This is a genomic window from Pseudomonas sp. EA_65y_Pfl2_P74 (assembly GCF_963970575.1).
GTDB lineage: Bacteria > Pseudomonadota > Gammaproteobacteria > Pseudomonadales > Pseudomonadaceae > Aquipseudomonas > Aquipseudomonas baetica_A.
Genome location: NZ_CAXAOQ010000013.1, coordinates 1 through 57671, shown reverse-complemented (window position 1 = coordinate 57671; position 57671 = coordinate 1). Strand labels below are relative to the sequence as shown.

The 57671-nt window shown below is 53.1% G+C and carries 48 protein-coding genes and 3 pseudogenes (1 of these 51 running past the window's edge); 32 read left to right on the top strand and 19 right to left on the bottom strand.

Annotation, left to right across the window (positions count from 1 at the left end):
• From acnA to AACY18_RS12595, 6 genes are all read left to right on the top strand, one after another.
• Positions 1-2190, top strand: the 3' portion of a protein-coding gene (acnA, locus tag AACY18_RS12620) for an aconitate hydratase AcnA (protein ID WP_339465006.1). 489 nt of this gene lie to the left of the window's left edge; only the last 2190 of its 2679 coding nucleotides appear in the window; the start codon falls outside the window, past its left edge; it ends in the stop codon at positions 2188-2190.
• Between the two features lie 248 nt (positions 2191-2438).
• On the top strand, positions 2439-3491 hold the full coding sequence (locus tag AACY18_RS12615) for a lactonase family protein (protein WP_339465108.1): 1053 nt from the start codon (positions 2439-2441) through the stop codon (positions 3489-3491).
• Between the two features lie 59 nt (positions 3492-3550).
• Positions 3551-4873 (top strand): MFS transporter, encoded by a 1323-nt coding sequence (locus tag AACY18_RS12610; RefSeq protein WP_339420469.1) that lies wholly within the window; start codon positions 3551-3553, stop codon positions 4871-4873.
• A 162-nt stretch (positions 4874-5035) separates the two neighbouring features.
• Entirely contained in the window at positions 5036-6289 is a 1254-nt protein-coding gene (locus AACY18_RS12605; RefSeq protein ID WP_339465005.1) for an OprD family porin, read from the top strand.
• 30 nt (positions 6290-6319) lie between these two features.
• Positions 6320-7051 (top strand): transporter substrate-binding domain-containing protein, encoded by a 732-nt coding sequence (locus AACY18_RS12600; RefSeq protein WP_339420471.1) that lies wholly within the window; start codon positions 6320-6322, stop codon positions 7049-7051.
• 66 nt (positions 7052-7117) lie between these two features.
• A complete protein-coding gene (locus AACY18_RS12595) occupies positions 7118-8761 on the top strand; it encodes an acetolactate synthase large subunit (RefSeq protein ID WP_339420472.1) in 1644 nt (547 codons plus the stop codon).
• Between the two features lie 202 nt (positions 8762-8963).
• Here the strand turns inward: AACY18_RS12595 and AACY18_RS12590 are convergent, their stop codons facing one another.
• Together AACY18_RS12590 and AACY18_RS12585 are read right to left on the bottom strand one after the other, a co-directional pair.
• Entirely contained in the window at positions 8964-10085 is a 1122-nt protein-coding gene (locus AACY18_RS12590; RefSeq protein WP_339420473.1) for a mandelate racemase/muconate lactonizing enzyme family protein, read from the bottom strand.
• Complete coding sequence (locus AACY18_RS12585; protein ID WP_339428417.1) at positions 10082-11725, bottom strand: BCCT family transporter; 1644 nt, start codon at positions 11723-11725, stop codon at positions 10082-10084. Before AACY18_RS12585 ends, AACY18_RS12590 begins: the two co-directional genes overlap by 4 nt.
• A 429-nt stretch (positions 11726-12154) precedes the next feature.
• On the opposite strand from AACY18_RS12585, the gene AACY18_RS12580 reads away from it, so the two are divergent.
• Positions 12155-13069 (top strand): LysR family transcriptional regulator, encoded by a 915-nt coding sequence (locus tag AACY18_RS12580; RefSeq protein ID WP_339420475.1) that lies wholly within the window; start codon positions 12155-12157, stop codon positions 13067-13069.
• A gap of 75 nt (positions 13070-13144) precedes the next feature.
• Here AACY18_RS12580 and AACY18_RS12575 read toward each other — a convergent pair whose 3' ends face one another.
• Positions 13145-14263 (bottom strand): mandelate racemase/muconate lactonizing enzyme family protein, encoded by a 1119-nt coding sequence (locus tag AACY18_RS12575; protein WP_339420476.1) that lies wholly within the window; start codon positions 14261-14263, stop codon positions 13145-13147.
• A 683-nt stretch (positions 14264-14946) separates the two neighbouring features.
• Here AACY18_RS12575 and AACY18_RS12570 point away from each other — a divergent pair.
• Complete coding sequence (locus tag AACY18_RS12570) at positions 14947-16155, top strand: MFS transporter (protein WP_339465004.1); 1209 nt, start codon at positions 14947-14949, stop codon at positions 16153-16155.
• Positions 16156-16348: 193 nt separating this feature from the next.
• Here the strand turns inward: AACY18_RS12570 and AACY18_RS12565 are convergent, their stop codons facing one another.
• Positions 16349-17983, bottom strand: a complete 1635-nt coding sequence (locus AACY18_RS12565; RefSeq protein WP_339420478.1) for a BCCT family transporter — start codon at positions 17981-17983, stop codon at positions 16349-16351.
• A gap of 168 nt (positions 17984-18151) precedes the next feature.
• On the opposite strand from AACY18_RS12565, the gene AACY18_RS12560 reads away from it, so the two are divergent.
• On the top strand, positions 18152-19105 hold the full coding sequence (locus AACY18_RS12560) for a LysR substrate-binding domain-containing protein (RefSeq protein ID WP_339420479.1): 954 nt from the start codon (positions 18152-18154) through the stop codon (positions 19103-19105).
• Here the strand turns inward: AACY18_RS12560 and AACY18_RS12555 are convergent.
• The 3 genes from AACY18_RS12555 to AACY18_RS12545 form a co-directional block, all read right to left on the bottom strand.
• Positions 19102-20028, bottom strand: coding sequence for a LysR substrate-binding domain-containing protein (locus AACY18_RS12555; protein ID WP_339420480.1), 927 nt, complete (start codon positions 20026-20028; stop codon positions 19102-19104). The two genes, AACY18_RS12560 and AACY18_RS12555, sit on opposite strands and share 4 nt — an antisense overlap.
• A 165-nt stretch (positions 20029-20193) precedes the next feature.
• Positions 20194-21690 carry a CoA-acylating methylmalonate-semialdehyde dehydrogenase gene (locus AACY18_RS12550; protein ID WP_339465003.1) on the bottom strand — a complete coding sequence of 499 codons (1497 nt, stop codon included), beginning with the start codon at positions 21688-21690 and terminating at the stop codon, positions 20194-20196.
• Between the two features lie 58 nt (positions 21691-21748).
• The gene (locus AACY18_RS12545; protein ID WP_339420482.1) at positions 21749-22906 is read right to left on the bottom strand and encodes an iron-containing alcohol dehydrogenase; all 1158 of its coding nucleotides are present in this window, start codon (positions 22904-22906) and stop codon (positions 21749-21751) included.
• 474 nt (positions 22907-23380) lie between these two features.
• Between AACY18_RS12545 and AACY18_RS12540 the strand changes: the two genes are divergently transcribed.
• The 5 genes from AACY18_RS12540 to AACY18_RS12520 all read left to right on the top strand — a co-directional run bounded on the left by AACY18_RS12540 (position 23381) and on the right by AACY18_RS12520 (position 28804).
• A complete protein-coding gene (locus tag AACY18_RS12540) occupies positions 23381-25894 on the top strand; it encodes a CoA transferase (RefSeq protein WP_339465001.1) in 2514 nt (837 codons plus the stop codon).
• 249 nt (positions 25895-26143) lie between these two features.
• The gene (gene tnpA / locus AACY18_RS12535) at positions 26144-26461 is read left to right on the top strand and encodes an IS66-like element accessory protein TnpA (protein ID WP_339465000.1); all 318 of its coding nucleotides are present in this window, start codon (positions 26144-26146) and stop codon (positions 26459-26461) included.
• Positions 26458-26793 (top strand): IS66 family insertion sequence element accessory protein TnpB, encoded by a 336-nt coding sequence (gene tnpB / locus AACY18_RS12530; protein ID WP_339464999.1) that lies wholly within the window; start codon positions 26458-26460, stop codon positions 26791-26793. Before tnpA (AACY18_RS12535) ends, tnpB (AACY18_RS12530) begins: the two co-directional genes overlap by 4 nt.
• 62 nt (positions 26794-26855) lie before the next feature.
• On the top strand, positions 26856-28412 hold the full coding sequence (tnpC, locus tag AACY18_RS12525) for an IS66 family transposase (RefSeq protein WP_339464998.1): 1557 nt from the start codon (positions 26856-26858) through the stop codon (positions 28410-28412).
• Between the two features lie 26 nt (positions 28413-28438).
• Positions 28439-28804: a RidA family protein gene (locus tag AACY18_RS12520; RefSeq protein ID WP_339464997.1), complete on the top strand. Its 366-nt coding sequence runs from the start codon at positions 28439-28441 to the stop codon at positions 28802-28804.
• A gap of 287 nt (positions 28805-29091) precedes the next feature.
• On the opposite strand, the pseudogene tnpC (AACY18_RS12515) reads toward AACY18_RS12520, so the two are convergent.
• The 3 genes and pseudogenes from tnpC (AACY18_RS12515) to tnpA (AACY18_RS12505) all read right to left on the bottom strand — a co-directional run bounded on the left by tnpC (AACY18_RS12515) (position 29092) and on the right by tnpA (AACY18_RS12505) (position 31397).
• Positions 29092-30677 (bottom strand): annotated as a pseudogene (gene tnpC / locus AACY18_RS12515) (IS66 family transposase).
• 61 nt (positions 30678-30738) lie between these two features.
• Entirely contained in the window at positions 30739-31074 is a 336-nt protein-coding gene (tnpB, locus tag AACY18_RS12510; protein WP_265536883.1) for an IS66 family insertion sequence element accessory protein TnpB, read from the bottom strand.
• The gene (gene tnpA, locus AACY18_RS12505) at positions 31071-31397 is read right to left on the bottom strand and encodes an IS66-like element accessory protein TnpA (protein ID WP_265536884.1); all 327 of its coding nucleotides are present in this window, start codon (positions 31395-31397) and stop codon (positions 31071-31073) included. The genes tnpB (AACY18_RS12510) and tnpA (AACY18_RS12505) overlap by 4 nt, the downstream gene beginning before the upstream one ends.
• Positions 31398-31664: 267 nt before the next feature.
• Between tnpA (AACY18_RS12505) and betC the strand changes: the two genes are divergently transcribed.
• From betC to AACY18_RS12485, 4 genes and pseudogenes are all read left to right on the top strand, one after another.
• The gene (gene betC / locus AACY18_RS12500; RefSeq protein WP_339464996.1) at positions 31665-33179 is read left to right on the top strand and encodes a choline-sulfatase; all 1515 of its coding nucleotides are present in this window, start codon (positions 31665-31667) and stop codon (positions 33177-33179) included.
• Between the two features lie 16 nt (positions 33180-33195).
• Positions 33196-34116 carry a choline ABC transporter substrate-binding protein gene (choX, locus tag AACY18_RS12495; protein ID WP_339464994.1) on the top strand — a complete coding sequence of 307 codons (921 nt, stop codon included), beginning with the start codon at positions 33196-33198 and terminating at the stop codon, positions 34114-34116.
• 86 nt (positions 34117-34202) lie between these two features.
• Positions 34203-35771 carry a SulP family inorganic anion transporter gene (locus AACY18_RS12490; RefSeq protein WP_339464993.1) on the top strand — a complete coding sequence of 523 codons (1569 nt, stop codon included), beginning with the start codon at positions 34203-34205 and terminating at the stop codon, positions 35769-35771.
• A gap of 439 nt (positions 35772-36210) precedes the next feature.
• Positions 36211-36411 (top strand): annotated as a pseudogene (locus tag AACY18_RS12485) (transposase domain-containing protein); the annotation flags it as partial.
• Positions 36412-36801: 390 nt separating this feature from the next.
• Here the strand turns inward: AACY18_RS12485 and choX (AACY18_RS12480) are convergent.
• Both choX (AACY18_RS12480) and AACY18_RS12475 read right to left on the bottom strand, forming a co-directional pair.
• Positions 36802-37746, bottom strand: a complete 945-nt coding sequence (choX, locus tag AACY18_RS12480) for a choline ABC transporter substrate-binding protein (protein WP_339420487.1) — start codon at positions 37744-37746, stop codon at positions 36802-36804.
• A gap of 712 nt (positions 37747-38458) precedes the next feature.
• Positions 38459-39415 (bottom strand): PDR/VanB family oxidoreductase, encoded by a 957-nt coding sequence (locus AACY18_RS12475; RefSeq protein WP_339420488.1) that lies wholly within the window; start codon positions 39413-39415, stop codon positions 38459-38461.
• 269 nt (positions 39416-39684) lie between these two features.
• Here AACY18_RS12475 and AACY18_RS28045 point away from each other — a divergent pair, with 269 nt between their 5' ends.
• The gene (locus AACY18_RS28045) at positions 39685-39906 is read left to right on the top strand and encodes a helix-turn-helix domain-containing protein (protein WP_445261953.1); all 222 of its coding nucleotides are present in this window, start codon (positions 39685-39687) and stop codon (positions 39904-39906) included.
• Between the two features lie 545 nt (positions 39907-40451).
• On the opposite strand, the gene AACY18_RS12470 is transcribed toward AACY18_RS28045, so the two are convergent.
• The 3 genes from AACY18_RS12470 to choX (AACY18_RS12460) are packed head-to-tail and all read right to left on the bottom strand — an operon-like array spanning position 40452 to position 43166.
• A complete protein-coding gene (locus tag AACY18_RS12470; RefSeq protein ID WP_339420489.1) occupies positions 40452-41036 on the bottom strand; it encodes an HD domain-containing protein in 585 nt (194 codons plus the stop codon).
• Positions 41036-42163: a TauD/TfdA family dioxygenase gene (locus AACY18_RS12465; RefSeq protein ID WP_339464992.1), complete on the bottom strand. Its 1128-nt coding sequence runs from the start codon at positions 42161-42163 to the stop codon at positions 41036-41038. Before AACY18_RS12465 ends, AACY18_RS12470 begins: the two co-directional genes overlap by 1 nt.
• Before the next feature lie 37 nt (positions 42164-42200).
• Entirely contained in the window at positions 42201-43166 is a 966-nt protein-coding gene (gene choX / locus AACY18_RS12460; protein WP_339420491.1) for a choline ABC transporter substrate-binding protein, read from the bottom strand.
• A gap of 212 nt (positions 43167-43378) precedes the next feature.
• On the opposite strand from choX (AACY18_RS12460), the gene AACY18_RS12455 reads away from it, so the two are divergent.
• On the top strand, positions 43379-44260 hold the full coding sequence (locus AACY18_RS12455; protein WP_339464990.1) for a LysR family transcriptional regulator: 882 nt from the start codon (positions 43379-43381) through the stop codon (positions 44258-44260).
• 174 nt (positions 44261-44434) lie between these two features.
• On the opposite strand, the gene AACY18_RS12450 is transcribed toward AACY18_RS12455, so the two are convergent.
• A complete protein-coding gene (locus tag AACY18_RS12450; RefSeq protein ID WP_339464989.1) occupies positions 44435-44716 on the bottom strand; it encodes a hypothetical protein in 282 nt (93 codons plus the stop codon).
• A 284-nt stretch (positions 44717-45000) separates the two neighbouring features.
• Positions 45001-45279: a DUF7693 family protein gene (locus AACY18_RS12445; protein WP_339420494.1), complete on the bottom strand. Its 279-nt coding sequence runs from the start codon at positions 45277-45279 to the stop codon at positions 45001-45003.
• Between the two features lie 141 nt (positions 45280-45420).
• On the opposite strand from AACY18_RS12445, the pseudogene AACY18_RS12440 reads away from it, so the two are divergent.
• From AACY18_RS12440 to AACY18_RS12395, 10 genes and pseudogenes are all read left to right on the top strand, one after another.
• Positions 45421-45558 (top strand): annotated as a pseudogene (locus AACY18_RS12440) (transcriptional regulator); the annotation flags it as partial.
• Positions 45559-45915: 357 nt separating this feature from the next.
• Positions 45916-46806 (top strand): substrate-binding periplasmic protein, encoded by an 891-nt coding sequence (locus tag AACY18_RS12435; RefSeq protein ID WP_339420495.1) that lies wholly within the window; start codon positions 45916-45918, stop codon positions 46804-46806.
• Between the two features lie 56 nt (positions 46807-46862).
• Positions 46863-47684: an amino acid ABC transporter ATP-binding protein gene (locus tag AACY18_RS12430; protein WP_339420496.1), complete on the top strand. Its 822-nt coding sequence runs from the start codon at positions 46863-46865 to the stop codon at positions 47682-47684.
• Between the two features lie 11 nt (positions 47685-47695).
• Positions 47696-48367 (top strand): amino acid ABC transporter permease, encoded by a 672-nt coding sequence (locus AACY18_RS12425; RefSeq protein ID WP_339420497.1) that lies wholly within the window; start codon positions 47696-47698, stop codon positions 48365-48367.
• Positions 48368-48377: 10 nt separating this feature from the next.
• Positions 48378-49043 (top strand): amino acid ABC transporter permease, encoded by a 666-nt coding sequence (locus AACY18_RS12420; RefSeq protein ID WP_339420498.1) that lies wholly within the window; start codon positions 48378-48380, stop codon positions 49041-49043.
• A 22-nt stretch (positions 49044-49065) separates the two neighbouring features.
• Entirely contained in the window at positions 49066-49947 is an 882-nt protein-coding gene (gene dapA / locus AACY18_RS12415; RefSeq protein WP_339420499.1) for a 4-hydroxy-tetrahydrodipicolinate synthase, read from the top strand.
• Between the two features lie 106 nt (positions 49948-50053).
• On the top strand, positions 50054-51340 hold the full coding sequence (locus tag AACY18_RS12410; RefSeq protein WP_339464988.1) for an NAD(P)/FAD-dependent oxidoreductase: 1287 nt from the start codon (positions 50054-50056) through the stop codon (positions 51338-51340).
• Between the two features lie 8 nt (positions 51341-51348).
• Positions 51349-52830 carry an aldehyde dehydrogenase family protein gene (locus tag AACY18_RS12405; RefSeq protein ID WP_339420501.1) on the top strand — a complete coding sequence of 494 codons (1482 nt, stop codon included), beginning with the start codon at positions 51349-51351 and terminating at the stop codon, positions 52828-52830.
• A 12-nt stretch (positions 52831-52842) separates the two neighbouring features.
• Positions 52843-53865, top strand: coding sequence for a proline racemase family protein (locus AACY18_RS12400; protein ID WP_339464986.1), 1023 nt, complete (start codon positions 52843-52845; stop codon positions 53863-53865).
• Between the two features lie 67 nt (positions 53866-53932).
• Positions 53933-54643: a GntR family transcriptional regulator gene (locus AACY18_RS12395; protein WP_339420503.1), complete on the top strand. Its 711-nt coding sequence runs from the start codon at positions 53933-53935 to the stop codon at positions 54641-54643.
• Between the two features lie 339 nt (positions 54644-54982).
• On the opposite strand, the gene AACY18_RS12390 is transcribed toward AACY18_RS12395, so the two are convergent.
• On the bottom strand, positions 54983-55183 hold the full coding sequence (locus AACY18_RS12390) for an MFS transporter (protein ID WP_339420504.1): 201 nt from the start codon (positions 55181-55183) through the stop codon (positions 54983-54985).
• A 367-nt stretch (positions 55184-55550) separates the two neighbouring features.
• Between AACY18_RS12390 and AACY18_RS12385 the strand changes: the two genes are divergently transcribed.
• Positions 55551-56555, top strand: coding sequence for a metallophosphoesterase (locus AACY18_RS12385; protein WP_339420505.1), 1005 nt, complete (start codon positions 55551-55553; stop codon positions 56553-56555).
• Between the two features lie 113 nt (positions 56556-56668).
• A complete protein-coding gene (locus AACY18_RS12380; protein ID WP_339464985.1) occupies positions 56669-56893 on the top strand; it encodes a hypothetical protein in 225 nt (74 codons plus the stop codon).
• Positions 56894-56997: 104 nt separating this feature from the next.
• On the opposite strand, the gene AACY18_RS12375 is transcribed toward AACY18_RS12380, so the two are convergent.
• Positions 56998-57426, bottom strand: a complete 429-nt coding sequence (locus AACY18_RS12375) for a hypothetical protein (RefSeq protein WP_339464984.1) — start codon at positions 57424-57426, stop codon at positions 56998-57000.
• Positions 57427-57671: the final 245 nt, after the last annotated feature.

The window sequence follows — 57671 nt, the reverse complement described above, 5'->3', positions numbered from 1 at the left end:
GTCATTCCTCCAGGTACAGGCATCATCCACCAGATGAACATGGAAGCGCTGGCGCAGGTGGTGTGGGAAAGCACCACTGACGACGGCCAACGCCTGCTGCACCCAGACGACATGGTGGCGACCGACAGCCACACCCCTATGATCAATGCAATTGGTGTCTTAGGTTGGGGCGTTGGCGGCCTGGAAGGTCAGGCAGCCATGCTTGGTGAACCGGTTCCGATTAGCTTTCCAAAGGTCGTGGGTATCCGCGTTACCAATGCGCTGCGTCCAGGTGTAACCGCTACCGACCTGTCGCTGCACGTGGCGGAAATTCTGCGCAAACGTTCGGTCGTCGGTAAATTCGTTGAGTTCACTGGCCCTGGTCTTTCGGGTTTGAGCTGGGCTGCACGAGGCACCGTTTCCAACATGGCCCCCGAATATGGCGCGACCGTGGTGTTCTTCCCGTTCGACAACGAAACGCTTTCTTACTTGGAGCTCAGTGGCCGTTCGCAAGAGCTGTGCCGCAAGGTCGTCAGCTACATGAGCGCGCAGCCTCTCTGGCGTCGTGATGAGCTCGATGAACCGCAATTTGATGAGTTGATCGATCTGGATCTGGCTGATATCGAGCCGAGTGTGGCAGGCCCACACCAGCCGCATCAACGTCAGAAATTATCGAACGCTGCCGCTTCATTCCACCAGGAAGTGATGGGTGAAGGGAAGTTGATCACAGCGTCTGCGCAACAGAGCTTTTTCGAACCATCGTTTGGCCAGCCGATCACCCATGGCGCCGTGGTGATGTCGGCGATCACCAGTTGCACGAACACCGCGAACCCCGCGCAGATGATCCAGGCTGGCTTGCTTGCCCGCAAGGCACGTGAGCTTGGCGTTCAGCGCAAGCCCTGGGTTAAAACTTCCTTGTCCCCAGGCTCTCGCGTTGTCGCGGACTACCTGAAAGAGGCAAACCTGCTCGAAGAATTTTCGGCGCTTGGATTCGATCTGGCAGGTTTCGGCTGCATGACCTGTATCGGTAACTCGGGTTCGCTCGAAGAGCATGTAGACAAGTTCGCAGATCAAGGTCTGAAGGGCGTGGTGGTGTTGTCGGGTAACCGCAATTTCGAAGGGCGAGTGAACCCGAAGATCCCAGCGGGCTACCTGGCTTCGCCGGCGCTGTGTGTGGCTTACGCCATTGCCGGCACCATCGACATCGATCTGCAGTCCGATCCGCTGGCCAGTGATCGTGATGGCAAGCCTGTGTACTTGCGCGATTTGATGCCTTCGGACGCTGAAATTGCCGTGCAAGCTGCCAAGGCCGTGAAGCCCGAATTCTTTCAGCAGCGCCTGGCTAAGGTTTGGGAAGGCACCCACCACTGGCAAGCTTTGACGGCGGAAGGAAGCGTGCAATTTCCTTGGAACCCTGATTCAACTTACCTGCGTCGTCCTCAATACCTGGCTGACATCGCTCGCGAAACTAAGACAAGTCTTGCGATCATCGGCGCTCGTACGCTGATGGTGCTCGGGGACAACGTTACCACCGACCATATTTCGCCTGCCTATTCAATTCCAGCAGATAGCTTGGCTGGACAGTGGTTGCTTGAACGCGGTGAAGCCCCGGCAGACTTGAACCAGTACTCCACCCGCCGCAGTAATCACGAAGTCATGCTGCGAGGTGCCTTCACCAACAAGTCGGTCAAGAACTTGCAGTTGGGTGATGACCAACCAGGGTTGGGAGTGTGGGCCTGGAACGCAGAACACAGCGCCTGTTTGCCGCTCTATGAAGCTGCCAAAAGCTATGCGGTGCTGCAGACGCCAATGCTTGTTTTTGCAGGGAACAACTATGGCGCAGGCTCAAGTCGTGACTGGGCGGCCAAAGCTCAGGCTTTACTCGGAGTCAAGGCGGTTGTGGCGCAGAGCGTAGAGCGCATCCACCGCAGCAACCTAATCGGCATGGGCGTCATTCCACTCCAATTCAAAAACGGGCAGTCGGCAAGCGACCTTGACCTCAAGGGTGATGAGCGCTTTGACTTCATTGGATTAGATGACCTCGCTGTTGGTGACAACCTAGTGGATCTGGTTATCCATCGCGGTAACGGCGATCTGCAACAGGTCGAACTTGGAGTCCGTTTGGACTCGCTGCAAGAGATTCGTTACCTGATGCATGGCGGTGTTCTCCCGTTCGTCATTCGCAAAGTGGTGGCGCGAACGCAGCACTGATTCGACTCCGGCCTCGCGCAGAGGCAGGGCAAAATGCGATTAACAATAAAAAGGGCGCATCTATGCACGGCGATGATCAAGACGCAGGCTCCCGCTTGCCTGTGTCAAAAGGCGCAACCCGCCGCACTGTACTCAAACAAATGGGCGCTGTAGCCGGAATTTCGGTTCTTGGCGCTCTGTTGCCCGCTGGTCTCGCGCAGGCCGCGAGCCTACTGAATAACAATGCTGAGTCTCGGAGAAATACCCCTATGTACGCCTATGTCGGGTCGCGCACTACACGGGAGCGTAATGCACGCGGTGAAGGGATCACGGTTTACAAGGTAGATCAGGAGGAGGGCACGCTGTCGCTCGTGCAGGTCGTAAAGGATCTGATCAACCCTTCATTCCTTGCTCTTAACAAGGCAGGCGATCGGTTGTACACGGTGCATGGAGATATGACCGAAGTCAGTGCTTTCAGCGTTGACGAGGCCACCGGAAAACTCGCATTTATCAACCGTCAGAGTTGTGAAGGGAAGAACCCGGTTCACTTGGCACTCGATCCGACGCAGCGGTTCCTTGTGGTTTCCAACCACATCGGTGGATCATTGGCGGTGATGAATATCGCTGAAGACGGATCGCTGGGTAGCGTCAACCAGTTGCTCAAACTGCAAGGGCCGCTGGGCCCACACCGCCTTGAGCAACCTTTCTCCAAGCCCCACTTCAATCCGTTCGATCCGTCCGGCCAGTTCGTGCTGGTGCCCGACAAAGGACTGGATCGAGTGTTCAGTTTCAAATTCGACAACGGCAAACTGTATCCGGCAGATCAACCTTTCGTTACTAGCCGAGAAGGCTCTGGGCCTCGCCACTTGGCATTCCATCCCAAAGCCTCCTTCGCGTATGTGGTCAACGAGCTTGACTCAAGCGTGACCGCGTATCGCTTCAATGGCCAGAGCGGCGCGCTCTCACCCATTCAGGTACTGCCGTCTTTACCTGCGACCTTCACCGGCAATAGCCGTGCATCTGAGATCGAGATCGATCGCAGCGGCCGCTTCCTCTATGCCTCGAACCGGGGCTACGACAGCATGGCGGTGTTCGCCATCGATCAGGGCACCGGAATGCTTAGCCCCGTAGAGTTCATGCCCACTGACGGCAAGACGCCGCGCTTTTTCGCCCTCACACCCAATGAGCGTTACCTGTTCGCGCTCAATGAAGACAGCGACACCATTATTTCAATGGCAACGGACGCCAAGACCGGTGCGTTGAGAAAGACGGGCTTTACAGTTTCAACCGGTAGCCCAGTCTGCATGATTTTCTCGGCCTAACCGGTCGAGCCTTACAATAATGAAGGGAGCAGGCCTGGGCCTGTTCCGAAGAGGTCGCCATGAATAATAACAAGCCTGAAGAAGCTGCCATCGTACGTAAGGTTACGCTGCGCATCATCCCGTTCGTTTTCCTGCTCTACATCGTGTCCTATCTAGACCGCGCCAATATCGGCTATGCGGCCTTGCAAATGAATAAAGAACTGGCGCTCTCTAGTGAGGCCTTCGGCTTTATTTCCGGTATCTTTTTTATTGGCTATTTCCTGTTCGAAGTTCCCAGCAATGTGATGCTAAACAAATTTGGCGCCCGGGTCTGGATTGCCCGAATTCTTGTCACCTGGGGGGCCATTGCTGCACTGACTGCCTTTGCACAAACCGCCAATCAGCTATACATCCTTCGCTTCTTTCTTGGCGTGGCTGAGGCAGGTTTCTTTCCAGGCATCATTGTCTATCTGACCTTTTGGTTCCGCTCCAAAGAGCTGGCTACCACGGTTGCGCTGTTCACTGCGGCTATCCCGGTGAGCTACATAATAGGCGCTCCGATGAGCACCTGGATCATGGACAACATCAGTTGGTTCAACTGGAGCGGCTGGCGCTGGATGCTGTTTCTCGAAGGTATTCCTGCCGTCTTCCTAGGTGTTGCCTGCTATTTTTTCCTCACGGACAAACCTGAACAGGCTAAATGGCTCAAACCTGAAGAGAAAACCTGGTTGCTCGAAGAACTTGAGCGTGATCGTCAAAGCCGCAGAAACGTCAAGCGTCTGAGTGTGTTGAAGACGATGACCCACCCCAAGGTGCTGTACCTGAGCTTCATATATTTCGTGTATCAATGCGGGAGCTTGGGCATTGGCTACTGGATGCCACAGATCATCAAGAGCTTCTCGGAGTCTTTGACCCACACGCAGATTGGGCTGATCGCTATGCTGCCTTACATTGTTGCGACGGTGGCAATGATCGTATGGTCGCGAAGCTCCGATAAGCGCAACGAACGTAAGCTGCACTCCGCCATCCCGTTGCTTATCGCGGCCATAGGCATGATCGGTGCTGGCGTGCTGCAAAATCCTTTCCTCGCTATAGCAATGATCTGCGTCGCGCTGTCTGGCCTTTACAGCTTCAAATCGCCGTTCTGGGCATTGCCGACACTTTTCCTCGACCGTACCACCGCCGCAGTTTCCATTGCGGTGATCAACTCCATTGGCAACCTGGGTGGTTTTGCCGGGCCTTCGTTGATCGGCATGGTAAAAGGAAATAGTCATAGTGCAGCCACCGGCCTGTTGTTCCTGAGCGGGCTACTGGTGGTCGGTTTTCTAATGACCATCCTGATGCGCGTTAATAATAAAGACGACACGCCAACCGGCAGTCCCGTGACCCGCGAGGCTCACTAAGTTACATATGTGCAGCAGCACCCTCAAAAGTGCTGCTTCGCGTCGCGTGTGAATGGCGTTACAGCCAATTTAAGAAATTTGCTCATCCTGTGAACTTATAAATTCTGAACTTCGGGCCCATCGCCCCTAGATGGGCTCTGCTGCGCTTTATTTGGAGCCAACATGAATAAAAATAAAAACGTAATTCGTACTCTGGTCACAGTTTCACCTTGGTTCGCAGTTGGCATGGTTAATGCTGAAGGCTTCCTTGATGATAGTAAGGCGTCGTTGCAAACTACGAACTACTACTTCAATCGTGATTTTCGAGACGGCGCAGGCCAGAACAAGCGCGAGGAATGGGCTCAAGGATTTCTCCTGGATTATCGGTCTGGCTACACTCATGGCAGGGTAGGGTTCGGGTTGGATGCGATGGGAATGCTCGGTCTTAAACTGGACTCAAGCCCTGATCGAACTGGTTCTGGTCTTCTCCCGACGCATGATGATGGCCATGCCGCGGACGAATTCAGCCGCCTCGGCATGACCGTCAAGGCCAAGATCTCCAAAACCGAGTTCAAGTACGGTACGTTCATCCCCAAGTTGGCGACTCTACAAGCCAACACTGGTCGGATTTTGCCTCAGACGTTTCAAGGGGGCATGGTTACGATGAAGGAGTTCGATGGGCTAACCCTGACCGGGGTTCGGTTCAACCGGGTGACCGACCGCGACTCGACCGATGCGCAAAACATCACGCTGAACAATCGCAATCGACGGTTCACCACTACGGCAGAAGGCGATGAATACTGGATCGGTGGTGCTGATTATCAGATCAATAAATCCCTCGCTGTCAGTTATCAGCACGCAGAACTTCAAGATGTCTACCGCCAGAGTTTTTTCGGGCTGGTGAACAACCTTGCAATTGGCCCCGGCAAATTGAAGAGCGACCTGCGCTACATGCTCAGTGATGACGCTGGTGCAGCTCGTGGTGGAAAGATTGATAGCGGTGCTCTAAACGGCATGTTCACTTACTCCCTTGGAGGGCACGCCCTGGGAATCGGCTTGCAGAAGATGAACGGCTCTACATCCATTCCGTACATCAACGGTACCGACGTGTACCTGACCAACTACATTCAGATTAATGACTTCGCTGAGCCAGGTGAGCGTTCCTGGCAACTGCGTTACGACTTCGACTTCGCGGCGATGGGGCTACCGGGTCTGACTTTTATGACGCGTTACGTCAGCGGCGACCATGCGGACGCCAAGACATCTGCCTCGGAAGGACGCGAATGGGAGCGCAATACCGACATTGGTTATGTGGTGCAGAGCGGTGCTCTCAAGAACGTCGGCTTCAAATGGCGTAACGCCAGTTATCGCTCTAGCTTTGCTCGCGATATTGATGAAAATCGACTGATCGTTTCCTACACCTTGCCAATTTGGTGAGGTCTACTGAACTCAAATTAGGAGCAATAAATGACCTTTCTCGACCATGCTGTGCTTCAAGATCTGGCTCCGGAAGGTGTCCTGCGTGCCGCGATAAATTTCGGTAATCCTGTCTTAGCCCAACAAGGGACGGACGGCTCACCTCAAGGAGTATCGGTGGCCTTGGCTAAAGCACTAGCCAAGGAGTTGAACGTCAGGTTGGAAATGATCACTTTTGACGCCGCGGGCAAGGTGTTTGCGGCGCTTGAAGAGGGCGTATGGAATGTGGCGTTTCTGGCCATCGAGCCGGTGCGCGAAGAGCAGATCGCGTTCAGCGAACCTTACGTCATCATCGAAGGTACTTATTTGGTAGCCGCTGATTCGTCCTATCAGCATGTCCAAGATCTTGATCAGTCAGGACTGAAAATCGCGGTGGGCAAAGGTGCTGCTTATGACCTGTTTCTTTCCCGCACGCTGAAGCATGCGCAGCTTGAACGTGCGGCAACATCCGCCGGTGCCGTGGATCTGTACATCGAGCAGTCTCTGGATGCAGCAGCAGGCGTGAGACAGCCACTGGAAAAAGTCGCAGCCGATGACTCTTCTTATCGTGTCCTTGATGGCGCGTTTACATCAATTCGACAAGCAATGGCCGTTCCGCGAGCTCGTGAAGCGGGAGCGGCCTATGTCAGTGCTTTTGTCGAACGTAAGAAGGCCGAAGGTTTCGTGCGCGCTGTTTTAAACGATAACGGCCAAACCGATGTAACGGTCGCACCTTTGGCGTGAACAGCTTTATCTAGCCATTTTGAATTGTAAATGCGCATAGCGCTCAATCGTAACTGAGGTAGAAAAATGGCCAAGGCCGCAGATGTCGTCGTGCAATGTCTGGAAAACGAAGGCGTGAAATACGTATTCGGCATTCCCGGTGAGGAAAATCTCGATCTGCTCGAATCTCTGCGTAAGTCACAGATCAAGCTGGTGCTGACGCGCCACGAGCAGTCCGCTGGCTTCATGGCTGCGACCTATGGCCGCCTGACTGGCAAGACCGGCGTAAGTCTGTCCACCCTAGGGCCCGGCGCGACCAACTTGGTAACCGCCGGCGCATACGCCTATCTGGGCGGTATGCCGATGCTCATGATCACCGGCCAAAAACCGATAAAAAAGTCCAAGCAGGGACGGTTCCAGATCATTGATGTCTGCGACATGATGACCCCCATCACCAAGTACACTCATCAGTTCGCATCGGCGGACAACATCCCGGCGCGCATGCGTGAGGCCTTTCGTCTTGCAGAAGAAGAAAAGCCTGGTGCTGTTCATCTTGAGCTGCCGGAAGACATTGCCGCTGAGCAAACCGACAGCACGCCGATCCCGTCGAGCATGCACCGCCGTCCGCTTGCCGAGCACAAGTCAGTCGTGGCCGCCGTCGAGAAACTGCAGAAGGCCCGCAGGCCCATCTTGGTGATCGGTGCAGGAGCAAACCGCAAGATGACGGCCAAGGTTCTGCAGCAGCTAATCGATAAGACAGGCATTCCGTTCGTCACGACTCAGTTGGGCAAAGGTGTGGTCGACGAGCGCCATCCGCGGTTCCTGGGTAACGCCGCTCTGTCGTCCGGTGACTTCGTGCATCGCTCGATTGAATCTGCTGACTTGATCATCAACATTGGCCACGACGTGATCGAGAAGCCACCGTTCCTCATGGTGCGTGGCGGTACAGAGGTTGTTCATATCAACTTCCGTTCAGCGGAAGTTGATGCGGTGTACTTCCCCCAGATCGAAGTGATCGGTGACATTGCCAATGCTGTGTGGCAAATCGGCGAGGCGCTGAGCGACACCGCGCATTGGGATTTCAGCCGGCTGCTGGAAATCCGTGATGCTAACGAAGAACAGATCGCTGAGGGAGGCGATGACAACCGTTTTCCGATCTACCCGCAGCGCTTGGTGGCTGACGTTCGCCGTGTACTGCCGTCCGACGGCATCGTTGCGCTGGACAACGGAATTTACAAAATCTGGTTCGCCCGCAACTACAAGGCGCACAAGCCGAACACCGTGCTCCTGGACAACGCGCTAGCGACCATGGGGGCTGGTTTACCGTCGGGTATGGCAGCACACCTTGTTCACCCTGATCGCCCGGTAATCTCGGTGTGTGGTGATGGCGGCTTCATGATGAACAGCCAGGAACTGGAGACAGCAGTACGCCTGGGTATGCATATCACCGTAGTGATCCTGCGTGACGATGGCTACGGCATGATTCGTTGGAAGCAGGCGAATATGGGCTTCACCGATTTCGGCCTGGATTACGGCAATCCGGACTTCGTCAAATACGCCGAAGCTTACGGTGCCAATGGCCATCGCGTGGAAAGTGCCGAAGGCCTGCTCCCGCTGCTGGAGCACTGCATCAAGACGCCGGGCGTGCATGTGATTGATTGCCCGGTCGACTACTCCGAGAACGACCGCATCCTGAACATAGAACTGCGTGAGCGGAGCGCAGCCATTTGAATCATTGCGAGCAGGCGGCATTCCGCCTAGAGACATAGATGGCATGTAAGGTCATACCTCGCTTGGGTCGGCAGCATGGATCACTGCCGACTTATCGTCGACTTTTCAATACAACAGGGCCTTTGAGCCCTTTTGTACTCGAAGCAAATTCAATATTCGGTCAGTCAAGGCTCGTCGGTAGTGCTGTTCATCACATTGCTACTCAGAACCTCACGCGATATCGATCAATGACTTCCTCATCCAGCTCCACACCTAAACCAGGCTTATCCGGGACGCGAACATAACCATTTTGCAGAGGTATCAGATTCTTCACTAAGTCGCGGAATAGCGGGCTATCGCTCTGAGAATACTCAATAAGTTCACCTGCTTCGCTGGCCGCCATGAAATGCACCGTGGCAGCCAACAAAATGCCAGTGCTGAAGCCATGAGGCACCAATTGTGCGCCGTATTGGCGTGCGAGCTCGTCGATATGACGCATCTCGCTGATGCCACCGCAGCGTGTGATATCAGGCTGCACGATCGCCGGGCGCGTCTCGGCCAGAAATGCTTTGAACTCATGACGAGTCGCTAGCCCCTCACCGCCAGAGACACGTATACCGCATTGTTGAGAAAGACGCAGCAGACCTTCAGAGTCATCAGATGGCAGGGGCTCTTCGATCCAATTCAGATTAAAGTCACGTAAGGCGTCGCATTGCGTCAATGCGTTTGCATAATTTCTCCAGCGTCCAACTAGATCGATCTGCAGTTTGACATCCTCTCCAATCTCCTCCCGGATTACCTTGAGCAAGGCTTTGTCCGCGCTCAGATCTTCACCAAAACCTCCGCCTCCGAGCTTGATGCTTTTTAGCCCCTGAGCCATTAGCTCTCGCACTATGTGGCGATTGGCGATCTCATCTGGTTTGGGGATAAAGGTGCCGTAGGCAGCTATGCGGTCACGGTGCTTTCCACCTAGCAGAGTGTGCACCGGGACACCGTAATGCTGACCAGCGATATCCCATAACGCGATGTCCAAAGCACTGATCGCGTGAATCGCTGCACCGCGTCGCCCTACGTATTCAGAACCCCGCACCATCTTCTTCCAGAGCCTGTCAATCTCCAGCGGATTTTCGCCGATCAATAGTTGGCGCAACCCTTGACAGGTTTCGTGAGAAGCGGGCATTTCGATCAATGCTTTTACTACGGAAGGGGAGCTATCGGTCTCACCGACTCCCACCAATCCGGTGTCGGTATGAATGCGCACGATCAACGCATCCTCGCCCCATTCGCAAGGTTCATTTAGTGGCGGTACGCGCAGCCAAATCGTCTCTATCTCAATGATTTTCATGTTGGAACTTCCACTGTCTTGACCTTAGGGATTTCCGCAAATGCTGGCACCTCCGATCCGAGTGCCAAGCGCTGAGCCTGCTCCTCAATCTGGTACCCAGGCATCGCGCTGTAGTCCTCGCGCAACCACTTGAACAGTCCCCAAATCTTCACCATTAAGATGCCTACAAATGGGATGGCGCTTAGGATCACTGCCGTTTTGAGTGTGCTCAGCGATGCGTTGATGTAAAGCATCGCCATCGGCAACGCGGCCAGCAGAACGCACCAAAACATCCGCAGGTTTGGAGAGGGATCGTCACCTTCTCGCAGATTTCGGGTGCTGGTCGCGGCGACGGTGTAAGCCACAGCATCGAGGTGAGAGGCGAGGAAAATCAGCATCAGAAGGAAGTACAGGGCAGAAAGTATTTTGCCAAACGGCAAGCTCGCCAGCAGAAGAGAAACAGCGGCTTCTCCGCCCACGCCATCGAGCATGGCCGGAGCATCAACCAGACCAGATACGAATTGGTGAATCGCGAAACTCTGCAGGCTACCAAAAAACATCCAGCAGCCACCGCAGCCACCGAGGATCATCGCAGCGACGACTTCCTTGATCTTGCGTCCCTTGGACACTCGGGTTACGAAGATTGCAACTCCTGGGGTGTAGGTGATCCAGTAAAGCCAATAGAACACTGTCCACCCACGGGAAAATTCACCGGTGCCATTGGGTTCGGTATACAAGCTCATGCGCACGAAATCGTGGAGGACGAGACCGATCGCGTTGACGGCGTTGTTGAGAGTGTACGTTGTAGGGCCGAGTAGCAGGACTATCAGGCCGAAAAGGAGCGTCATACCGCAAGCCATCTTGGCCAAGCGCTGCATTCCTGAGCTGATGCCGATGTACGAGCTCATGGAGAAGACTACGGTCACCAACAAAACCAGGCTGGCCTTCAACGCAAACCCGTCGTTGATACCAACCAGTTCAGAAATTCCTTTCGAGACGGTAGAGGTGGTCAACGTAGTGGTCAGAATCAGCCCACCAAAAGTCGCGAACAGAAACAGTAGGTCAACCATCCGTCCCACTGGGCCTTGAGCCTTTAGTCCGGTTATGGCTTCAAGGATGCCGGCGAGGCTCAGTCCTTTGTTCTTGCGTACATGAAAATGATAAGCCATCGCTAGCGAAGCGATGCCATAGATCGACCAAGGTGTGACACCCCAATGGAAGAAAGAGTAAGCGATGCTTAGATCGAGCGCTTCTTTGCTCGCGGCAGCGACGCCTAAACCGGGAGTAAGGTAGTAGTAAGCCCACTCCATGAAAGCCCAGTACATGGTGGCAGAACCTAGTCCTGCACAGATGAACATGAAGACCCAACTGGTGGTGGTGTATTCCGGTTTGCCTTCTCCTAGCCGGATATTTCCGTACTTGCTCAATGCCAGTCCTAGGATCAGGACAACACATGCGAATCCTGTGAACTGTACAACTGCCCCAAAGGTTGACGTTGCGGAGGTGAAGAGCTGACTTGCCAGCGCTTGGGCTTCAGTCGGATACATCATCAAACCGGTTGCAATGGTGGCAATCACGACGATGCTGATCAGAATCAGTATGAAGTCCTGAGTAGGGGCCTCAGATCCTGAGTCCTGATGGACGCGACTTTTAACCTGCATGGCGACCTCCTGACAAAAAAAGGGTACTCGCGGGGTGCATGTTACAAACAGCGGGGGGTAGCGTGTGCATGATGTTTTGACTCTTGTAATTATGTTGTTAGCCGGCACTCAAACGAGGCATTAAGCCCGTCCTCAGCAAGGTAGTCGCAATGTACGTCTCAGCCCTTTAACCGGGACAACGAAATTTTGTGATGGCTTAATTACAGGTTGTAATCAATTAACTTCATCTCATAATCTTACCGCTCAAGGCCATCTCACTGAGATGGTGTTCACCCCCAAAAAAAACGCCCGCCAGAGCAGAACTCGTGAGCGACGGGCGAGGGGCAGTGGAGTTATTGTGGATGCTAACTGCCGTGCGGATGTCATCATTGGTGACGCAGGTGCGAATCCTTGAACAGCGTCGATGTGCACTGAAGCAGGAATAAAAATATGACTATGACTCGATTGCCCCACCTGAATTTGCTCCAAGCTTTTAAAACAGTTGCCGATCAAAGAAGCTTTAGTCGCGCAGCTGAAACACTCCACTTGACGCAATCTGCGGTGAGTCAGCAAGTTGTGAAACTGGAAGAGGTTGTTGGCGTTCCTCTTTTCGTTCGCTCAACTCGAAGTACCGAACTCACAGAAGATGGGGCTCAGTTACTGATTGAAATTTCTTCGCCTTTGACGAGCCTTATTCAGGCCTTCGAAAAATTCTCCAGGCCTAACAAGATTCCAGTGCTGCATTTCGAATGTGAACCTGTGTTGAGTTCTATCTGGATAACGCCCAGGCTTAAGTCTTTTACGGAATGTTTTGGAGCCATTTATTTTCAGCAAAGGCTGACAACACAGAATCTGGAATTTTCACCCGACACCCAGTTCGCTATCAAATGGGGAACAGGTAAGCGTCCGGGTTACGTCTCCGAATATCTGCTTGGGCTGAATTACATTCCCATGTGTTCACCTGCGTTGATTGAAGGGCGAGACAGACTCACCTCACCGAGCCAGTTGAACTCACTGCCGCTTCTCCATGATCGAGACAGAGGCGACTGGACAACCTGGCTCAAAGTTTTTGATATTGAGGACGTAAATCCGAACGAAGGGCATGTGGTCAACGATGCCAACGTGTTAATGCACATGGCGATCGAAGGGCATGGAGTGGCATTGTGCGCGATGGAGCTGTGTGAGAAGCCGTTGAAGGAGGGGGTTCTGGTGTTACCGTTTCCTGAGATGAGCATGCCTCACAACATGGCCTACTATATCCTCACTCGCGCGACACCTCCACCCAGCGCGAGGGCGATTCAGTTCATCGAATGGCTGAAGTCCGAGGTCAAAAAATACCGAGGTGGCACTGAAGATACGATCTGAGCGATTCATGCAGGGAAAGCTGGGAGAGAAAGCCCGCGATCCGTTCGTGCGGGCTTTACATACTGGCCGGAGTACTCAGCCTACGAACATGGCGTACGTAGTGGCACGGATTTCCTCCCAATCAATTTCGAGCCCGAGGCCGTATCCATCGGGAGCAGTGACTAATCCTGATGTATTGGCTCGGATTGGGTTATGCGTTGCAAACTCAAAGAGCTCGTACTCACATGCCTGCTCAAAAAAATTGCAGTTTGGCTGGCTGAGCATCAAGTGAAGGTTTGCCGCTTGCGCCAGTGAGTGGCCCCAGCTCTGAAGCTCTACCTGGACTCCACGCGCAGCGGCTTTGCGCATAATGGCTTGAGCGGGAGTAATGCCTCCGCAAGTCATGACATCAACCCTTACGCGCGACCAGCAATTTTCACGCATACCAAATTCAACTAGGAAGGGGTCAGTGATAGCATTGCCCGCAGGCAAAACAGGCACAGCCAAGTCTCTCGAAAGTGTCCTATAACCACTCAGGTCGTAATCATCCAATGGAGCCTCAAACCACTCATACTTTAGCTCGCTTAATACCTGACCTACATCCATGGCGCCAGCCAAGTCGTAGCGTTGCTCAACATCGAGCATCAAGGCCAAGCCTTTATCACCGTGAGCTCGGTGTACAAGATTGATCATTTTCAGGTCTTTCTCTGGCTGGCACCAACAATGGAATTTAAGCGCCTGGAAACCCTGTTCAACCCACTGGCTCACATAGTCGACATACGCCTCTGGCGATGCTAGAACAGGTGTACTGGCATAGGCTGGAATCGAAGTCCGTGACGCCCCCAATAGTTGATAGAGGGGCTTTTCCGCCGCTTTCGCTGCCAAGTCCCACAGAGCAACATCGATCAGCGCCAGGGCCTGAGCGGATCGAGCATAAGCTTTTGGCTTTAGGTGACTCCATAGGGCCACGCGATCCAGAGCTGATTTGCCAATCACTTCGGGAATCATGTCCTTGAGCGTTTCAAGCAAGACCGTATCAACGCAGTGCGTGGTGTAGGAATCGGTTGCAGCGAAGCCCACGAAGCCGTCAGTGGTGTGAACGCGCACGAAGGTGTGTGTCGTGAATGGATCAGGTTGTTCTGGTGTCCAGGTCGAACCAGGTTGGTTAGGACGACAAACATAAACTTCAATTTTTGAAACAGTGAGACGGTTCATGCCTTATACCTTACGCAACTTTGTTAAATGAAAATGAGCTTTCGGGGATTCATTTTGAAAAGCAGCCAAGTACAAGCGTGATAAAATCGTCATCCCTGCACATATCTGAACGTCTAGTCTTGCTCTTGATGTCAGTTTTTTAGTTGCTAAACTAAAATTCAAAGAAGTTATCCTTGCGATTGATTGCGAGCTTTTGTTCGAGCAAGCGTGTGTCGCTGGCAGCTTCAAAATGTTCAAGTTTAGTCCCCAGTTAGTATTAATTATGTGGGTGACGCTGGTTGCGGGTTGCTTTCAAGAATCTAATGATTTGAGCCAAGTTGTGGAATCAATATTTTGTGATCCGTTTATTAGTGTGGCTTATTAGTGGTCAAGTCGCTGCACCATTCGTAGCTTATCCGAGACTAAGCCGTGTCAGCCCGCACTGGCTGGCAGTGAGCGCTTAGTTTTGCTTTGGTGTATCTATAAGTAAAACGGTGCATGAGGCCATACTTTTATTGTAGGTGGGGCGTTTATTTCCAGTGATAGCATGTCGAACTATCACACCTCAGGTCGCTGAAGCGCACGGATTAAAAATTATGACTGCAGGCCAAATGTGTATTTGGCGCGAATGCTTAATATTTAGTTATTAAATTGTTGCAGGCGGCGGGGTGTTGGTTTTTATAAAACTAAAGCTGGAGTGAGTGATGGTATTTAATTTCTCGCATTATAAGTGGTTGTTGATAGGTAGTGCGTTTATTCTCGCGTTGTCATTAGGGGTCAGGCACGGATTTGGATTATTCCTGGCCCCCATGTCCCTATCGTTTGGGTGGGGAAGGGAGATTTTTGCATTCGCGATTGCGTTTCAGAACCTAATTTGGGGTATCGCCCAGCCTTTCAGTGGGGCGTTAGCCGATCGATATGGAGCGGGCAAGGTAATCGCTGGTGGCGGGTTTCTGTACGCCTGTGGGCTAGTTCTTATGAGTACCGCGACCAGTTCATCTATGCTGCTGATGAGTGCTGGCGTTCTGGTGGGTATTGGCCTGTCAGGCACTACTTTCTCAGTAATTCTAGGGGTAATAGGAAGAGCATTGCCGATTCAGAGTCGCAGCATGGGAATGGGGTTAGCTAGTGCCGCTGGCTCACTTGGGCAATTTGTCATGCTTCCCGGCACTCTTGAGTTAATCCAGCAATTTGGGTGGCAGTCTGCATTAATCATCCTGGCAGGCTTGGTCGCTTTGATTCTGCCGCTGGTAGGAATGCTTAAAGACCGACCGCTTGTTAGGACGGCAGATACCCAAACTGCCGGCCAAGCGTTGCAAGAGTGCGTGGCCCATCGAGGGTTCATCCTGCTGTCAGCAGGCTTTTTCGTATGCGGGTTTCAGGTGGTTTTCATTGGAATACACTTGCCCTCCTATATCATTGATCAACACCTTGATGTCGGAACTGGCACGGCGGCCTTGGCCCTTATCGGCTTATTCAATATCTTCGGAACCTATACCGCAGGGATTTTCGGCGCTCGATATTCGAAGCCGAGGTTGCTAACGATGTTGTATGCATTAAGGGCAATCGTTATTGCCTGCTTTATTGCAGTGCCAGTGACTAAGCTTTCAGTTTATTGTTTCTCAATTGCTATAGGCTTTTTGTGGCTCTCTACCGTGCCTCTTACCAATGGAACCATCGCTTCAGTTTTTGGTGTGAGAAATCTGTCCATGCTCGGGGGCATCGTCTATTTCTTCCACCAGGTTGGCGCTTTCTTCGGTGGATGGCTCGGAGGGCTTGTATATGACCGCACCGGCAGCTACGACCTCGTCTGGTACATCTCGATCGTGTTGAGCGTTATAGCAACTGTATTACATTGGCCAATTACTGAGTCTCCGGTCGAACGAAGGCCTAGGGCGGGGGAGGTATGTTGAGGTGCGAATGGTTTGGCTAACGATCGTGTTGCTTGCGGTGATGCTTATCATCAGCTGGCAGGGATACCTGCATATGGGCTTGGCTGGATTACAGTTGGGGGCTGTTTGCTAGATAAAATTTACATGTGTCAGCAAGGTTGACGCGTTGGCTGCGCGGAGATCCAAGCAGCCAACTTTTCAAGTCTTGGAGATTCTAGACCAAAGTTTCCATTGCTGGAGCGTGTTGTGTCGAGCGAGGAAAAATTGGCGTTTGTGGGTGTGCTTTTGTCAGTGCACGCCCTTGTGCCACGATGGCCTCAGCAGACATATGTGAATAGTCTTCTTTCAACCATCTCATCAGCCCCCAAATTTTCACCGCCAGGACTGCGATAAATGGAATGGCAGTGAGAATGACCGCTGTTTTCAGGGTGCTCAGCGGAGCGTTGATATAGAGCATGGAAAGCGGCAGCGCAGCGAGTAATAAACACCAGAACAGGCGAAGGTTAGGTGTTGGATCATCGCCTTCTTTCAGGTTTTTGGTGCTAGTCGCAGCCACTGTATACGCCACTGCATCGAGGTGCGATGCAAGGAAAATAAGCATCAGAAGGAGGTACACGACAGATAGCACATTACCCATTGGCAAGGAGTGTAGGAGCATCGAAACCGCAGCTTCGCCGCCTGCACCACTGAGCATTGCGGGAGCGTCAACAACGCCAGTGATGAACTGGTGAATAGCGAAACTCTGCAGGCTACCGAAGAAGAACCAGCATCCACCGCAACCACCTAAGACCATTGCCATGATCACTTCCCGTATGGTTCTGCCACGTGAAATACGAGTGACAAAGATTGCCATCCCAGGCGTGTAGGTGATCCAGTAAAGCCAATAGAAGGCCGTCCAACTACGAGCAAAATCACTCCCGCCTACAGGGTCGGTATGCAAGCTCATTTGCACGAAATTCTGTAATGCAATGCCCGCCGCATTTGTGAAGTTGTTGATGATGAATTCGGTCGGGCCGAGAAACAGGACGATTAATCCAAACCCCAGCGTCATACCGCAAGCGACCTTCGCCAAATGCTGCATGCCAGAGGAGATGCCGATGTAGGAGCTCAGTGAAAAGACCATCGTGACCATGATGACAATCGAAGCTTTGAGCCCGAAACCATCAGTGATGCCGGTGAGGTCAGCGATCCCTTTCGCAACAGTAGATGTGGTAAGCGTAGTTGTCAGGACTAGCCCGCCAAACGTGGAGAACAAGAATATCAAATCAATTACACGACCCACCGGCCCGCGTGCCTTAAACCCCGTCATAGACTCAACAACGGCTGCCAAGCTCAAGCCTTTGTTGCGTCGTACGTGAAAGTGATAGGCCATGGCCAGCGAGGCGATTCCGTAGATCGACCATGGCGTAACGCCCCAGTGAAAAAAGGAATATGCGATGCTGTACTCTAGGGCTTGCTGAGTCGACCCGGTAATCCCAAGTCCCGGAGTTAGATAATAGTAAGACCATTCCATGAATGCCCAATACATGGTGGCTGAGCCTAGCCCGGCACAAATAAACATGAATATCCAGCTCACATTCTTGTACTCGGGAAGTCCATCGCCAAGCTTGATGCTTCCGTACTTGGTCATGGCCAGACCAATAATAAGAACGACGCAAACAAAGCCAACAATTTGGACGATGGATCCAAATGTCATTGTTGCCGCTGAAAACAGTTGATCTGCGGAGGCCTTGGCTTGATCTGGATAGGCTGTTAGAAAAATAACGGCTGTGGAGACAATGGCCAAACAGGTTAAGATGAGTGTCCAGTCGATAGAAGGGCGGGATGTTTCGATAATTTCAGGCTTCATGGCGACCTCCTGAAAGTGTGTGGCGGACACGAAGCGAGGGAGATAGAATTCTCATTTCTGAAGACCTGCTATTATGATTATTGGTAGACCTTAGCCATAGGGCTAAGCGCAATATAAACAGTTTAGTTGTCAACACTGAATCGCGTTTTGTTAATGAGATTATAAGAAATGCTTATCAATGGCCCAGTCTCACAGTCTGTTTCAACGCGACTCCCGCATTTCACTCTATTGTTGGCATTCAAAACGGTCGCAGAGCAAGGCAGCTTCACGCATGCCGCTAAAATTTTGCACCTCTCTCAGTCTGCGATCAGTCAAAAAATAGTAAAGCTGGAGGAGGCGTTGAATGCTCAATTACTAATTCGCACCACTCGTTCAGTGACGCTTACGGCTGCGGGTAAAGATCTGCTAAATGAGACAAGCGGCCCTTTTGAAGAGCTGGTGAAAGCATTTGATCGCTGCGCGCGAAAGCAAGGTCGGTTGGCCTTGCATATAGAAGCGGAACCTGTTTTAAGTGCATTCTGGCTGACGCCGAGATTGCGCAAATTCACAAATAACTACCCTGGCTTAGATATTCAGCAAACGCTGACATCGAAGCGCGTTGAATTTTCGGGAGACATCGATTTAGCAATAAAATGGGGCAAGGCTGACTGGTCGGGATTTCGTGCGGATTATCTGTTAGGTTTGAATTACGTTCCTGTTTGTTCACCTGCTTTGCTTGAATGTGAAAATCCTTTAATCGACCCGCTCAACTTGATCCACCATCCATTGCTTCATGATCGTAGCGTTGACGATTGGATTAATTGGGGGCGAACCTACCCAGGCGTCCCAATCAAAATTGAAGGGGGGCATCTAGTCAGTGACTCCAACGTGCTGACAGAGCTTGCGATTGAAGGTTTGGGCGTTGCTCTGTGTGGCTTGGAGCTTATCCAGAGACCTCTAAAGAATGGTGATTTAATCATTCCATTTCCTGAGATGAAGATGCGACACCCAATGGGTTACTACCTTTTGACGAGGAAATCCGATCGTTTGAGTGATGTGGCCCAGCAATTTGTCGCTTGGTTAAAGGAGGAGGCCCGCCTCACCGAAGGCGCAGAAGACCGGCTTGGGGAGGAATCCACTTAGCCATCTAATAACTGGGTGGATTCCTTTTTTGAAAGACCGGCTTCCTTAAGTAACCAGTCTATAAATGCTTGGGATTGAGGGCTGGCATATTGATGTTCTGGAAGGACAGCGTAGAACGCTTCGGAGGTGGGTACACGTTGAGTGAACGGAGCGACGAGTTTGCCTTCAGTCAGCAGCGTAGCTACAAGTGATGTTCGTCCTAATGCAAAACCGTGTCCGAGAACAGCCATTTCCAACGCTGTTATAAGCGTGTCAAATTGCATCCCTTTCGAAGGTGGAACGCAGGAAATTCCTGTTTGCTTTAGCCAATAACCCCATCCTTCTTCATATCCGATGACATGGAGTAGTCCATGTTCTGCTAGTATTTTCTCTATATTGAAGTCTAAGTTAGGATCGGTAATTATTAGCTTGGGGCTGCATACTGGAATAAGCTCATCCCACGTCAGTCTGTATGACTTATAGCCCGGCCAATTTCCTTTGCCGTATCGAATATCAATATCCACTTCTTTATCCTGCTCCTCCAGCCAGATGTTACTGCTGAAATGCAGGTTTACTGAAGGATAAACGCTGGTAAACCGTTCTAGTCTCGCAGCTAGCCAAGTCGTAAAGAAAACAAGGTTCACCCTGGTGGTAATGACCTTTGCACGTCCTTCGCCAAAAATTTCATCGGTGGCAGCAGCAAGACGTTCGATAGCTTCATGAACTGCAGGCATATAAGCGCGCCCCGCTTCGGTCAATTCTAGTCGGCGCGCTAGACGCTTGAAAAGCGTCATTCCAAGTTGTGACTCCAAACCTTTAATCTGTTGGCTGATAGCAGCCTGTGTCAAGTTTAGTTCTTCGGCAGCTAAGGTGAAATTTAAGTGGCGTGCAGAGGCCTCGAACGAGCGCAGCCAATTCAGCGGAGGAAGGCGTTTTTTATTCACTTATAGATCGCTCTTCATATAGCATTGTTGAGCGGGTGATGGTTATCGCCATCGCCCGCTCAATAATAGTATGTAGCGTCTATAGATGTAAATGATCATATGAGGCGATAGCGTGAACGCCTCGGGGCATGAAAACTTGAGGGTTTACATGCCCATTCGGGGCCGTTATTTCAATGTAGGCATTGAGAATGAGGCTCCTTCACGAACACCTGCCGATGGCCAGCGCTGGGTGATCATTTTGCGACGGGTATAAAACCGCACGCCATCCGGGCCATAAGCATGGAGGTCGCCGAACAGAGAGCGCTTCCAACCGCCGAAACTGTGATACGCAACTGGTACCGGCAATGGGACGTTTACGCCCACCATACCCACTTTGATGTTGTCGGTGAAGTAACGCGCTGCCTCGCCGTCACGCGTGAAAATACACGTCCCATTGCCGTATTCATGGTTATCAATGAGATTCATCGCTTCCTGCATTGAGTCGACCTGAATCACCTGAAGCACCGGCCCGAAGATCTCCTCCTGGTAGCTCTGCATCGTCGGTTTTACGCCATCGATCAGGGTGCCACCCACAAAGAAGCCGCTCTCGTATCCCGCGACTTCAGCATTTCGACCATCTACGATGATCCGGGCACCGTCGGCCTCCGCACTGTCGATGTACCCGACAACCTTATCCTTGTGCTGACGGGTGATAACGGGGCCAAAGTCGTTGCTGGCATCTGAATAGGCGCCGACTTTAAGCGCAGCCATGGCGGTGCGCATCTTTTCAACAAGGGCTTGTGCGGTACCTGCTCCTACTGCAACGGCAACCGACAGTGCCATGCAGCGTTCGCCGGATGAGCCGAAAGCTGCCCCTAAGAGCTGGTTCACCGCGTTATCCATGTCCGCATCCGGCATTACGATTGCGTGGTTTTTCGCCCCGCCCAATGCTTGGCAACGTTTCCCATTCGCGGTAGCGAGCTTGTAGATGTATTCGGCAATTGGCGTTGAGCCTACGAAACTTACTGCCTCAATCCGCGAGTCGTTTAACAGAGTGTCAACAGCTTCTTTATCCCCGTTGACTACGTTCATGACACCGTTTGGAAGACCTGCTTCCTGCAGCAGCTGAGCGATGAACAAGGTCGAGCTTGGATCGCGTTCGGATGGTTTGAGGATAAAGCAATTCCCGCAGACAATTGCCATCGGGAACATCCAGAGCGGCACCATCACTGGGAAGTTGAATGGGGTGATGCCAGCCACCACACCCAGCGGCTGGAACTCGCTCCAGCAATCGATGTCAGGGCCTACGTTTTTGCTGTGTTCTCCTTTCAAAAACTCAGGAGCACCGCAAGCGTACTCGACGTTTTCGATGCCGCGCTGCAATTCCCCCATGGCGTCGTGCGAAATCTTGCCGTGCTCTTCGCCAATGAGTTGGCAAATTTTCGCAGCATTCTGCTCCAGGAGTTCCTTGAAGCGGAACATGACGCGAGCCCGCTTGATAGGAGGGGTATTGCGCCAGGCAGGGAAGGCTGCCTGAGCTGCGGAGATGGCTTGTTCAACAGTCACCTTGGAGGCCAGCGCCACGCGCTTGGTAACTTGTCCAGTCGCAGGGTTGAATACATCCTGAAAACGCTGTCCAGCGTCCAGGCGCTCGCCACTAATGAGGTGTCCTACAGTTTCCATTTCATGTTTCCTGATTATTGTAATGTTGGATAACAGCGTTTAACGGTATGGCGTTCAACTACCAAAGCTTGCGATAGAGCTCAGCCATTTGGTCGGTGGTCGGGACGCGAGGGTTATTCCCCGGCGATCCAGAGGCCAAGGCCTGCTGTGCCATGGTTTCGATCTTGTCCATGAACTGCGCTTTATCAATTCCAAACTCTGCCGGGCTGGGGACGTTCAAATCCTCATTGATTGCTTTGAGCTCGCGCAGCAGCTTTTCGTTGGCCGTGGCATCGCTGTCCTGGAGGGTGGCCAAGCCCATTGCGCGAGCACATTCGGCATAGCGCTCAGGTGCTGCAGGGATCGAAAATTCGGTCACGGCCGGCAGCAGCATCGCGTTGGACAATCCGTGGGGAACATGGAAAAAAGCGCCAATAGGGCGGCTCATGCCATGCACTAAAGCTACTGATGCGTTGGAGAAGGCCATCCCCGCGAGCGTTGAGCCGAGCATCATCGCTTCACGTGCCTTCTTATCGGCTCCGGTGCGATAGACGGTTCGAAGATTGGGCCCGATTAATCGCATCGCAGCCAGAGCCTGAGTGTCGCTGTAAGCGTTTGCCTTTTTACTGACGTATGCCTCCATGGCGTGGGTGAGGGCGTCAATGCCTGTGTCAGCCGTGATGCGTCCTGGGAGGCTCAGCGTCAGCGTATAATCGATCAGGGCGGCAACTGGCATAAAGGCCAATCCCACACAAAGCATTTTCTCGTCAGTCGACTCATCAGTGATGATTGTGAATCGGGTGACCTCGGAGCCAGTGCCCGCCGTGGTCGGGACGGCAATCAGCGGCAGTCCCGCTTCGTTTACGATTCGTGGGAACTTGTAATCACGCATTTGGCCGCCGTGCTTGGCAAGCACACCGATAGCCTTCGCACTGTCGATAGGGCTGCCGCCACCCAGCGCAATGATGCAGTCAAAGTCGCCTTCTCCGGCGTAGCGCACACCTGCACTGATCGATGCGACAGTGGGCTCGGGAACGGTGTCATCGAATACGTCAGCATGGATGCCGGTAGAGGAGAGCACTTCTACGATTCTGGCGGCATAGCCCAGCTTGACCATCATCTTGTCGGTCACTACGAGGGGCTTGCGAAGATTTAGGCTTGCTAAAACTGCCGTAATTTCTTCACAAGCATTTTCGCCGATGGACATCAGGCGAGGCAGAACTACTGGGGTAGCCATAAATGCTCCTGTTTTATTTATCTGGTGGAGTAAAAGACACCGTCTCTGCGCAATAGCCGCATAGATTATTTGGGCATGGCTGCCGGCATGAATTGTTTCGACCTCAGGTGGGTCGTGATTGATTCTCGGGTGTGAGAATAAGTTTGTGAAGCAATAAAATGTCAGCCTGACTCCCTGTTTTTTTTATGGGTCGAGGGCGGCTTGCGAGAGGTTTGCTGTTGTTTATTTCAAGAGATCGCCTGCAGCCATAATAAAAATTGACCCTCAGGGCTAATTTATATTGCTGGATTGGTTGTTGTGAGATTTCTAATATCGGTATTACACGGTGGGGGAATACCAAAAAAAGTTGTCGAGAGTTTTTGTCGTCAAATCAGGTGTCAATAGTTACTGATATTGCTTTTCGTCCACTGCCATGACTCTACAACTAGGTCATTAGACCTACTTTAAAACTGCCTCTAAGAAGGATAAAACGAAATGAAGCAGACTAATCCATTGCCGCTTGCCGGCGTTCGCGTAGTCGATTTCGGTCAGCAGATCGCTGGCCCTGCCGTTGCAATGATCTTGGCGGATCTTGGTGCGACAGTGGTGCACATCGACCCTCCTGAGGGCCCTCAGTGGGAAAACCCGGCGAACGCTGTGCTTAATCGCAACAAAAGCTGTATCCGTCTTGACCTCAAGACCGCTGCCGGTCTGGCGCAGGCGAATGATCTGATTGCTCAAGCTGACATTGTCCTGGAAAGCTTCCGTCCGGACGTAATGAAAAATCTGGGCATCGACTTTAAAGAGCTGCGCGCCAGCCGCCCGGAGCTGATCACGCTCTCAATCCCAGGCTTTGCCAGCAACGACACGCTGCGTCGCGAATGGAAAGCTACAGAGGCTGTTGTTGCCGCGACTGCGGGCGCATTCACTGACATGGGCTTCAACCGTGTTTTGCTGGGTCTTAACCCGAGCTTCTCACCACTGCCTCTGGGCTCTGCGTACGCTACCACTCTGGCTGCTAGCGCAGTCGCACTCGCTCTTCAAGCTCGTGAACGTACCGGCCATGGTGATGAGATCGAGGTGCCGGTGGTTGCCGCGTTGATGGAAGGACTGTCCTATAACTCCTACGTAATCGACGGTCTGCCTGAGCGCTATAAGACGATGCGAGAGCTTGAAATTGAGCATCGCAAGGCCAACAACATTCCAATGAATCTCAGCTATGAGGATTTGCAGGAGTATCTCGATCCTTTCTACCGCACCTATTTGTGTGCAGACGACCGGATGTTTTACTGCGTATGCCCGTCGCACCGTAACCATGCCAAGCGTGCGTTGAAAGTTCTCGGCATCTACGATGAACTCGTGGCGGATGGTCTACCCGAAGTATCCGATCTGCATTCACCCATCAGTGAGTGGGATGGCGAGACGTCGATTGGCGTATACCCTCTGCCAAAGAAGTGGGCAGACCATATCTCGGCGAAGATGAAGAAAGCGTTCCTCACCAAAACTTCGGAAGAGTGGGGTCAGATTTTCGGTGAGAACAAGATTCCAGGTGCGCCTCACCGTACCACCCAAGAATGGGTCAATCATGAGCACACCAATACTGCTGGTCTGATCGTTGAGGTTGAAGATCCTGAATACGGCCTGATGAAACAGCCTGGGCCGATCGTTTGGCTTGAAGAGTTCGCAGGCGAAATGGTTAAGCCTCGTCCTCGCAAGAACATATCTTTCGAACAGGCAGTGGTCGAGCTTAAAGAAGCTGCCGCTGAATATCCGGCTACCTACCCAATAGGTAGTGCAACCAAGTCCGAGGTTGGAAAGGGCTGGTTGGATGGGCTGCGGATCCTTGACCTGACCAACGTTATTGCTGGCCCGCACTCAACTGCGTTTCTCGCGCGCTTCGGTGCCGAAGTCATCAAGCTCGACCCGGTTAAGCCTCTTTATGATCCACTGATTGGCACTCTGTTTACCTTCCAGACAGGCATGGGCAAACAAAGCGCTCTGGTTGATATTCTCAGTCCAGAAGGCCGTGGCGCTTTCAACCGCCTGGTTAGCTCAGTGGATATAGTGGTCATCAATGCTCCAGAGCGTCAGTTGAAAGAGCTGGGACTGGATAAGGAGAGCCTGCGTATCGTCAACCCCAACGTCCTGTTCTGTCGCCTCGATTGCTTAGGTGGGCCGCTGCCAGGGCCGAAGTCCAACTTCATTGGTTATGATGATATCATTCAGGCCCACAGCGGAATCATGAGTCGCTTCGGTGGCCCACAAACGCCAGAAGAGCACGCTCACCTAGGCACCCTGGACGTCAACTGTGGTTTCGCTGCCGGCTTGGGTATGGCTGTCCAGCTCTACCATCGGATCAAAACCGGAAAAGTCACCCGTTCGCGCACCTCCCTCTCGGCTGTTACTAACCTCGCGCAAATCTCGTTTGCCTATGACTATGCGGGGCGCGGCGCCTTCAACGAGCCCTCGGGTCGCAATGTGCTGGGCTATAATGCTCTATCGCATTTCTACCAGACGAGTGATGGGTGGCTGTATCTGGACAGCAAGCCAGCAGAAATCGAGATGCTGGAAAAAATCGAAGGGTTGGAAGGCATCGGTAAAGCCTCAGATGTCTCGGCCTTCTTGAAGGAGGTATTCCTGACTGCTCCAGCTGCATACTGGGCTGACCTCCTGCACGAGGCGGATATCGCTGCCGCAGTACCGAATTCAATCGAGCAGCTCCGTGAGCGATACACCCGTGAAGGGGACAACACCGTTGGTATCCACAACGGCAGCTTCGCATTCTCGATTCACCGCAACCACCCAAGCGGCCATTGCCTGACACAGATCGATCACTACGCAATCCGCCCAGTGGATTCAAAAATCTCGGCGGTATCTCTCCCTGAGCGCTGGGGGCATTCAACCAAAGACGTGCTTGCCAGCATCGGATACTCTCCGGCGGAAGTCGATGATTTCGTCCGTCGGGGTATTGCTAGCCTTGGATGGGCAGAGGAGTTTCTGCCAAGCTAATCAATCATCCACGCGCTCGTAGCTGCATCAATTTTTGGCCATGTGTCCACGCCCACATGGCCTTTTTTGCGTGAAGTTGTATGCGTTCAAGCTCGGCATCGGGGAACACGGGAAATGCTCTAATTGCAAAAATACAGGCGGTAAAAATGTAAGCGTTCCGGGAACACACCTTCCGAACTCCAGCATTAAGGACGATGGTGTCCGCGTATTTTTAAGCGGACGCTATAGCCCTTAACGGCAGGACTTCCAATGCGCCAACGAAGCTCTTATCCCAAATCGTTCAAAGCCCAGGTTGTTCAGGAATGCCTGCAACCAGGCGCGACCATATCCGGCGTCGCCATCAGCCATGGCATCAACGCCAACGTAATTCGAAAGTGGATGCCGCTGTACCGGGATCAGCCACCAGCGGTACTACCTGCTTTTATTCCAGTGAAATCTACGCCAAAACGGCAGACTGAAACGTCGGTGGTCATTGATCTACCGTTTGGCGATCAATCGATCACTGTGAAATGGCCAACTTCAGATCCTGAAGGGTGCGCCCGCTTTGTCCGTGGATTCACCCAATGATTCGCATAGATGCCATCTGGCTCGCCACCGAACCCATGGATATGCGTGCAGGCACTGAAACTGCGCTGGCCAAAGTGATTGCGGTGTTCGGTGCGGCGAAGCCGCACTGCGCTTATCTGTTTGCCAATCGCCGTGCTAATCGGATGAAAGTGCTGGTGCACGACGGAATTGGTGTTTGGCTGGCTGCACGCCGGTTGAACCAGGGCAAGTTCTATTGGCCTGGCATTCGGCAAGGCTGCGAAATGGAGCTGGATGCCGAGCAACTTCATGCCTTGGTGCTCGGTTTACCTTGGCAAAGGGTTGGAGCTGGCGGTGCAATCACACTGCTTTAAAAGGCTGTAATTAGCTCCTTGGCCTACTGTCGTAAGCGACCTGCTTTGGTAAAATCCAAGGCATGACTCCCTCGCCCAATCTCGATCACATGACCCCCGATCAACTGCGTGCATTCGCTGCGCAGTTGCTGTCGCAGGTCGACACGATGGGCAAGAAGATCCAGCGGATCGAAACGGTCAACGAACAGCTCACCCACGAAATCGCACTGTTCAAACGCAACAAGTTCGCCAAGCGCAGCGAGCAACTTAGCCCTCATCAGGGCAGCCTGCTCGACGACCTGCTTGATACTGATATCGCAGCAATCGAGGCTGAGTTAAAGGCGGTCAATCCGCCTGCCGCGCCAGCCGAACGGCGTCAGCAGCCCAAGCGTGCGCCGTTGCCGCAGCAGTTTCCACGCACTGTCATCCGCCACGAACCAGAGAGCACCCAGTGCGTGTGCGGCTGCCAGCTTCAGCGCGTCGGCGAAGACGTCAGCGAGAAACTGGATTACACGCCGGGCGTGTTCACGGTCGAGCAACACGTATGTGGAAAATGGGCCTGCCGCGAGTGTGAAACGCTTATCCAGGCGCCGGTACCGGCGCAAGTGATCGACAAAGGCATCCCGACCGCAGGCCTGTTGGCTCATGTGATGGTGGCCAAGTTCGCTGACCATTTGCCGCTATATCGGCAAGAGAAAATCTTTGGCCGTGCCGGCCTGGCTATTGCTCGTTCGACACTGGCGCAATGGGTCGGCCAAACCGGCGTGCAGCTCCAGCCGCTTGTCGATGCGTTACGCGAAACGGTACTTGCCCAAGGAGTGATCCACGCTGACGAAACGCCGGTGCAGATGCTCGCGCCGGGCCAGAAGAAGACCCATCGTGCCTACGTTTGGGCTTACTGCACTACACCTTTTTCGCCGCTCAAGGCAGTGGTTTATGACTTCAGCCCGAGCCGTGCGGGCGAACATGCGCGTAACTTCCTTGGTCAGTGGAATGGCAAGTTGGTGTGCGACGATTTCGCCGGCTACAAAGCAAGCTTCCAGCAAGGCACCACTGAAATCGGCTGCATGGCGCATGCCCGCCGCAAGTTCTTCGATCTGCATGCGACCAATAAGAGCCAACTGGCCGAAAAGGCGCTGCACTCGATTGGCGGGTTGTACGAAATCGAACGGCAAGCGCGGGATATGAACGACGAGGATCGCCGGCGAATACGGCAAGAAAAAGCGGCACCGATACTCAATGCACTGCATACCTGGATGCTGGCCCAGCGCGATCTTGTGCCCGAAGGATCGGCTATCGCCAAAGCACTGGATTACAGCCTCAAACGCTGGATGGCTCTGGCTCGTTATGCCAATGATGGCGCCGTGCCGATAGACAACAACCAATGTGAAAACCAGATTCGGCCGTGGGCTCTTGGACGCTCGAACTGGTTGTTTGCGGGCTCGTTACGAAGCGGTAAACGCGCAGCGGCGATCATGAGTTTGATCCAGTCTGCGCGACTTAATGGGCATGATCCGTACGCATACCTGAAGGATGTGTTGTCGCGGCTTCCAACACAAAAATTGAGCAAGATTACAGAATTGCTACCACATAAATGGGTGCGATCCGACGATCTGTTGAGACCCCTAAATCTAAATTAAGAAAGCCCATAAACAAAGGAACGAGCATGACTACAAGTGAGATCACTAGAGTTCGCGGTGCTTATCAAGGTAGAAACCGATCTAGCGCATACAGAGATTTAGTCTGGACTGTGGCCACCGCCACGGACACCACGCAAAATATTGCTGACCAGACTCGTCAAGCGCTCGAAATCATCGAAGGTAATCTCAACGAGCTGGGGTCAGACAAGCAAAGCATTGTCAGTGCGCAGGTTTACATAGCAAGAATGGCGGATAAGCCTGTGATGGACGAAGTATGGTGTGATTGGTTCGGTGCTAACCCGCAAAGCTGGCCTCAGCGTGCTTGTTTGGGCGTAGCTTTGGAGGGGCGTGTTCTGATTGAGATCACAGTAACTGCTATACGAAAGCAATGAGGCAGTTCTGCCCCTTGCCGCCGCGCACTAGATCATTATTACACCGTGCAAAGCCTTTGATTCACACCGCTGATCGTCCGACAAGGTGTAATGCCTGGACGCTTACGAATGATTGAACTGTAAGTCCGGACAGCACAACTTCCTAATGCCAACGCTTAAGGCGATGGTGTCCACCTACATTTAAGTGGACACCATTTCTAGCCTTTTTAAGCGGATGCCCATGCCACTGGAGCGCCGTTCCTATTTCCAGTCCTTTTGTATGCGTCCGGGCATCACGCCTTGCGTGATTAGACCGGCTGCCACTTATGCGGCAGCAACTGATCGATTTCACTCGCCCGCTGCGTCGGCAGGCGCGTAAGAACATCCTTCAGATACGCGTAAGGATCATGGCCATTGAGCCGAGCAGACTGGATCAAACTCATGATCGCCGCCGCCCGTTTGCCGCTGCGCAGTGACCCTGCGAAGAGCCAGTTTTTGCGCCCCAGTGCCCACGGCCGGATCTGGTTCTCGCACCAGTTATTATCAATGGGGACGTCCCCGTCATCGAGGTAGCGCGACAGCGCTGCCCAGCGTTTCAGGCTGTAATCCAGTGCTCTGCTGATAGCCGAACCTTCGGGCACGAGATCGCGCTGGGCGATCATCCAGGCATGTAGCATATCCATCACCGGCACGGCCTTTTCTTGCCGTATTCGGCGCCGTAAATCCGGTTCCAGGTCGCGGACTTCACTCTCGATTTCGTACAGCAATTGTATGTAGCGCAGGGCTTGCTCGGCGAGCGTGCTCTTGTTGGTCGCGTGCAGTTCGAAGAACTTGCGCCGTGCATGGGCCATGCAACCGATCTCGGTCACGCCGAGTTCGAAACTGGCCTTGTAGCCACCAAAATCATCACACACCAGTTTGCCCTTCCAGTCTTGCAGGAAGTTGCGAGCGTGCTCTCCGGCGCGGCTGGGGCTGAAGTCGTAAACCACCGCTGCCAAGTTCGAGAACTGGCTGGTGGCGTAGGCCCAAACATAGGAACGGTGGGTTTTCTTTGTTCCCGGCATGAGCATCTGCACAGGTGTTTCATCGGCGTGAATAACCTTCTGCCCGAGTACCACTTCGCGCAGCGCATCGACCAGCGGCTGCAACTGAACCCCAGTCACGCCAACCCATTGAGCCAAGGTTGAACGTGGAATCGCCAGGCCCGCTCGACCGAAGATCGATTCCTGACGGTAAAGCGGCAAATGGTCAGCAAACTTGGCAATCATGACGTGGGCCAGCAGCCCAGCGGTCGGGATGCCCTTGTCGATGACCTGAGCCGGAACCGGTGCCTGAATGAGGGTTTCGCAGTCATCGCAGACCCATTTGCCACGCACATGGCGTTCAACGGTAAACACGCCGGGCGTGTAGTCCAGCTTCTCGCTGACGTCCTCGCCGATGCGCTTGAGGGCGCAGCCGCATGGGCAGTGGGTGTTGGTTCGTGATGGATCAGTGTGCGTGGAAACTCAGCCGGTAATGTAGTGCGCTTGGGCTTCTGCTTTTTCTCGGTCGCCGCTGGTACTGTTTGCAAGGCTTGAAGCTCGGCCTCAATCGCGGCGATATCGGTGTCGATCAAGTCATCGAGCAAACTGGCCTGCTCAGGATTCATCTGCTCGCTACGCTTGGCAAACTTCAAACGTTTAAGTTGGGCAATCTCGTGGGTCAGTTTCTCGATCACCGTTTGATCGCGGTTGATCTTCTTGCCCATCGTCTCAACGGTTTTACCCATCGTTTCGACCGTCTTGCCCAGCGTGTCGACCTAGTGGTCAAGCGTCTCGACACGCTGCATCAACTGCGCCGCCAAGGCGCGCAGTTGTTCAGGGGTCAGGTGATCGAGATTGGGTAGCGAAGTCATGGGGCCGATTTTGCCAGAGCAGGCAATTCGCGGCGATAGACCTATAGGCTAATGGCAGCCGTTAAAGCAGTGTGATCGAGCCTCCAGAACCTGCGCGTTGCCATGGCAGACCCAGCACCAATGCCTGAAGTTGCTCGGTATCCAACTCCACTTCAGAGCCTTGGCGAATGCCTGGCCAATGGAACTTGCCTTGGTTCAAACGCCGAGCCGCCAGCCAGATCCCGAAACCGTCATGCACCAGCACTTTCATGCGCGTGGCGCGGCGGTTGGCGAACAGATAAGCACAGTGCGGCTGCGCCGCACCGAACACCGCGATCACTCTGGCCAATGCCGTCTCGGTACCGGCGCGCATGTCCATCGGCTCGGTGGCGAGCCAGATGGAGTCAATGCGGATCACAGAGCAAGCCCTCGGACAAAGCGGGCGCATCCGTCAGGGTCTGAAGTTGGCCACTTCACGGTGATCGACTGCTCTCCCAGTGGCAGCTCAATGATCGCCGACGCTCCAATCTTTTGTTTTGGTTCGACCGGCGTGACTTTCATAGGAATAAAAGCTGGCAGCGCGACGGCTTGCTGGTCACGATAAAGCGGTATCCACCGGCGAACGACATTAGGGTTGATCCCGTGCCTGATCGCGATAGCCGCCACGGAAACACCGGGCTGTTCGCACTCTTGGACGACTTGGGTCTTGAAGGATTTCGGGTAGGACTTACGTTGTCGCATAGCGATCCTGACGTTAAGGGTAATTGCGTCCGCTTAAAAATACGCGGACACAATCACCCTTATTGGCAGGGCGAGGAAGGTGTGTTCCCCGGCCCCTTACGCCTCGAACGCCCGCGGTAAGCCTGGAGATAATTTAACAAGGGCGTCACACATAAGCTGTGCTTATCCCAGTCATTGCTGTGTATGGGCTTTACCTCAAGCTTCATGGGTTTCATGCTTGATTGCAGCACTTTCGCATAAATATTCAATATGGAATGCCGCAATCACATGAAGCGCAAAAATATTCTTTTCATCATGGCCGATCAGATGGCCGCGCCAATGTTGCCGTTCTACGGTTCTTCGCCCATCAAACTGCCCAATCTGAGTCGCCTCGCCGCCGAAGGCGTGGTGTTCGATGCCGCGTACTGCAACAGCCCGCTGTGCGCACCGTCGCGGTTTACCCTCGTCAGCGGTCAGTTGCCGAGCAAGATTGGCGCCTATGACAACGCGGCCGATTTCCCCGCCGATGTACCGACGTACGCCCACTACTTGCGTCGCCTCGGTTACCGCACGGCATTGTCCGGCAAGATGCACTTTTGCGGCCCAGACCAGTTGCACGGTTATGAAGAGCGCCTGACCAGCGATATCTATCCCGCCGACTATGGCTGGTCGGTGAACTGGGATGAACCGGACGTGCGTCCTACCTGGTTCCACAACATGTCGTCGGTGCTGCAAGCCGGGCCGTGTGTGCGTACCAATCAACTGGATTTTGATGAAGAGGTGGTGTTCAAGGCCCAGCAATACCTGTTCGACCACATCCGCGAAGACGGCGACCAGCCGTTCTGCCTCACGGTGTCGATGACACACCCGCACGATCCGTACACCATCCCCAAAGCGTTCTGGGATATGTACGACGATGCCGACATTCCATTGCCTGAAACCCCGCCGCAGTCCGAACTTGACCCGCATTCCCAACGTTTACTGAAAGTGTTTGACCTGTGGGACAAACCGTTGCCTGTGGATAAAATCCGCGATGCGCGCCGTGCCTACTTCGGTGCATGCAGCTATATCGACAGTAACGTCGGCAAACTCCTGCAAACCCTCGAAGATACGGGCCTGATCGACGACACCATCATCGTGTTCTCCGGCGACCACGGTGACATGCTCGGTGAACGTGGGCTCTGGTACAAGATGCATTGGTTCGAGATGGCTGCGCGAGTACCTCTGCTGATCAGTGCGCCCGGGCAATTTGGCGCCGGCCGGGTCAGCGCAGCAGTCTCCACCGCCGACCTGCTGCCGACCTTCGTCGAATTGGCCGGCGGTTCGCTGGAACCAGGTTTGCCTCTGGACGGGCGCTCACTGGTTTCGCACCTGCAAGGGCAGGGCGGCCACGACGAAGTCTTTGGCGAATACATGGCTGAGGGCACCATAAGCCCGCTGATGATGATTCGCCGCGGCGCTTACAAATTCATCTACAGCGAAGACGACCCTTGCCTACTCTTTGATGTGCACAACGATCCGCGCGAGCAGGAAGAACTCAGCCAGTCGCCGCAACACCGGTCGCTGTTCGAGGAGTTTCTGGCCGACGCGCGTGCCAAATGGAATATTCCGCTGATACACCAGCAGGTGCTCGCCAGCCAGCGTCGTCGGCGTTTCGTCGCCAAAGCGCTGACCATCGGCAAGCTGAAGAGCTGGGATCACCAGCCGCTGGTCGACGCCAGTCAGCAGTACATGCGCAACCATATCGACCTAGATGATCTGGAGCGCAAAGCACGTTATCCACAACCCTGCCAAAACCAATAATGTTAAGGGGAAGTCAATGCAAAAGTTTTCTATAGTCCTGACGGTAGGGCTACTGGCGCTGGGCAGTGCCTCGGCGTTCGCCGAGCAAGACTGCGACACCGTAAAGATGGCCGACCCGGGCTGGAGCGACATTGCCGCGACCAATGCCATTACCGGTTTTTTGCTGGACGGCATGGGCTACAAGGCTAAGGTCAACACTCTGGCGGTACCGATCATCTATGGCGGGCTCAAGGATGGTCAGGTTGACGTTTTTCTGGGTAACTGGATGCCAGCGCAACAGGGCTTTTACGACAAGTTCGTGGCCACTGGCGATGTCACTCAGTTGGTAAAAAACCTCGAAGGCACCGAGTTCACTCTTGCCGTCCCCGATTACGTCTGGGACGCCGGTGTGCGTGACTTTACCGACTTGAACAAGCATGCCGACGAGTTCCAGAAGAAGATTTATGGCATTGGCTCGGGCGCTCCGGCCAATATCTCCTTGCAGGAAATGATTAAGAAGAACGACTTTGATATGGGTCAATGGAAGCTCGTTGAGTCCAGTGAGCAGGCGATGCTGGCCGAAGTGTCCCGCGCGGTGAAAAAGAAGAAGTTCGTGACCTTCCTCGGCTGGACACCGCACCCGATGAACGTGCAGTTGAAAATGCATTATCTGAAGGGTGGCGAGAAATACTTCGGTGACACGGGCAGCGTCTACACCCTGACCCGCAACGGATATGCACAGGCCTGCCCGAACGTTGGCAAACTGCTGACCAACCTGAGCTTCACCCAGGACATGGAGAACAGCATCATGGCGGAGGTGGCGAACAAGAAGATCAGCAATGCCGTCGCGGCCATGGAATGGATCAAGGCCAATCCAGCGGTGCTGGATAAATGGCTGGATGGCGTGAAGACCGTGGATGGGAAGGACGCGTTGCCGGCCGTAAAAGCGAAGTTGTAAGGGTTGTATGTGGCGAGGGAGCAAGCTTCTCGCCACGATAATCGCGCCGTCCTGATACCCTTACGCAGACCCACCCGAGAGGATCCATGGCCTTCCCCAGCCTCCATTCACTTTTCCCGTTCCTGACCTGGCTGCCGCGGCAAACCCGCGCCAGCGTCTGCCGAGACCTGATCGTCGGCCTCAGCGGTGCAATTCTGGCCTTGCCGCAATCCGTTGCCTATGCCCTGATTGCCGGACTTCCACCAGAGTATGGCTTGTACGCCGCGATCGTCCCGGTGCTGATTGCCTGCCTGTGGGGATCGTCCTGGCATCTGATCTGCGGCCCTACGGCGGCCATCTCCATTGTCCTGTACGCCAGCGTCAGTCCCCTGGCCGTTCCCGCGTCAGAAGACTACGTCATGCTGATACTGTTGCTGACGCTGCTCGCCGGTATCTTCCAGTGGCTATTGGGGTTACTGCGTTTTGGTGCCTTGGTGAATTTCGTCTCACACTCGGTGGTGTTGGGTTTCACTCTTGGCGCGGCCGTGGTGATTGCCATCGGTCAACTGCCGAACCTGCTGGGACTCGACGTGACCAACGAGGCGACAGCGATGAGCAGCTTCCTGATGCTGTTCAAGCACCTGGGCGAAGTGGATAAACCCTCCCTCACGTTGGGGCTGGGGACGGTAGCGGTGGGCGTGATCCTGAAATTGTTGCTGCGCCGCTGGCCGACCCTGTTGATCACCCTGATCCTGAGCGAGCTGCTGGTCTGGCTCTGGCCAGCCATGTTCGGTCATGTGAAGCTTGTCAGCGCGTTCGTAGGACGCCTGCCTCCCTTCAGTCCATTGCCGCTGGATATGGACTTGATCCTGCGTCTGCTGCCCAGCGCTGTAGCGGTCGGGATGCTCGGTCTGGTGACAAGCCTGTCGATTGCCCGTTCCTTGTCAGCCCGTTCGCAGCAACTGCTCGATGCCAATCAGGAAGTCCGCGCCCAAGGGTTATCGAACATCGTGGGGGCGTTCTTTTCCGGCTCTCTATCAGCCGGTTCCTTCACCCGTTCAGGCCTGAGCTACGAGTCCGGCGCCTGCTCGCCGCTTGCCGGGGTTTTTTCGGCGCTGTGGGTGGCGCTGTTTGCCATCTTCGGCGCGAAGGTGATCGCGCATATCCCCATCCCCGCCATGGCCGGCAGCATTCTGTTGATCGCCTGGGGTCTGGTGGACACTCGCGGGATTCGGGCGCTGTTGCGGGTCAGCTGCGCGGAGTTTGTGGTGATGGCTCTGACATGTATCGCTACGCTGCTGCTGGAACTGCAGACGGCGATCTACGCCGGCGTTTTGGCTTCGCTGTTTTTTTACCTCAAGCGCACTTCCCAGCCGCGGGTGAAGCACTGGCGCGACGGGGATGAAGACATTCTGCAAGTCGGCGGATCGATCTTTTTCGGCGCCAGCCATTACCTGCAGTTGCGCCTGCAACGGATGCACGGCGTACGTTTAGTGATCGAGGCGCAGCAAATCAACTTCATCGACTATTCAGGTGTGGAGATGCTGCACCAGGAAGCGCGGCGACTGTTGCAGCAGGATCGCAGCCTTACCCTGCGCGGGGCGAGACCACCGGTGGTGGAGGAGTTGAGAAAACTGGAAGGGGCGGAGAAATGCCCAATCCGGTTTGAAGACTGATCACGAGGTCGGTGCCGTTTCCATCGCGGGCAAGAACCCAGTGTGGGAAATGCTTTGGCGATGGGAGGTATGTCGCCATCCTCGCGAGATACGCCGATGGGGGAAAAATCGTTATTTCAAATGCTTATCTATCTAAAGGGCCGAGCCACCTGTATCGGGTGTTTCTACAGCAAGGTGGCCGCTGCTGCGCATGCCTCACACCGGTCACCAAAGACACACCATGGCATTGACGACATGTTGTGAAGCTGAGTCTCGGAGCACGGATGCGGTCGCCAATCTCGAGACCAACTACCTGCGGTGCCCATGGGATGTGCGATTTGCCAACGTCGACGATGTAAAACCAAGTGCCCAAGTAGAGGCTTGAGCCGTGTGCTGGGAAACTCGCATGAACGGATCTTGGAGGGACGCGGGTAACCGCTTCTGACCGCCCGACAACTAAATCCGACAGTGGGCACTGGGACGCTCGAATTGTTTGTTTGCCGGATCGCTACGTTGCGGTAAACGTGCGGGGGCGATCATGAGTTTGATAAAGCCGACGCAGCTCAACGGGCATGATTCGTATGCTTACTTGAAGGATGTTCTTGCACGCCTGCCGACGCAGCGTGCTATGGAGATTACCGAACGGCTACCGCACATGTGAGCGCCCGTTTAATCATGCAATGTATGTTGCGTGGGCGCTTACATTGAACTGTCTAGAGCGAAAGGATGTTGCTCGGTGGGGAGTCATGCGGGCTCTTCGCCAAGGTGGCAGGGGAGTCGTGCGGGATCCGGACATGAGCAAGACCACTGCCGCTGGAACCGGCCCTAAAATTGGCACCCGTCACGGTGGAATGGTTTTCTTGGTGGGCCAACCCGCCCTTTAAATGGGCGGGTTGGAGCTGGTAGGAATTTTTCGATAATGTGACGATCCATCGTTATTGCTACTCCCCGACATTGCCTACACGCGCCGTCGTAACCGAAGATCAATATTGCGGTGAACGAACCCATGGAGCGCCTTTACTCATCGTGTCGCTGGATGCTGACTGAATCCTTAAAGCAACTTGGCCTTCACCGCTTCTAAGCCAGACCCACCCTCCCTAGTTGTCACCCTCGATAGCCATGTATTCAGAATCTGAGGATTAGCTTTGAGCCAGGCCATTGCCGCTGCTTGAGGCGCCATTTTGTCTTCAAGAATTGAACCCATGATTCGGTTTTCCATATCTACATTGAAGCTCATGTTTTTGAGGAGTTGCCCCACGTTCTGACACTCATCCACGTAGCCCTTACGGGTAGTGGTATACACCGTAGCTTGACCGAAATTGGGCCCAAAGAAGTCATCCCCTCCAGTCAAGTATTTCAACTTGAAACGGTTATTCATTGGATGAGGTTCCCAGCCTAGGAACACAATCCCTGAATTTCGCCTCGCTGCCCGCTCGACTTGGGAAAGCATTCCTGCCTCACTGGAGGCTACTAGGGTGAACCCTGCATCTTTCAAGCCGAAGGCGTTTTCATCGATTGCTTTCAGAATCGCATTGTTTCCGCCATCACCGGCTTCTGGCCCGTAGATCTTCTGACCTAGCTCATCTTTAAATTTAGCGATATCCGAGAAGTCCTTCAGCCCCGAATTCCAGAGGTTTTCAGGCACTGCCAGCGTATACTTGGCGTTTTCCAGGTTTACTCGCACTGTATCGATGGTACCAGCGTCCCGATATGATTTCAGTTCAGACTCCATGGTCGGAATCCAGGTTCCTAAAAAAACATCCAGATTCTTACCTTCGGCCAAAGCCTTGTACGTAAGTGGAACCCCGAGCGAAGTCACTTTTGTTTGGTAGTCGAGTGCTTTCAGGATCGTCGTGGCGAGTGCGGTGGTACTTTGAATGTCAGTCCATCCCGGGTCTGCGAATTTAACCAGTCGGCATTGGTCTGGCTCCGCAGCTTGGCTGACGAAAGACGCTGAAAGAGCGATTAGAAATAACGTTGGAGATAATGCGTTCATGGTGCAAATTCCTCAAGATAATTTAAGAGAAAGGCGGCAGTTATTTATTTGTTTTTCTGATTTTTCTGTTGTGAATTGATTTTGTTATTTCGCAGTATTATCTTCCGGCCAGCATGGTTTAGTTATACTCTTTGCGTTTGCTGAAACGCCGATCTGCGCATTGCACGATAAGATGTGCAATTTTTTCTGACTCGCATGCTTGTTGCCAGCCTTGGTTAAGGGCTTCTCATTGGCGGTGTGCATCTGTCAAAGATTGATAGGTGCAAAAAAACAAAGTTAGGACGCTTAAGTCTCTTGGGTATAAATGGGCTATACATCTGTACCTCCCTAGCTGGTTCGTTTTCCATTTGATCCCAAAACGCTCAACAATATATCGATAGGCAGTTCACTGCGGAAACAGCGGCAACAACCGGCTTCGTTGCTGGCTTACTTTCCGTGGGGCCATCAGCCATCTATGTCGGCCCTTATCGCCGGCGTCGGGAGGCGAGCGGTGCGGCGTTGGCCTTATTTGCCGGCTGACCGTCAGCCCATCTGGCCGGATTCGACGGTACCGAATGAGTCCTGTCGGAGGCACTCACCGCGAGCAACGCAAATACAGACGGGCATCCATGAAAAATCGCAGCAACCATCGGCAGGCTAAAGCAGGAAATCACAAGAACGCTATGTCCCTCGGCCAGGCGACGCGAGCGAGCTAAACCGGATCGTTTCATATTCACAAGTCTAGGATCAGATTTTCGGACTTTGCACGCGAGCAACATAGGGCAATTAGCTGTCCAGAGTTTCGTTCCGTCTGCGTTAAAACACTGTCTCGGTGATCCGGCTTGCCGCTCAACACCGGGGTCAGGCAAGAACCGCAATACCCCTCTTCGCATAGTGTTCGTACCGTCACACCGTTATCGGCCAGTACCTGAAGTATTGATTGGCCAGGGGGCACGGCAAACGACTTTCCGCTGCTACCGATTGTTACCGTAAATTCTGAGTCGCTTTCGTGATATCGTACTGCACTTGGATCCGCCCCGAACAACTCGTAGTGCACCGTCTCCGGGGAGCAGCCTCGGGCCGCACTCTTGACGGCCTCCACAAGCCCTAGTGGGCCGCATACGTACACGTGGCAATCTTCCTCGCGATCTTTCACCAGACTGGACACATCTAAGCGCCTATCTTCTGTTGCTTTGTCATGAATAAACGTTACATTATCGCGCAGGGTTGAAGTTACTATTGAGTTATAATGCGCAGTTTCCTCGACTGAGCGCGCGCAATAATATAAATGATACCTGGATCCGATTTGTTGCAGGCGTCTCGCCATCGACAGGATAGGGGTAATACCGATGCCGCCGGCAATAAGAATAACTTTGCCAGCCGATTCGTGGAGTCTGAAATTGTTGGCAGGGCCTTCTGCTTCTATAGTATCTCCGATCTTCCAGTTATCATGTATCCATTGCGACCCACCTCGTCCTTCCTGCTCCCTAAGAACCGAGATCAAATAATGATCCGACGAGCCAGGGGTATTTGCTAACGAGTACTGTCTACTTATAGTATCGGTTACGCGCACGGTAATGTGAGATCCAGCCGAGAACTCCGGCAGCGACGTTTCTGCCGATGCGTTAACCAGGTAAAAGCTTCGAATAGACGCCGTTTCGTCAGATATTTTCGAGATTTTCAAATACATGACAAGAAGCTCCTTTACCGCTACGATGCAGTCTCGATTTTATGAATAAATCTTCATTCAACTCTGTCCGATCCAGCATTGCGCCCCATGTGGGGGGCGGAACCTAGATTGAGGGGTTCAGTGAGTTGAACAGATAGTTCGAATAACATAAGCTAATCTTTCTATGCTGACCAACAACCATTCCTTGGGCATTCGGATAAATAATTCTTATGAAAGCTATCGACGAAAGCTTCCTCCGCTGGATCCGTTGATCGCGTTCGAGGCATCGGCTGCCACCTGAGTTTCACGAAGTTTGGGCAGAGTTACGTCTCGCCCAAGCCGCGATAAGTCAGCAGTTTCAATCACTTGAAAGCTGTTTAGATGTAATGCTATTCATCAGAGCCAATCGTTCGGTTAGTCTTATCCCTAGGGCACAACTTTCAACACGTGGTCGCAACAGCGCTCGCGAACCTCGCCAGCGCAACGACCGACCTACAGACCAAGGGAGATGAGAGCACCTTTACGAAGGATGCGACCAAGCTATCGGCAATATGCTTATGATGCCGAGATACCCGATTTAACGGCCGCCTTGGCCGCGGCTAATGATTTCAGACGTCGAAAAGAATTGTCTTGCAACCGATGTAGACGCAGCAATCATCTTTGGTGACGGTGCGTAGCGCGGATTCCATGCGAGGAAACACTTTCATTAATGTATCTTTGTGGTCTCGAGCTTGAGGATGAGAGCTGGAACTGAAACCTGGCGGCAATGGCTTGACCGGAATAGCGTTAATACAATTATTGTTAACAAAGGGCTGACCGTTAACAGTTATCCACTGTTGATCGAAGCTGCGGTACAGGGGCATTGCGTTGGGTTGGGTTGGGTTGGGATCAGCTCGGAGGTCGGCAGATAAACGTTTACGCAACACCTTCACAATCGGACATCGGGATCTTGCTCATAATCCGGCATCTGGAGTCCTGTGGATTTGCGGTATTCGGGATCTTTTATATGCTCAGCTGGCCCGCTATGCGGAAAAAATAAAGCGTAGCGGGCCTGCCATTACATCATTGGGTATTCGTCTTTTAGTACAGTGGGGTCGAATGGTTTGCGGCTGAAAATCTTGTGCACCAATGGAGCGAAGTGTTCAATACCTGGCGTAGGGTAGTCTGGGTCGAATGAAGATTGATCCCAGCGTTCGCAAAAATTCACGCATGACTTATAGCAAGGGTGATCCTTGTATCTGTCACGCTCGTTCCGGTCTCCCCCAAAATAATGGGCGTAGTAGAAGTTCTGAAACAGTCCATGGTGATGTAGGATCCATGTTACTTCCCCTCTCACATAAGGCCTGATGATAGAGGCGGCATACTGTGAATGGTTGTAGGGAGCGAGGAAGTCTCCTAGGTCATGGATCAACGCACCAACGATCATTTCTTCATCTGCACCGTCTGCCTGAGCCCGTGCAGCAGCTTGCAGGGAGTGTTGCAGTCGATCGACCTTGTATCCGCTCAAGGTCGATGACAGCCCATTCAGCGCATCGAGTATTCGATCCGGCAAACCTTTGTTGAAGTCGCTTTCTAGTTTTTCCAGAAAGTGATATTCAGCGTGCGTGCCGTCTTTCATTCTGATGAATTCTACCTGCTCCATTACGCAGCCTCCTCAAGCATTTTGAGTCGCTTCACCACTTCACTGAAGCGTTCACGTGGGCCATCAAAGTCAATGTAGCAACCTTGCAGGTGCCGATGACCTTCGGATGGGTCGTAACTGGTTCGTCCGTGCAGAACCCGGCTGTTGTCGAACAGCATTAGCTCACCAGCATCGAGGCGGAACTTGAGTTCGTAATCCTCGTGATTGAACAACTCAGCCAAGCGCTTGCGTGCACGGTGGAATGCTTTGATCTTGGAGTCTTCCAGCAGAGGAAGACTGTCCAAGCGAGGACTGTAATGAACGCCCAAGGTGTTGCCGGCGTCATCGACGCTAATCATCGGGCGACGAGATGTCAGTTCTACGCCCTTGTCCACGAAGCGAAATCGAACTGCAGTGTCCTTGAGCAGCTTGTATCCCTCATAGTCCTCTCTCTTGAGCGCCTCTACGACAGAGACGCTGTCCACTAGGGTGGAAAGGCCACCAGAGGTCTCATTGACTAGGCAGTGAAGCAACTGGATGCCTGGTACTGGATCACGATATGGGTTATCGGTGTGAGGGCCCAGTCGCACACTACGATATGCGAGATCATTCGCGCTCGGCTTCGAGTAAACCTCGAAATATTTCCCGAAGTTCGTTTCCTTCACGTAACCGAATTTTGATCCAACAGCGAGCACCTGCTCTGTATTATTCGGCACATTTGTCAGAATGATGAACCCATACTTGAGGTAGGCAATCAGTGAAGCCTGAAACTTGGCGTCATCATTCAGCTCTGTCCAGTTATGTTTTACCAGTTTTACATTGATGTCGCTTTTCCAGCTTTCGGCGGATGAGGCTGAATCCAGATCCAGCGCATTATCCAGAATTTCAGAATCTGTATAAAGTGCTTGATGTCCATCGCTGAAGGTTAGCCAGGCGCTGCTAGAGTTGACCTTTTCCAGTTTGATTAGAGCGATCTCTGGATCAATGAGGTGAGAGTCAAATAACCGTTGCTGAGTTTGCGTGTCGACTGAATCAGCATCAGGTGTTTTTTCTCTGAGCCAAAGCGCTGGAACCTCAAGTGTTATTTCGGCTTTACGAAAAATAACGGACGCGGGTGATTCTTTAAAAATAATATCAACGTTTTTCATGTGAAGATCCGAGAATTTCAGTGTTCTAGTATTGATCCTACTCGCGATTAGCTAGTTTCTGCTCGTCGAAGTATTTTTTGGCAGCTTCAAGTGCATCTTTTCCATCGAAAGTGGAAACTCCACTGAGCCAAGTTTCAAGCCAGACTGGATTATTATTAATCCATTCAGTTGCCAGTTTCAACGGATCCTTCTTGTCTAGGATGCCGACCATGATTTCACTTTCCATGTCCGTGTTGAATTTCATGTTTCCAATTAACTTTGCAGCGTTAGGGCAGCGTTTTGCATAATCTGGCGCTGTAACTGTATATACTGTTGCTGCTCCATAATCGGGGCCAAAAACGTCATCGCCACCTGACAGGTAAGTCATTTTGAAATCAATGTTCATAGGGTGTGGTGCCCATCCGAGGAACACGATCGGCTTCTTGCGAGCAATTGCACGGGAAACTTCCATGCGCATCGCACTTTCGCTGGACTCGACCACTTTAAAATCACCGAGACCATAGAGGTTTTGGCTGATCATTTTTTTCAAAGAGCTGTTGCCACCGCTTCCAGGCTCAATTCCGTAAATTTTTCCGCCGAGCTGATCTTTAAACTTGGCAAGGTCTTGAAAAGTTCGAAGGCCTTGCTCCGCAAGGTAGTCCGGAACTGCCAAGGTGTACTTAGCGCCAGTCAGGTTGGGTGGCATCAACTTGAGGAGTTTTCCTGCTTCCACAGCAGGCATTACGGTCGGATCCAAAGAAGGCGACCAGTAGTCAAGAAAAGCGTCAAGTTGCCCGTTCTGAATTGAACCCAAGGCAATAGGCACCGCAACCATTGTCTTCGTTGGCTTATAGCCGATGGCTTGGGCGACAGCCATTGTCAGACCGTTATTCGCGGCATTGTCAGCCCAGCCGAGATCGGCGAGCCTTATAGCTTGGCATTGCTGGGGATCTTGAGCTGCAGTAACGCTCAGAGAGGGAAGGGTAACAGCGGCAAATACGAGTGAAAGCAAGGGCTTACGCATAGATCATCTCCGCGAACCGTTTATTGTGAAATTGGTTTAGGCATGGCAGGATGCAAAAAGGGTGTGCAACGATTAGCTAGGCTTTTTTATTTATTCATTGGGCATGGGAGAGGCTAGCAATTTCAAAATTCTGAAGAAACAGCGGTTTATCTTATACGCTATATGCAAAAAACTTATGAGGAGGGTAGATGTCGAAACGGTCAGTTCCAGCCATGAAGTCTTTAGTTGCTTTTGAGGCAACTGTTCGGTTGGGGTCAATGACCGCAGCAGCGAAGGAGCTTTGTATCACTCAACCCGCTGTTTCACAGCAAATTCGTAGCCTGGAAGATTTGGTAGGTGGTTTTTTGCTCGATAGGACTGGCGGGGTGCTTGTTCCAACAGGTGCTGGTCTGGCCTTGTACCGCGATATTGCTCCAAGTCTGTTAGACATAAAGTCAGCGATTGAAGATACTCAGGCGAGACTTTCAAACTATCGGCCAACACTGAATATTTCAGCAAACTTTGGGTTTGTGCATCTATGGTTGCTTCGTCGAATACAGATGTTGGAGTGTGCATTTCCTAACTATAAATTTAACGTTAGCGCTACTGATGTTCAAGCAAGTCCTGAGGTTCAAGAGTCAGATATAGATATTGTATTTGGTCAAAGGAATTTCCAGCTTGATACTGAGCTGATGCTAAGTACCGAGACTGTTTTTCCTGTGTGCAGTCCGGATTTTGCAAAAAAAAATGGAATATCATCTGAACTGACCAAAGATCAAGTGACAAATCTGACGTTGCTACATATGGACTCAAGCAACCCCAGGTGGCTGGACTGGAATCGATGGTCGGTTCTTGCTGGGCTAGGATGCGTGAACGTTGATAGCGGTTTCAAGTTCAATAATTATCCATTACTTCTCAATGCTGCCATGGCAGGGAAAGGACTAACACTGGGCTGGGAAATTCTGGTCGAGGAGTTTGTTGCTAAGGGTCAGCTGATTCGCTTAGGCCCGGCAGTTTCAAGAGAAGATTTCGGGTATCTGCTCAGAAGTCGTCATAAACATAACACCGTGGTTGAACCTGTGGTTAATTGGTTCATCGCCAATACAAAACGTTAATAGGCTCTGACTTCTTGGCTTCACACCCGGTGCAGTACCAATAGAAAAAGTGGCTTTCAAATATTGCGACTGATGCTCAGGAAGCGATGTGCTCGGCGGTGGTTTGGTTGAACGCGTCTGCCGCGATCATAGCTTCCGCAAGCCGTTCCCGCCTGCAGATCTCAGCAGCACGTTTTACAGGCCCGGGTAATCATCAAGTCTGAGGCTAGGAGCCTCCCCGTCCACTGGCTCGCGATTAGGCGTATGCATTACTCCGGCTTCAGCATCGGCTCGCATCTGATAAAGCTTTTTGTCAAAAGCATTATCCTGGACTGTACGCTTGCTGATGTAGGGCTTCCGCTCAGGTTCTCGCAGCGCTGCATAAGTCGTTACCGCGTCTGGGTCGTGCTGCAGCTTTTCTTCAACTTGAGATTCCAGCATTGCAAGGAGCGCGTCTTTGTCGGGACGGTTCAGCAATTTTTTACTCCTATTAGAAAGCTAGGCATTGGCTGTTCGATTGGTACATTGAGCAGTGGGTTAGGGCAGGGCCGCTTATATTTGTGGTTGCATCGCAGATTGGCATTTACCCGGATTGCAGGTTGAGAATCCTAGTAAGCTTACCAAGCCTTAGCGCCAACCGCCTGTGACGAAAATGATGTCATAGCTAGAGTCTTGGATGCAGCTTCGAGATGACTGAAGTGGCCAAACATTCGCCTACCGTTTTGGATGCATGCTCAGAGCCCAGCGAACAGCCGCTCAAGCTATTCTCGCTCCCCGATGCTCAATAGCTCGACAGGATCAGCTCCGTAGCGCTGCCAAAATTCAAGTGTCCCGACTCTACCATCAGGCGACCTGCAGTACTCGCAGTAGTCCAGGGTGTCACAGTCATTGAAGAGTGTGAGTAGCCATCCATCAATCTCCACGGGTATGAGGCCGTGGTAGATCTTGCTCGAGCTTCGCATCATGATGCGTTTGCCTAGCGCGACGTCCGTCAGCATCTGGTAGACCTCGCGGGCCGGTAGGAGAGGGGTCGTGTTCAAAGTATTCTGCGCTCGCGTCTTCGCTTGCCCATAGCCAGGCTGCGGTATGAAGTGGCGTCAACGGGGGGGGCGATCCTTCGGGCCAATGGGCCCGGCTCAATAATTAGCCAGATATTTCTCGCTAGATGTAAGCCACCTGCCAAGCCTCGCCAGGTGAAGGTCTACAAAAAACCGGACACCGGTGGAGTCGTCGAAACCAAAGGCGGCAATCATAAGACTCTGAAGGAATGGATAGCTGAGCACCGCTCCGCAACGGTCGAGTCTTGGCTGACCAAGTGAGTTCGGTTTGAGTACAAAAGGGCCTGAGAGGGCCCTTTTTTGTGGGTGTCCAAACTTCACACCCTGCATCCGCATCCCAAGACCGAAAAAACTGTACGACCTGTCTCCCGAGCGTCGGTCTCTAAAATTCTGGCTAACGCTCCCATTGGCCATTGATCAATATCTTGAATTTCGCCCTCCCGCATTGGCTTCCGCGCGTTTGCATCCCCTAACGACACCTAGCGCGATTCAGCGCCAGGCGTCCGACCGTCAATCACTCCATAGCAAAAATTTCAAAAGCGCTGTTGACACATCAATTCGTTCAAAACTACTCTGCATACAGCGCTGCATACATGACGGCACGCTCAGCTTTAACGCTTGTACCTTTCTGCCCAAGAAAAATTAAATATCGGTGAGGTCAACATGACACGGCTCCTTTCTTCCCCCCTCCGCAAACTGCTCGTAGGTGTTTCTTTTCTTGGCGCGTTGTTAGCCCAGGCGCCTGCGAACGCAGCTGATTCAACGCTTTGGCAAGGCATTCAGAAAGCAGGTGTGCTGCGTTGCGGGGCAGCAGTGGCTGCACCGTACGTCATGCGCGATGCACGCTCCGGGCAATACAGTGGGTACTTTGTGGATCTGTGCCGGGACTTCGGTGAGAGGGTGCTCAAGGTCAAGGTCGAGTTCGTGGATACGAACTGGGACAACCTGGTGGCGGGGCTTCAAGGCGGTAAATGGGATCTGGCGATGGCGCTGAATCAGACTCCTGAACGCGCGATGGCGGTGACCTTCTCGGTACCCGCAACCGACTATCAGATATCGCTTCTTACCAACAAAGATAATCCCAAGTTTGCGAGCGCGGGGAACGCCGTTGCGGACTACGACAAGCCGGGAGTATCGATTGCTGTAATGTCTGGCACTGCGGCAGACAAAGCCATTTCCGCGGTTGTGAAGAACGCCACAATCATGCGGTTACCAGGCATGGATGAAACACGCATGGCGGTAATGTCCAAGCGCGCTGACATACTGGTCGATGCCAGCGATACGAATCACCTCTTCGCCATCGCCAACCCGGACTGGACGAAGGAAGTAATGCCGGTTCCCGCTCTGGCGAAGCAAGGGGTTGCGTTTGGCCTGTCACGCAACGCCACGCCATCAGACCTGCAAGTGTTGAACATCTATCTCACGCAACGCCGAGAAACCGGGGAGATATCCGCCCTGGTTGATAAGGCTTCTGCGCTCGCCAACGCTGGCGATAAAACCCCTCAGTAATTTTTTCGACGATCCCGAGAACGGCTTTGATTTAGCGTTCTCCTGGAGACAGTTCTATGACCGCTCCTTATCTGGTGGCTGATCAGCCACAGAATTCGCTCACCCTAAATTCGGCTAAGGGCGACTTTATCCAGTTGCGAGATGTGTACAAATCGTATGGCGAAGGCCTAGTGGTGATGGATCACCTGGATCTCGATATGCGTTCCGATGATCGGCTGGTCATCATTGGCCCGAGCGGTAGCGGTAAGAGTTCCTTGCTGCGAGTCATGATGGGTCTTGAAAGCATTCAAGGGGGCGAGATCTCCTTCCAGGGCAAGCCTTACATTGATGGTTCAACGCGTGGAGCCGGCAAGCCTTTAGATGCAAAGTTGCAGGCTCAGGTAGGGATGGTCTTTCAGCACTACACCTTATTCCCGCACCTTTCTGTATTGGGCAATCTGATTCTCGCGCCCATGAAGGTACAAGGCCTTTCTAAAGCTCAAGCGACTGAAAAAGCGCGCGTGTTCCTCGCTCGACTTGGTCTCGAAAGCAAACTGAATGTTTATCCGAGTCAGCTTTCAGGCGGGCAAAAGCAGCGAGTGGCAATCGCCCGCGCCTTGATGCTGGAGCCCAAGCTGATGCTTTTCGATGAGGTGACCTCGGCGCTCGATCCGGAAATGGTCACCGAAGTGCAGAGCGTGATGATGCAATTGGCTGAAGAAAAAATGGCCATGATCATCGTTACTCACGACATGCACTTTGCCCGCAGTATCGCTTCTCGTGTGGTGTTCTGCGCCAACGGGAAAGTCGTCGAGCAAGGGCCCCCAGAGCAGATTTTTACCAAACCCAAGGAGCCGCGTACTCGCGAATTCCTGGAAAAAGTCTTGCACCTGGATTGAGGCTAGCGTCCATGAATTATGAATTCGATTTTCATTTTCTGACCGGTAATTACGGCGTGCTCTGGGATGGCCTGAAGGTCACTTTACAGCTTGCTTTGATATCGAACGTTGTGGGCCTGGTACTGGGGTTTGGTCTTTGTCTGCTGACGCTGAGCAAATGGTTCTTCATCCGTTGGCCGGCGCAACTGTTCATTGAGTTCTTTCGTTGCACTCCGGCACTGCTGCAGATCGTGTGGTTCTTCTACTGTTTGCCGATGCTGTTCAACGTGTTCATCGACCCTATCACCATGGGCGTGCTTGCCCTGGGCCTGAATCTCACCGCGTTCAATGCTGAGGCGTATCGGGCAGGGGTACAGGCTGTTCCAAGGGAGCACGAAGATGCCTGTGTAGCGTTAGGCCTGCGTCCGTGGCAGCGAACGATCTATGTGATTTTGCCGCAGGCGTTTCGAACCGCGTTGCCGGTGTTGATGACCAATGGCATCTCCATTCTTCAGCAGAGTGCGCTGGTCGCCATCGTCGCCGTTGCCGACCTGATGTACGTGGGCAAGAGCATTGCCACAGAAGCCTATCGACCGCTTGAAACCTATTCACTGATTGCCTTGATCTACTTCGCTCTGTCACTGCCCATCGCGCAATTGGTGCAGTGGATCGAACGTCGTCAGGACACTGCGCTCGCGCGCTGAGGAGATCTTCATGCAGCTTGATTTTACGGTGGTCTTTTCATACTGGCAGGTCTTAGCAAAAGGGCTCGCTTTGACGCTGGCCTTCACGGTCAGTTGCGCGGTGCTGGGTAGTGTTTTCGGCTTTCTCTTGAGTCTTCTGCGGCTCTCAAAAAACCGCTTTATCAGCATTCCCACTGGGCTTTACGTCGAGCTCTTTCGCGGTACGCCATTGTTGATCCAATTGTTCTGGATCTTCTTCTGCCTGCCTGTGGTGTTCGGCATTTCTGTACCGCCATACGTCTCGGTGATGTTGGCATTGAGCCTGTACATGACGGCCATTACCAGCGAGACATTTCGTGGCGCGCTGAAATCCATTCCCAGTGAGCAACACGATGCCTGCACAGCCTTGGGAGTCGCCAAGTGGAACAAGGTGCTCTACGTCATCTTCCCGCAAGCGCTTCTGCGAGCAGTACCTCCGCTGCTTTCCAACGTGGTGAGCCTCTTCAAGGAGAGCGCACTGATTTCATCTGTCGGCATCGCTGACCTGATGTTCGTAGGGCAAAACATTTCGAACAGTACCGCACGCCCGGTGGAGTTTTTAACGGCGGTGGCGGTGATCTATTTCCTTGTGGCGTTCCCCCTGACCCGACTGGTTGGGGTGGTCGAAACCCGGATGCTCAAACGCTACGCATACTGACAATCACACTGGAGATTCTCCCATGCAACAACTTAACGGCATCATGCCAGCCCTGGTGACCCCATTCGACAAAACCGGCGCAGTCGATTACGACGTGTTGGCCTCCCTGGTGGAATATCAAATCAAGCAGGGTGTAGGCGGCCTGGTACCCTTGGGTTCAACCGGTGAATACTACGCTTTAACCAATGCAGAGCGGCGCCAAGTCATGGCCACCGTTCGAGAGGTCGCCAATGATCGCGTCATGCTGATTGCCGGTGCGAATGGCTCATGCACTCGCGAGGTCATTGAGCAGGTCAAGCAGGCGCGGGATACCGGATACAGCAATTTGCTGATTGCTCCGCCGTACTACGCGATTCCGACTCAGGATGAACTCATTGGTCACTACAACGCCATCCTTGATGCGGTACCTGACGTGAACATCGTTTTGTACAACTACCCGATACGCACTAACGTCGAGGTGGGTTACAGCGTTATGGAAGCGCTCAAGGATCATGACCGTGTCATTGCCATTAAAGAGAGCGCAGGAAACTTGCTGCGCGCCATCGAAATCGATGAGCGCTATAAGGGGAAAATCCAGCTTTCGTGTGGTTCTGACGATCAGGCTTTGGACTTCTTCCTATGGGGGGCCACCAGCTGGATCTGCGCGCCTGCGAATTTCCTGGCGCCGCAAATCGTGGCGTTCTATGAAAACTACGTCAGCGGGCAACTCGCGGGTGCCCAGCAAATCGTGCGCTCGCTATTTCCGCTGATGAACAACCTCGAAAGCGGCAAATTCATTCAAAAGGTCAAGTATGGTTGTGAGCTCGCTGGCTTCAATGTGGGCGTAGCGCGCATGCCGTTGCAGCCACTGACCACTGAAGAAAAATCCGAATTCCGCAGGGAGTTCGAAAAGCTTCAGGGCTGATATTGATCCCGCATCGGCGATAAGCGCCGATGCGGATTTTTCGGTCGCTGATCAATGTCCATTGATGGACTCATGCCTGCAGGTTCTGCGCTAATCGAGAGTCTTTATGATCACTATGCAACCGCCCACCCATCAGACCATCAATGGCGTAGCAGCCGTCGTTATTGGCGGTGGCATTGTCGGGGTGTGCTGCGCTTTGTATCTGCAACGCGAAGGCTATCAAGTCACGTTGGTCGACCCTCAGGCGCCGGGTGACAGCACTGCCAAGTGGAGTTGCGGCCAGATGGCGGTGAGTGAGGTTATTCCTCTGTCCAAACCGGGGATTCTTAAAAAAATACCGGCCTGGTTGCTTGATCAAAAGGGCCCGCTGGCGCTTCGACCAAGCGCTCTGCCCGGGATCCTGCCTTGGTTTCTGCGCTTTGTTTCTTGCGCTCGTCATTCGCGTATCGTCGAAATCGCCAATGAGATGGCGACATTGACTCACCATGTCTACGAAGACTACGCACCATTACTGGAGCGATGCGCTGACAAAACGTTAATGGGCGAACGTCCAATCATTGAGGTATTTGATACCCCTGAGGGATTGGCCCAAGAGGGGCCCCATATGGATCTGCGCCGATCCTTGGGCTTCAAATCCGAAGTGCTGGATCGTGCGGCGATATCGGATCTGGAACCTGCATTGGCTGGAAAATTCAGTCACGGGTTGTTGTTTCCTGATTGGCGAGCGGTCAGTGATACCAAGGGATTCATCGCCGCCCTTACAGAAAGTTTCATCGAGCAGGGCGGTGTCCGTGTACGTGGCCAAGTCGAAAAAATAGACGAAGTCTCTGACCGTGCCAGCGGTATTACTTTGGTCAATGGAGAGCGTTACAAAGCTGACCACGTCGTCATCTCGGCGGGCACTGGTTCAAGTCAGTTTTTCTCGCAGATTGGCGGATCAGTGCCACTTGCTGGCATCGCTGGGTACCAAGTGTTGTTACCCCACTCGGGCGTAGAAGTACGCCACTCGGTTATCTATGCCGACGGCGGATTCTGTATTGCGCCGATGACTCGTGGTTTACAAATTGGCGGCACCATCGAGTTCTCAGGCCCGAACTCCGAGCCGAATTTCAAGCGTGCCGAAATCATTCTGGAAAAGGCACGCAAAATTCTTCCGCAGCTAAAACTCGACGAAATCGAATACGGCATTGGTTATCGGCCTTTTCTGCCGGACACAAAGCCTGTGATTGATCGAAGCTCGCGCCTGAAGAATGTCTTCCTCGCGTTCGGCCATGGCCAGCTAGGACTGACACTCGGGGCAACGACTGGACGCCTCATCACCGACATGGTCACCGGGCGCCAACCCGCACAAGACTTGACTCCTTTCAGCGCCAAACGCTTTGCGTTCAACTGAGGTTCCTTATGAAATCCTACGATCATCTTTACATCGACGGGCAATGGGTGAAACCTGCCCTGGGCGGGACTTTCGCAACCATCGATCCCAGTAATGAATCGGTCATTACGCACGTTGCTGCAGCCACCGCACCAGATATAGACCTGGCAGTAAAAGCGGCACGAAGAGCCTTCGAGGAGGGGCCTTGGCCGCAGATGGCCGGTGCCGAAAGGGCAGTTGTTTTACGCCGCATCGCAGCGGGTATTCGGGAGCGCTTGGAAGTTCTTGCAGAGCTCGAGGTACGTGACAACGGCAAACCCTTTCCCGAAGCACAGTGGGATATTGGTGATACGGCTGGGTGCTTCGATTTCTATGCCGACCTCGCGGAGGAACTTGATGTTCAGCGAGAGATGCGCATCAACCTCACGGATGAGCGATTCAGCTGCATAGCTCGCAAGGAGCCGATGGGTGTGGCGGGGGCGATCATTCCCTGGAACTTCCCGATGCTGATGGCCGCCTGGAAGGTGGCACCTGCTTTGGCCGCTGGTTGCTGCATGGTGCTCAAACCATCGGAGCTCACACCTTTGACTGCACTGGAATTGGCTGACATTGCACATGGGGCTGGGCTGCCGGCAGGTGTATTGAACGTGGTAACTGGCTTAGGGCCTGATGCAGGCGCTCCCCTGAGTGAGCATCCAGGCATCGATAAATTAGCGTTCACAGGCAGTGTTCCAACCGGCTCAAAAATCATGCAAGCCGCTGCGCGTGACATCAAGAATATCAGTCTCGAACTGGGGGGTAAGTCGCCTTTCATCATTTTTGATGACAGCGACATTGAGGCAGCTGTCGAGTGGATCATGTTCGGCATTTTCTGGAACCAGGGACAGGTGTGCTCGGCGACTTCTCGCGTCCTGGTACAACGGAGCCTATATGAGCCTTTGCTGAAGCGCTTAGTCGAGGAGACGAAAAAGCTCAGCATTGGCGGTGGATTGAAGGATGGGGTTCTGCTCGGGCCCTTAGTCAGCAGCGGTCAGTACGACAAGATTTTGCAAGCCATTGCGCGTGGCCAAGAAGAGGGCGCTGCTCTGCTTTACGGTGGCACCAGGCCTTCGCATTGCGAGTCCGGGTATTTCGTGAATCCCGCCATCTTTGCCGATGTGCCAGTCGATAGCTGGATCTGGAATGAAGAGATCTTTGGCCCGGTGGTTTGCGTACGTCCCTTCGACGATGAAGAGGAAGCGCTGAAAAGTGCCAACGATTCACGCTTCGGACTAGCAGCGGCGGTCATGTCGAAAGACCTGACTCGCGCTGAGCGGGTCGCGCGCCACCTTCGAGCCGGTATTGTCTGGGTTAATTGCTCCCAACCGACGTTCACCGAAGCACCCTGGGGTGGCTACAAGCAAAGCGGTATCGGCAGGGAGTTAGGGGAGTGGGGGTTGAATAACTACCTCGAAACCAAACAGATCACCCGGTACGACAGTGAGCAACCGTGGGGCTGGTACATCAAGTAAGGGGAGGGCGCCATGCGCTGGAAGAAAACGCTTCAATTGGTCGACGTGCATTGCGAAGGCGAGATCGGCAAAGTCATCACGGGCGGTGTCCTCGACATCCCCGGCAAGAGCATGCTCGACAAGATGAATTACATTAACGAGGTCGACGACAGCCTTCGTCGCTTGGTGGTGCTGGAGCCGCGCGGATGCCTGCAGATGTCGGTCAATCTGTTGTTGCCGCCGACGCGACCTGAAGCCCATGCAGGCTTCATAGTCTTGCAGGCTGACAAGGCTCACCCGATGTCAGGCAGTAACAGTATCTGCGTTGTCACGGCATTGCTTGAGCTTGGCATCCTACCGATGGAAGAGCCATACACGACCGTTGTACTGGATACTCCCGCTGGACTGGTCACCGCGCGTGCGCAATGTGCAGAGGGTCGCTGTATCAGTGTCTCACTGGATATGGTGCCGTCGTTTGTGGAGCATCTAGATGCTGTTATACAGACTGACGAATTTGGCCCCATCAAAGCGGATATTGCCTTTGGCGGTGTGTATTACGCCCTGATTGATGTTGATCAGGTCGGGCTGAGTATCGAGCCCGGTAAGGCTCGAGAACTTGCGGATGCGGGTGTGCGCTTGAGAGGCATCGTCAACGAGCAGGTATCCGTGAAGCATCCGCTGATCGATAGTCTGAATGAGGTTGCGTATGTGATGTTCCGCAACCGTATCGATCAACTTACTTGGCAAACCTGTACGACATTGCCCCCTGGTCGCGTAGATCGCTCTCCATGCGGTACTGGCAGCTCAGCGAACCTGGCGACCCTGAGCGCCCGTGGGCAAGTGACACCAGGCGATAAACTGATCTCTCGCTCAACTATTGGAGGCGAGTTCAAGGTCGAGCTGCTTGGTTTCACGGAAGTTGGAGATCGGGCGGCAGTGCTGCCTCGAATAACCGGGCGAGCCTGGGTGTATGGCATGCATCAAATCGGCGTCGACCCTGATGACCCTCTGGCCGAAGGGTTTATGTTGAGTGACACTTGGGGCGAGGGTTTCTAACCAGGCTATGGCTGGTGTTAGTCTTACACTCGGTCAAACGACCAGCCAGTACGCTGAGAGCAACTCAATGAGCAACGATACCGCTGAGACGAACGGAAGCATCAAACGCCATGGTGGGCGTTATATCTACGAAGAGCTTCGTAAACAAATTCTAACGCTCAAGCTGAAGCCCGGATCCCCGCTGGATGAGGTGTCGTTGGCCGCACAGTTCGGGCTTTCTCGTTCTCCGGTAAGGGATGCGCTAGCGCGCCTCATCAGCGAGGGACTGGTAACTATCCTGCCCAACAGGACAACGCTGGTAACGCCGTTTGAAATTGAAGATTTTCCAAACTATATTTCGGCGCTTGATCTCATTCAGAGAGCCGTCACGCGGCTGGCGGCGACTCAGCACAACGCTGAGGATCTAGAGCGGATACGCGCGGCTGATGCTGTCTATCTCGATGCAGTGACTTCTGGTGATTTCCAGGCGATGTCGGAGACGAACAAAGCCTTCCACATCGTAATTGCCGAGGCCGGTAAGAATCCCTACTTCATCAGCTACTACGAGAAGCTGTTAGGGGAAGGGCAAAGACTCGCACATTTGCACTTTGACTTCATTGTCAGCGCCGCTAGCACTACCAAGCGTTTGGGACGTGACCATGACGAAATCATCGAAGCTATCGCTGCTCGCAATCCTGACGCAGCTGAACAAGCCGCGCATGAGCATACGATGCTTTTTCAGAGCCGTTTCCTCGCTTATATGCAGCAGAACCTGACCCAAGCTGTTTCGGTGAGATAGAAAACTTTGTGTATTTGCTCCGAACGACGGCTATGAGCTGGTTACCTTCGAGCATTGGCTGACCTAGTGATTCTGGTTTGATTACAAGAGAAGGCCCGCCAAGGCCTTTTTTTATGGATTTTTATTGAGTTTGCGCGCAACTCTGGAACTTTATTCAGCATGTCGGGGCGGCGTCTTCTACCCGCCACTTTGGCAAGATATGAACTTTATTCATATGCGAATTTCCATTTGCCCGCCACCTCAAGCCGGGAAGTTGGATGTGAAGACATTGACCCAGACCTCCTTGCGCCGCACCAAAGGTGTCCCACGAGATTGGTTTTGAAGGTCGTACATCCACCACTAGGCAGTGCTAGCGGCTACTCGATGACTCAGTGGCTTTTGTCTAGCAGGGTCTCCAAGCCACACCATCAAGAATGTCCCAACCAAAAGAATTGCGGCCACTGCGAAGAAGGGCATTGAATAGCTATGGGTTGCATCTTTTATTAAGCCAATCACGAAAGGGCCAGTGAAACCGCCGAGGTTGCCAATTGAGACGATCACTGCAAGACCACCAGCAGCAGCGCGACCAGTGAGGATCGTTGAGGGAATGGCCCAGAACGTCGCTTGGAACGAAAGGATGCTCGCGACCGTTAAGCAAAGGCAGGCAATCTTCAGTACTGGATGTTCGATTAAACAACTTATTCATGGTTCTCCCGATGCACGTTTCAGTCCCAAATCTTATAGTCCGAGTTATCTGGCATGAGAGTCTTCCTTGAAAATGATGCACAGAGCCTAGTACATCCCAGCGTCGCCTCAAACGGAATAGGGCAGGGTAGGTTCGATAGAGACCAATCATGTCACCTGACGAGTGAGTACAATGGAGCTACCAATCAATTCATCGGCGGTAGTTCCGGAGTTATGATCCCAAATGAAGCAGGCGGTTTTGCATCTTCCCAAAAACGATCTAGGTCGTGATTTTGTAGTCGGCGATATCCACTTCAAAACCATCGAGCTCCACAAGGGGCTTCGTGCGCTCGGCTTTGACAGTGCGATTGATCGGGTCATCGCTGTAGGCGATCTGATTGACCGTGGGCCTGGGATGCTGGATGGCCTAAAACTGCTCGGCGAACCTTGGTTCTACAGTGTCCAAGGCAATCACGAGCAGATGCTGATAAACGCTTACCGTGAGAACCCACAAGCACGCTACAGCTCCCACGGCGCGGGATGGTGGTCTACTATCGCCGATGAGTCGAAAGGAATGGTGATCGAAAGGCTGGAACGTCTCCCGACCGCCATAGAAATTCAGTCCGCACGTGGCCTGGTGGGTGTAGTTCACGCCGATGTGCCGGCAGGAATCTCTTGGCAAGAGTTCGTTGGGAGCCTGGACAATGCTCAGATTGAAGAGATCGCTCTGTGGGGCAGGGAACGGATCATCAAGCATTATCGTGACGGCATTCCAGGCATCTGGAGAGTTTGCTCGGGACATACTTGGATTCCGAAACCGCTGAGACTGGGGAATTTTCTCGCGCTTGACTGCACTGGAGGAGGCGACGGCCCTTTGGCAATCTACTGTGTCCAAGAAGACATTATCTATGTTGATGGGCGTCCTGTGTCGCTTGATAGCGCGGAGCGCATTTCAGAGCAGCTGCAGGAGCTCGAGAATGTCATCAGTCAGCTTAAGACAGAAGTGAATGGCAACAGATTGATTGAGTCACAGAGCCTTAGCCAAAAGGCTGAAGCGTTGGCCAAGCAGGCAAACTCATCGTGGATCACCATGAGAGATGAGGACGCCGAATCTGAGAAGCTCATTAACGCGTTGCACGGGCTTAGCTTACTTACTGGCGAGCGCAGAGGCGCCAAGCTTGATGAGCTGAAGGCAAGGTACAGTGGAACGCAGACGGAGCAGCTGCTTCAGCGGCTTTTCGGCGCCTGATTTACTGCTCTAGACTTCACAAAACGGTTCTTCAAGACGCTTTCGCCACACAAACCGAAAATATATTTTCCCCGCCCCCTTGAAAGTAAAATTTCAAACCGGAGACCTTATATTTGAAAACAAACAAAAAGCGACGTTCTCCAAAAGTCTCCCGTTTTTTTTGGCCTGCCTTGAGCTGTGGGGCAATCGACCCGATTGCCTTGCTGTTGCTCTATGGGCTTGCGCTCTTTTTGCTTTTGATCTTTTGGCTTCTGTTTTCGGTGTTCTCTGCGTTGGAACGCATGATGGAGGGCGACGAAGCCAGTGTTGTATCTGCTATTCGCACCTTTGCGACGTAAGTCGCGGCTACTTTTTGATTCCAAAAGACATCAATTTTGTTCGAAAAAAACCGGCCATATGCCATCTCCAATTTGTAGGTGATGATCCCGCATTTCAAAGCGCCTTAGCTCGCCGACATCTCAAAGACTTTGGCCCAGTCGCGATTCGCCAGTTCCAAGCAAACATTGGGCGCTCCACCAAAGCATCGTTGGCAAACCATGAGCATTTCTAACTCTGTGCGGTACCGAATGGTGTAACCCGATTCGTCGAGCAAAACGCCTTTGGCACCAATCAGCAATGCGTGCCCCGCGACTACGTCATGGGCTGACACTGGATACAGAGACAGGCCACAGGCTCCGTCACCAGCAGCAACCTTGGCAAGCCTGTATGCAATCGATGGCATCGGGTAAAAACCTGCCGGCGCACAGAGCTCGCGATTGGTCTGCGGTTTGTTGTCAGCAGCAGCGCTCACCATCACCATGCTCTCCTTCGAAAGCACCTGTTTCGAAAGGTCGACATAGATCGGGGCTCCATTCCTAACTAAGTGATCCATACCTGCGGCCCAGCTGATGCTATCTGCCTTCCCATCCGGAGTTAATGGCGCATGCACCACACCCAAGACAGGGTGAAGGTCCCCCGGTGTCAGGATAGTTGTCGCCTCTCCGGTTTTACCAAAAAAAGCATATCGGGGGCGGAAAGAGACTGGTCGTGCCGTACTATTCACCTGAACGCAGAGCCGCATTACTTAAGATGCTGCTTCCCCCGCTGAACCTGTCGATGGCCGAGGTTTCCCGGCGC

What these genes read in the sequence shown, in the direction of transcription:
- AACY18_RS12405 (WP_339420501.1), top strand. Translation starts at nt 51,349, where the DNA reads ATGAAATCCTACGATCATCTTTACATCGACGGGCAATGGGTGAAACCT.
- AACY18_RS12590 (WP_339420473.1), bottom strand. Translation starts at nt 10,085, where the DNA reads ATGAAAATCATTGAGATAGAGACGATTTGGCTGCGCGTACCGCCACTA.
- AACY18_RS12570 (WP_339465004.1), top strand. Translation starts at nt 14,947, where the DNA reads ATGGTATTTAATTTCTCGCATTATAAGTGGTTGTTGATAGGTAGTGCG.
- choX (WP_339420487.1), bottom strand. Translation starts at nt 37,746, where the DNA reads ATGAACGCATTATCTCCAACGTTATTTCTAATCGCTCTTTCAGCGTCT.
- AACY18_RS12400 (WP_339464986.1), top strand. Translation starts at nt 52,843, where the DNA reads ATGCGCTGGAAGAAAACGCTTCAATTGGTCGACGTGCATTGCGAAGGC.
- AACY18_RS12600 (WP_339420471.1), top strand. Translation starts at nt 6,320, where the DNA reads ATGACCTTTCTCGACCATGCTGTGCTTCAAGATCTGGCTCCGGAAGGT.
- AACY18_RS12615 (WP_339465108.1), top strand. Translation starts at nt 2,439, where the DNA reads ATGTACGCCTATGTCGGGTCGCGCACTACACGGGAGCGTAATGCACGC.
- AACY18_RS12595 (WP_339420472.1), top strand. Translation starts at nt 7,118, where the DNA reads ATGGCCAAGGCCGCAGATGTCGTCGTGCAATGTCTGGAAAACGAAGGC.
- choX (WP_339420491.1), bottom strand. Translation starts at nt 43,166, where the DNA reads ATGCGTAAGCCCTTGCTTTCACTCGTATTTGCCGCTGTTACCCTTCCC.
- AACY18_RS12455 (WP_339464990.1), top strand. Translation starts at nt 43,379, where the DNA reads ATGAAGTCTTTAGTTGCTTTTGAGGCAACTGTTCGGTTGGGGTCAATG.
- AACY18_RS12490 (WP_339464993.1), top strand. Translation starts at nt 34,203, where the DNA reads ATGGCCTTCCCCAGCCTCCATTCACTTTTCCCGTTCCTGACCTGGCTG.
- AACY18_RS12565 (WP_339420478.1), bottom strand. Translation starts at nt 17,983, where the DNA reads ATGAAGCCTGAAATTATCGAAACATCCCGCCCTTCTATCGACTGGACA.
- AACY18_RS12395 (WP_339420503.1), top strand. Translation starts at nt 53,933, where the DNA reads ATGAGCAACGATACCGCTGAGACGAACGGAAGCATCAAACGCCATGGT.
- dapA (WP_339420499.1), top strand. Translation starts at nt 49,066, where the DNA reads ATGCAACAACTTAACGGCATCATGCCAGCCCTGGTGACCCCATTCGAC.
- AACY18_RS12560 (WP_339420479.1), top strand. Translation starts at nt 18,152, where the DNA reads ATGCTTATCAATGGCCCAGTCTCACAGTCTGTTTCAACGCGACTCCCG.
- tnpA (WP_265536884.1), bottom strand. Translation starts at nt 31,397, where the DNA reads ATGCGACAACGTAAGTCCTACCCGAAATCCTTCAAGACCCAAGTCGTC.
- AACY18_RS12425 (WP_339420497.1), top strand. Translation starts at nt 47,696, where the DNA reads ATGAATTATGAATTCGATTTTCATTTTCTGACCGGTAATTACGGCGTG.
- AACY18_RS12610 (WP_339420469.1), top strand. Translation starts at nt 3,551, where the DNA reads ATGAATAATAACAAGCCTGAAGAAGCTGCCATCGTACGTAAGGTTACG.
- AACY18_RS12465 (WP_339464992.1), bottom strand. Translation starts at nt 42,163, where the DNA reads ATGAAAAACGTTGATATTATTTTTAAAGAATCACCCGCGTCCGTTATT.
- choX (WP_339464994.1), top strand. Translation starts at nt 33,196, where the DNA reads ATGCAAAAGTTTTCTATAGTCCTGACGGTAGGGCTACTGGCGCTGGGC.
- AACY18_RS12430 (WP_339420496.1), top strand. Translation starts at nt 46,863, where the DNA reads ATGACCGCTCCTTATCTGGTGGCTGATCAGCCACAGAATTCGCTCACC.
- AACY18_RS12580 (WP_339420475.1), top strand. Translation starts at nt 12,155, where the DNA reads ATGACTATGACTCGATTGCCCCACCTGAATTTGCTCCAAGCTTTTAAA.
- AACY18_RS12585 (WP_339428417.1), bottom strand. Translation starts at nt 11,725, where the DNA reads ATGCAGGTTAAAAGTCGCGTCCATCAGGACTCAGGATCTGAGGCCCCT.
- tnpC (WP_339464998.1), top strand. Translation starts at nt 26,856, where the DNA reads ATGACTCCCTCGCCCAATCTCGATCACATGACCCCCGATCAACTGCGT.
- AACY18_RS12420 (WP_339420498.1), top strand. Translation starts at nt 48,378, where the DNA reads ATGCAGCTTGATTTTACGGTGGTCTTTTCATACTGGCAGGTCTTAGCA.
- AACY18_RS12605 (WP_339465005.1), top strand. Translation starts at nt 5,036, where the DNA reads ATGAATAAAAATAAAAACGTAATTCGTACTCTGGTCACAGTTTCACCT.
- AACY18_RS12550 (WP_339465003.1), bottom strand. Translation starts at nt 21,690, where the DNA reads ATGGAAACTGTAGGACACCTCATTAGTGGCGAGCGCCTGGACGCTGGA.
- tnpA (WP_339465000.1), top strand. Translation starts at nt 26,144, where the DNA reads ATGCGCCAACGAAGCTCTTATCCCAAATCGTTCAAAGCCCAGGTTGTT.
- AACY18_RS12385 (WP_339420505.1), top strand. Translation starts at nt 55,551, where the DNA reads ATGAAGCAGGCGGTTTTGCATCTTCCCAAAAACGATCTAGGTCGTGAT.
- AACY18_RS12545 (WP_339420482.1), bottom strand. Translation starts at nt 22,906, where the DNA reads ATGGCTACCCCAGTAGTTCTGCCTCGCCTGATGTCCATCGGCGAAAAT.
- AACY18_RS12470 (WP_339420489.1), bottom strand. Translation starts at nt 41,036, where the DNA reads ATGGAGCAGGTAGAATTCATCAGAATGAAAGACGGCACGCACGCTGAA.
- AACY18_RS12475 (WP_339420488.1), bottom strand. Translation starts at nt 39,415, where the DNA reads ATGTATTTGAAAATCTCGAAAATATCTGACGAAACGGCGTCTATTCGA.
- AACY18_RS12520 (WP_339464997.1), top strand. Translation starts at nt 28,439, where the DNA reads ATGACTACAAGTGAGATCACTAGAGTTCGCGGTGCTTATCAAGGTAGA.
- AACY18_RS12575 (WP_339420476.1), bottom strand. Translation starts at nt 14,263, where the DNA reads ATGAACCGTCTCACTGTTTCAAAAATTGAAGTTTATGTTTGTCGTCCT.
- tnpB (WP_339464999.1), top strand. Translation starts at nt 26,458, where the DNA reads ATGATTCGCATAGATGCCATCTGGCTCGCCACCGAACCCATGGATATG.
- AACY18_RS12375 (WP_339464984.1), bottom strand. Translation starts at nt 57,426, where the DNA reads ATGGATCACTTAGTTAGGAATGGAGCCCCGATCTATGTCGACCTTTCG.
- betC (WP_339464996.1), top strand. Translation starts at nt 31,665, where the DNA reads ATGAAGCGCAAAAATATTCTTTTCATCATGGCCGATCAGATGGCCGCG.
- AACY18_RS12410 (WP_339464988.1), top strand. Translation starts at nt 50,054, where the DNA reads ATGATCACTATGCAACCGCCCACCCATCAGACCATCAATGGCGTAGCA.
- AACY18_RS12540 (WP_339465001.1), top strand. Translation starts at nt 23,381, where the DNA reads ATGAAGCAGACTAATCCATTGCCGCTTGCCGGCGTTCGCGTAGTCGAT.